General features: G+C 54.9%; 49 protein-coding genes (2 of these 49 cut by a window edge). 35 read left to right on the top strand and 14 right to left on the bottom strand.

Annotated elements, in window-relative coordinates:
- Positions 1-305: the final stretch of a D-alanyl-D-alanine carboxypeptidase/D-alanyl-D-alanine-endopeptidase gene (gene dacB / locus MWU61_RS14555; RefSeq protein ID WP_247129110.1), read on the top strand. It extends 1,198 nt beyond the left edge of the window; the window shows 305 of its 1,503 coding nt (coding positions 1,199-1,503); its start codon lies off the left edge, out of view; its stop codon occupies positions 303-305.
- Positions 306-356: 51 nt separating this feature from the next.
- Here dacB and MWU61_RS19880 read toward each other — a convergent pair whose 3' ends face one another.
- Positions 357-653 carry a PLD nuclease N-terminal domain-containing protein gene (locus MWU61_RS19880; RefSeq protein WP_348645587.1) on the bottom strand — a complete coding sequence of 99 codons (297 nt, stop codon included), beginning with the start codon at positions 651-653 and terminating at the stop codon, positions 357-359.
- 44 nt (positions 654-697) lie between these two features.
- Between MWU61_RS19880 and MWU61_RS14545 the strand changes: the two genes are divergently transcribed.
- Complete coding sequence (locus MWU61_RS14545) at positions 698-988, top strand: hypothetical protein (RefSeq protein WP_247129109.1); 291 nt, start codon at positions 698-700, stop codon at positions 986-988.
- A 59-nt stretch (positions 989-1,047) separates the two neighbouring features.
- Here the strand turns inward: MWU61_RS14545 and MWU61_RS14540 are convergent, their stop codons facing one another.
- A complete protein-coding gene (locus MWU61_RS14540) occupies positions 1,048-1,467 on the bottom strand; it encodes a tellurite resistance TerB family protein (RefSeq protein ID WP_247129108.1) in 420 nt (139 codons plus the stop codon).
- 112 nt (positions 1,468-1,579) lie between these two features.
- Between MWU61_RS14540 and MWU61_RS14535 the strand changes: the two genes are divergently transcribed.
- From MWU61_RS14535 to MWU61_RS14520, 4 genes are all read left to right on the top strand, one after another.
- Positions 1,580-3,145, top strand: coding sequence for a lysine--tRNA ligase (locus tag MWU61_RS14535; protein ID WP_247129107.1), 1,566 nt, complete (start codon positions 1,580-1,582; stop codon positions 3,143-3,145).
- Between the two features lie 136 nt (positions 3,146-3,281).
- Complete coding sequence (locus MWU61_RS14530) at positions 3,282-3,683, top strand: DUF4864 domain-containing protein (RefSeq protein WP_247129106.1); 402 nt, start codon at positions 3,282-3,284, stop codon at positions 3,681-3,683.
- Between the two features lie 127 nt (positions 3,684-3,810).
- Positions 3,811-6,099 carry a glycoside hydrolase family 55 protein gene (locus MWU61_RS14525; RefSeq protein ID WP_247129105.1) on the top strand — a complete coding sequence of 763 codons (2,289 nt, stop codon included), beginning with the start codon at positions 3,811-3,813 and terminating at the stop codon, positions 6,097-6,099.
- A 123-nt stretch (positions 6,100-6,222) separates the two neighbouring features.
- Positions 6,223-6,441, top strand: coding sequence for a DUF1127 domain-containing protein (locus MWU61_RS14520; RefSeq protein WP_247129104.1), 219 nt, complete (start codon positions 6,223-6,225; stop codon positions 6,439-6,441).
- Here the strand turns inward: MWU61_RS14520 and MWU61_RS14515 are convergent.
- Positions 6,438-6,932, bottom strand: coding sequence for a YdcF family protein (locus tag MWU61_RS14515; protein WP_247129103.1), 495 nt, complete (start codon positions 6,930-6,932; stop codon positions 6,438-6,440). The two genes, MWU61_RS14520 and MWU61_RS14515, sit on opposite strands and share 4 nt — an antisense overlap.
- A 155-nt stretch (positions 6,933-7,087) precedes the next feature.
- Between MWU61_RS14515 and acs the strand changes: the two genes are divergently transcribed.
- Positions 7,088-9,034, top strand: coding sequence for an acetate--CoA ligase (gene acs, locus MWU61_RS14510; protein ID WP_247129102.1), 1,947 nt, complete (start codon positions 7,088-7,090; stop codon positions 9,032-9,034).
- A gap of 75 nt (positions 9,035-9,109) precedes the next feature.
- On the opposite strand, the gene MWU61_RS14505 is transcribed toward acs, so the two are convergent.
- Positions 9,110-9,676 carry a hemerythrin domain-containing protein gene (locus MWU61_RS14505; protein WP_247129101.1) on the bottom strand — a complete coding sequence of 189 codons (567 nt, stop codon included), beginning with the start codon at positions 9,674-9,676 and terminating at the stop codon, positions 9,110-9,112.
- A gap of 284 nt (positions 9,677-9,960) precedes the next feature.
- Between MWU61_RS14505 and MWU61_RS14500 the strand changes: the two genes are divergently transcribed.
- The 5 genes from MWU61_RS14500 (at position 9,961) to MWU61_RS14480 (ending at position 15,518) form a co-directional block, all read left to right on the top strand.
- Complete coding sequence (locus MWU61_RS14500; protein ID WP_247129100.1) at positions 9,961-11,595, top strand: peptide ABC transporter substrate-binding protein; 1,635 nt, start codon at positions 9,961-9,963, stop codon at positions 11,593-11,595.
- 86 nt (positions 11,596-11,681) lie between these two features.
- Positions 11,682-12,605, top strand: coding sequence for an oligopeptide ABC transporter permease OppB (gene oppB / locus MWU61_RS14495; protein WP_247129099.1), 924 nt, complete (start codon positions 11,682-11,684; stop codon positions 12,603-12,605).
- Positions 12,606-12,617: 12 nt separating this feature from the next.
- Positions 12,618-13,544 (top strand): ABC transporter permease subunit, encoded by a 927-nt coding sequence (locus tag MWU61_RS14490; RefSeq protein WP_247129098.1) that lies wholly within the window; start codon positions 12,618-12,620, stop codon positions 13,542-13,544.
- 1 nt (position 13,545) lies between these two features.
- Complete coding sequence (locus MWU61_RS14485; protein WP_281502128.1) at positions 13,546-14,514, top strand: oligopeptide/dipeptide ABC transporter ATP-binding protein; 969 nt, start codon at positions 13,546-13,548, stop codon at positions 14,512-14,514.
- The gene (locus MWU61_RS14480) at positions 14,511-15,518 is read left to right on the top strand and encodes an oligopeptide/dipeptide ABC transporter ATP-binding protein (RefSeq protein ID WP_247129096.1); all 1,008 of its coding nucleotides are present in this window, start codon (positions 14,511-14,513) and stop codon (positions 15,516-15,518) included. Before MWU61_RS14485 ends, MWU61_RS14480 begins: the two co-directional genes overlap by 4 nt.
- Before the next feature lie 73 nt (positions 15,519-15,591).
- On the opposite strand, the gene MWU61_RS14475 is transcribed toward MWU61_RS14480, so the two are convergent.
- From MWU61_RS14475 to truA, 3 genes are all read right to left on the bottom strand, one after another.
- Positions 15,592-20,352, bottom strand: a complete 4,761-nt coding sequence (locus MWU61_RS14475; RefSeq protein ID WP_247129095.1) for a translocation/assembly module TamB domain-containing protein — start codon at positions 20,350-20,352, stop codon at positions 15,592-15,594.
- Positions 20,349-22,145: an autotransporter assembly complex family protein gene (locus MWU61_RS14470; RefSeq protein ID WP_247129094.1), complete on the bottom strand. Its 1,797-nt coding sequence runs from the start codon at positions 22,143-22,145 to the stop codon at positions 20,349-20,351. The genes MWU61_RS14475 and MWU61_RS14470 overlap by 4 nt, the downstream gene beginning before the upstream one ends.
- A 136-nt stretch (positions 22,146-22,281) precedes the next feature.
- On the bottom strand, positions 22,282-23,052 hold the full coding sequence (gene truA / locus MWU61_RS14465; RefSeq protein WP_247129093.1) for a tRNA pseudouridine(38-40) synthase TruA: 771 nt from the start codon (positions 23,050-23,052) through the stop codon (positions 22,282-22,284).
- Between the two features lie 98 nt (positions 23,053-23,150).
- Between truA and MWU61_RS14460 the strand changes: the two genes are divergently transcribed.
- The 3 genes from MWU61_RS14460 to MWU61_RS14450 are packed head-to-tail and all read left to right on the top strand — an operon-like array spanning position 23,151 to position 25,992.
- A complete protein-coding gene (locus MWU61_RS14460; RefSeq protein WP_247129092.1) occupies positions 23,151-24,563 on the top strand; it encodes a YcjX family protein in 1,413 nt (470 codons plus the stop codon).
- Positions 24,560-24,988, top strand: coding sequence for a GNAT family N-acetyltransferase (locus MWU61_RS14455; protein ID WP_247129091.1), 429 nt, complete (start codon positions 24,560-24,562; stop codon positions 24,986-24,988). Before MWU61_RS14460 ends, MWU61_RS14455 begins: the two co-directional genes overlap by 4 nt.
- Positions 24,989-24,990: 2 nt before the next feature.
- The gene (locus MWU61_RS14450; RefSeq protein ID WP_247129090.1) at positions 24,991-25,992 is read left to right on the top strand and encodes a TIGR01620 family protein; all 1,002 of its coding nucleotides are present in this window, start codon (positions 24,991-24,993) and stop codon (positions 25,990-25,992) included.
- On the opposite strand, the gene MWU61_RS14445 is transcribed toward MWU61_RS14450, so the two are convergent.
- Positions 25,989-26,981, bottom strand: a complete 993-nt coding sequence (locus tag MWU61_RS14445) for a DUF2125 domain-containing protein (RefSeq protein WP_247129089.1) — start codon at positions 26,979-26,981, stop codon at positions 25,989-25,991. The two genes, MWU61_RS14450 and MWU61_RS14445, sit on opposite strands and share 4 nt — an antisense overlap.
- Before the next feature lie 64 nt (positions 26,982-27,045).
- On the opposite strand from MWU61_RS14445, the gene MWU61_RS14440 reads away from it, so the two are divergent.
- The 3 genes from MWU61_RS14440 to MWU61_RS14430 all read left to right on the top strand — a co-directional run bounded on the left by MWU61_RS14440 (position 27,046) and on the right by MWU61_RS14430 (position 30,781).
- On the top strand, positions 27,046-27,576 hold the full coding sequence (locus MWU61_RS14440) for a gamma-glutamylcyclotransferase (RefSeq protein ID WP_247129088.1): 531 nt from the start codon (positions 27,046-27,048) through the stop codon (positions 27,574-27,576).
- Between the two features lie 80 nt (positions 27,577-27,656).
- Positions 27,657-28,820, top strand: coding sequence for a biopolymer transporter ExbB (locus MWU61_RS14435; RefSeq protein WP_247129172.1), 1,164 nt, complete (start codon positions 27,657-27,659; stop codon positions 28,818-28,820).
- Between the two features lie 2 nt (positions 28,821-28,822).
- The gene (locus MWU61_RS14430) at positions 28,823-30,781 is read left to right on the top strand and encodes a peptidoglycan -binding protein (protein WP_247129087.1); all 1,959 of its coding nucleotides are present in this window, start codon (positions 28,823-28,825) and stop codon (positions 30,779-30,781) included.
- On the opposite strand, the gene MWU61_RS14425 is transcribed toward MWU61_RS14430, so the two are convergent.
- From MWU61_RS14425 to gloB, 3 genes are all read right to left on the bottom strand, one after another.
- Positions 30,778-31,728 (bottom strand): M23 family metallopeptidase, encoded by a 951-nt coding sequence (locus tag MWU61_RS14425; RefSeq protein WP_247129086.1) that lies wholly within the window; start codon positions 31,726-31,728, stop codon positions 30,778-30,780. The two genes, MWU61_RS14430 and MWU61_RS14425, sit on opposite strands and share 4 nt — an antisense overlap.
- A gap of 13 nt (positions 31,729-31,741) precedes the next feature.
- Positions 31,742-34,063, bottom strand: coding sequence for an ATP-dependent Clp protease ATP-binding subunit ClpA (gene clpA / locus MWU61_RS14420; protein ID WP_247129085.1), 2,322 nt, complete (start codon positions 34,061-34,063; stop codon positions 31,742-31,744).
- A 176-nt stretch (positions 34,064-34,239) separates the two neighbouring features.
- Positions 34,240-35,007 carry a hydroxyacylglutathione hydrolase gene (gloB, locus tag MWU61_RS14415; RefSeq protein ID WP_247129084.1) on the bottom strand — a complete coding sequence of 256 codons (768 nt, stop codon included), beginning with the start codon at positions 35,005-35,007 and terminating at the stop codon, positions 34,240-34,242.
- 61 nt (positions 35,008-35,068) lie between these two features.
- Here gloB and MWU61_RS14410 point away from each other — a divergent pair, with 61 nt between their 5' ends.
- Positions 35,069-35,830, top strand: coding sequence for a methyltransferase domain-containing protein (locus tag MWU61_RS14410; RefSeq protein ID WP_247129083.1), 762 nt, complete (start codon positions 35,069-35,071; stop codon positions 35,828-35,830).
- Here MWU61_RS14410 and MWU61_RS14405 read toward each other — a convergent pair.
- A complete protein-coding gene (locus MWU61_RS14405) occupies positions 35,822-36,814 on the bottom strand; it encodes a hypothetical protein (protein ID WP_247129082.1) in 993 nt (330 codons plus the stop codon). The two genes, MWU61_RS14410 and MWU61_RS14405, sit on opposite strands and share 9 nt — an antisense overlap.
- A 585-nt stretch (positions 36,815-37,399) precedes the next feature.
- Here MWU61_RS14405 and MWU61_RS14400 point away from each other — a divergent pair.
- From MWU61_RS14400 to MWU61_RS14375, 6 genes are all read left to right on the top strand, one after another.
- Positions 37,400-37,960 carry a F0F1 ATP synthase subunit delta gene (locus MWU61_RS14400; RefSeq protein ID WP_247129081.1) on the top strand — a complete coding sequence of 187 codons (561 nt, stop codon included), beginning with the start codon at positions 37,400-37,402 and terminating at the stop codon, positions 37,958-37,960.
- A gap of 1 nt (position 37,961) precedes the next feature.
- A complete protein-coding gene (gene atpA, locus MWU61_RS14395) occupies positions 37,962-39,497 on the top strand; it encodes a F0F1 ATP synthase subunit alpha (protein ID WP_247129080.1) in 1,536 nt (511 codons plus the stop codon).
- A gap of 26 nt (positions 39,498-39,523) precedes the next feature.
- Positions 39,524-40,396: a F0F1 ATP synthase subunit gamma gene (locus MWU61_RS14390; RefSeq protein WP_247129079.1), complete on the top strand. Its 873-nt coding sequence runs from the start codon at positions 39,524-39,526 to the stop codon at positions 40,394-40,396.
- A gap of 18 nt (positions 40,397-40,414) precedes the next feature.
- Positions 40,415-41,839 (top strand): F0F1 ATP synthase subunit beta, encoded by a 1,425-nt coding sequence (atpD, locus tag MWU61_RS14385; RefSeq protein ID WP_247129078.1) that lies wholly within the window; start codon positions 40,415-40,417, stop codon positions 41,837-41,839.
- Positions 41,840-41,864: 25 nt separating this feature from the next.
- Entirely contained in the window at positions 41,865-42,290 is a 426-nt protein-coding gene (locus MWU61_RS14380; protein ID WP_247129077.1) for a F0F1 ATP synthase subunit epsilon, read from the top strand.
- 197 nt (positions 42,291-42,487) lie between these two features.
- Positions 42,488-42,904, top strand: coding sequence for a DUF4279 domain-containing protein (locus MWU61_RS14375; protein ID WP_247129076.1), 417 nt, complete (start codon positions 42,488-42,490; stop codon positions 42,902-42,904).
- Positions 42,905-43,012: 108 nt separating this feature from the next.
- Here the strand turns inward: MWU61_RS14375 and trpB are convergent, their stop codons facing one another.
- Both trpB and trpA read right to left on the bottom strand, forming a co-directional pair.
- Positions 43,013-44,242: a tryptophan synthase subunit beta gene (trpB, locus tag MWU61_RS14370; protein ID WP_247129075.1), complete on the bottom strand. Its 1,230-nt coding sequence runs from the start codon at positions 44,240-44,242 to the stop codon at positions 43,013-43,015.
- A 12-nt stretch (positions 44,243-44,254) separates the two neighbouring features.
- Complete coding sequence (gene trpA / locus MWU61_RS14365; RefSeq protein WP_247129074.1) at positions 44,255-45,043, bottom strand: tryptophan synthase subunit alpha; 789 nt, start codon at positions 45,041-45,043, stop codon at positions 44,255-44,257.
- Between the two features lie 188 nt (positions 45,044-45,231).
- Between trpA and MWU61_RS14360 the strand changes: the two genes are divergently transcribed.
- The 10 genes from MWU61_RS14360 to MWU61_RS14315 form a co-directional block, all read left to right on the top strand.
- A complete protein-coding gene (locus tag MWU61_RS14360) occupies positions 45,232-46,269 on the top strand; it encodes an ester cyclase (protein ID WP_247129073.1) in 1,038 nt (345 codons plus the stop codon).
- Positions 46,270-46,353: 84 nt separating this feature from the next.
- Entirely contained in the window at positions 46,354-47,625 is a 1,272-nt protein-coding gene (locus MWU61_RS14355; protein ID WP_247129072.1) for a hydroxymethylglutaryl-CoA reductase, read from the top strand.
- Positions 47,622-48,536 (top strand): UbiA family prenyltransferase, encoded by a 915-nt coding sequence (locus MWU61_RS14350; RefSeq protein ID WP_247129071.1) that lies wholly within the window; start codon positions 47,622-47,624, stop codon positions 48,534-48,536. Before MWU61_RS14355 ends, MWU61_RS14350 begins: the two co-directional genes overlap by 4 nt.
- Positions 48,533-50,959, top strand: a complete 2,427-nt coding sequence (locus MWU61_RS14345; RefSeq protein WP_247129070.1) for a PEP/pyruvate-binding domain-containing protein — start codon at positions 48,533-48,535, stop codon at positions 50,957-50,959. Before MWU61_RS14350 ends, MWU61_RS14345 begins: the two co-directional genes overlap by 4 nt.
- Positions 50,943-52,046, top strand: coding sequence for a DUF3419 family protein (locus MWU61_RS14340; protein WP_247129069.1), 1,104 nt, complete (start codon positions 50,943-50,945; stop codon positions 52,044-52,046). Before MWU61_RS14345 ends, MWU61_RS14340 begins: the two co-directional genes overlap by 17 nt.
- Positions 52,043-53,368, top strand: coding sequence for a hypothetical protein (locus MWU61_RS14335; protein ID WP_247129068.1), 1,326 nt, complete (start codon positions 52,043-52,045; stop codon positions 53,366-53,368). The genes MWU61_RS14340 and MWU61_RS14335 overlap by 4 nt, the downstream gene beginning before the upstream one ends.
- Before the next feature lie 188 nt (positions 53,369-53,556).
- The gene (locus MWU61_RS14330) at positions 53,557-54,213 is read left to right on the top strand and encodes a hypothetical protein (protein ID WP_247129067.1); all 657 of its coding nucleotides are present in this window, start codon (positions 53,557-53,559) and stop codon (positions 54,211-54,213) included.
- Positions 54,206-55,630 (top strand): AMP-binding protein, encoded by a 1,425-nt coding sequence (locus MWU61_RS14325; protein WP_247129066.1) that lies wholly within the window; start codon positions 54,206-54,208, stop codon positions 55,628-55,630. The genes MWU61_RS14330 and MWU61_RS14325 overlap by 8 nt, the downstream gene beginning before the upstream one ends.
- A 92-nt stretch (positions 55,631-55,722) precedes the next feature.
- Entirely contained in the window at positions 55,723-56,376 is a 654-nt protein-coding gene (locus tag MWU61_RS14320) for a protein-L-isoaspartate O-methyltransferase (protein WP_247129065.1), read from the top strand.
- Between the two features lie 55 nt (positions 56,377-56,431).
- Positions 56,432-57,671: the 5' portion of a TolC family outer membrane protein gene (locus MWU61_RS14315; protein WP_247129064.1), read on the top strand. It continues 122 nt past the right edge of the window; 1,240 of the gene's 1,362 nt are visible here — the first part of the coding sequence; the start codon lies at positions 56,432-56,434; the stop codon falls past the right edge of the window.

The following is a 57,671-nucleotide window of genomic DNA, read 5'->3' as shown; positions in this document are numbered from 1 at the left end:
GCCCGATCTTGAAGGATATCCCGATGACGGACGAAGACCGCGATGTCATTGTAGATTTTCCGGCGCGCGTCGTGGCAAAAACCGGAACGCTGAATTTTGTTTCCACGTTGGCGGGATATGTGCGGACGGAGGCAGGAGGCGATCTGGTTTTCACGATCTTCGCTGCCGACCTTGAGGCCCGCGCACGCGGCAAAGCGGCAGGTGATGAACAGCCCGCCGGATCAATCGGGTGGAACCGTCGGGCGAAGCGATTGCAGCAACGGTTGCTGCAACGGTGGTCTTTGGTATTTCAAAGCGAAGCGTAGAGAGACGGCCAAGTTTTTCGGCCGCCTCGGTTTTGGGGGTGTCGTGATGTGTTACGCGGCTGTGGCACGCCCACGCGGTCCGAACCCAACCCACACCAGAAAACCAATGACGGGTAGGACGAGGATAACCACGGTCCACGCAACTTTTGCGGCCGTTCCTGCACTAGATGTCATGACTTGGTAGATTGCATAAAGGTCTGCAATCAAAACTAAAAATCCGAAAATGCCGTAACCCATTTGTCTTTCTCCAAACTGTGTTTGCGTTGGTGGACCAACTGGTCGCGACAAAAAACGTTCCGATAAAAAAATTGGGAACCAAAGATCAGGAATGCCGTTCTCATCTTCCATAAGCGCGTCAACTTTTGTGACTGCGCAGGAATGAGGAGAATTAAATGAAACCTGTACTTGCAATCGTTGGTGGTGTTGCTGCAATCGCTGTGATCGCTTTCGCGGTCTTTATGGTAGACGTAGATCAAACCCAAGAAGCGGCGCTACCCGACGTCGATATCGACGTTGAAGGCGGCCAGCTGCCAGAATTTGACGCAGAGGTTGGCAGCATCAGTGTCGGCGAAACTGATGTTAAGGTCGAAGTTCCAGACGTTGAAATTACAACGAACACAGAAACTGTGACCGTTCCCACGTTGAATATCGAAGCGCCAGAGGACGACACCGCGACGAACTAATGCGGTGTGTTGAATTGAGAGGGCCCAAGTTTGGGCTCTCTCTGTTTAATCGGGCTCATTTAGGCCGTCATGTGCCGCGCGCGCGATCCGCGTTCGATGGCGGCGGCGTGAAGCCGGTCCAATTCCAGCTCATCGCGAATTTCTTCGAGCATGCGTGCCTCGGCCCCGTCGATCAGGCCATCCGCTGCAGCCACATCGCAGGACAGTGCGTATGCGGTTTCAAACAAACGTTCCGGCAGGGCATCGCGGATCAGGCCGAATAGTGCCTCAAGCCCGTCTTCTTGTTCGAGCAGATCGAACACCATTTTCGATGTGCGCGGCGTACGTTCGGTGTCGTAGCCCGCGAAAACCGGCAAGTGATTGATTGAAGTCGTCATTTTCACCAGTTCTGACGTCCGAATATCTTCGTCAGATGCTGAGACCGCTATCATTAAGGCGACAAGTGCGTCTTGGGCCGTCAGTGGGGCGTCTTCGATCATAGGTTAATCCTTTTGCTTCACCCTTACGATTTATTGACGCCACCCGTCCCGCGCAATAGGGAGTGCGCCATTGCTGTCAATTCTGGCAGGGATTCTGAGATGAGAGACCGATATGACCAATTTGCGTGATGCTGCGATGACTTCCAAGGCTTGGCCCTTTGAAGAGGCCCGTAAGCTGCTCAAACGGTATGAAAAGAAGGATCCCGAGAAGGGCTATGTTCTTTTCGAAACCGGCTATGGCCCATCTGGTTTGCCGCATATCGGCACCTTCGGCGAAGTGTCGCGCACAACAACTGTGCGGCGCGCCTTCGAGGTGCTGTCGGATATCCCAACCAAACTGCTGTGTTTCTCAGACGATATGGACGGGATGCGTAAGGTGCCTGGCAATGTGCCGGACCCTGACGCGCTGGTGCCATACATGCAGATGCCGCTGACGAAAGTGCCTGATCCGTTTGGCACGCATGCCAGTTTTGGCGATCATATGAACGCGAAGCTGAATTCGTTCTTGGATACCTTCGGGTTTGAATATGAATTCGCGTCATCGACCGAATACTACGGGTCGGGCAAGATGGACGAGATTTTGCTGCGCTCTGCTGATCGCTACGACGATATTATGAAGATCATGCTCAAGTCATTGCGCGAAGAACGTCGCGAGACCTATTCGATTTTCCTGCCGATTTCCCCGACTTCTGGCCGGGTTTTGTACGTGCCGATGAAGGAAGTGACCAAAGACGGCATGATCACGTTTGAGGATGAGGACGGCACGGACGTGACGATCCCTGTGACGGGCGGAAACTGCAAATTGCAGTGGAAGCCTGATTTTGGCGCGCGCTGGGCTGCGTTGGACGTTGATTTTGAGATGTACGGCAAGGACCACGCGACAAACACGCCGATCTATGACGGCATCTGCCGCACATTGGGCGGTCGTGCGCCCGAGCATTTCACATACGAGCTGTTCTTGGATGCAGACGGTCACAAGATTTCCAAGACGTCCGGCAACGGCCTGACTATCGACGAATGGCTGACATATGCGGCGACCGAAAGCCTTTCGTACTTCATGTACCAAAAGCCGAAGACCGCAAAACGGATGCATTTTGATGTGATCCCGAAGGCTGTGGATGAATACCACCAGCAATTGCGCGCCTATCCGGATCAGGACGAGAAGGGGAAGATGAACAACCCTGTGTTCCACATCCACGGCCACAACGTGCCGTCGTCCGATATGGTTGTGCCTTTTGCGATGCTGCTGAATCTGGCTTCGGTGTCCGGTGCGGAAGACAAGGAAACGCTTTGGGGCTTTATCCAGCGCTATGCGCCAGACGCGTCGCCGGAAAATAATCCGCAACTGGATCAGGCCGCCGGTTTTGCGGTGCGTTACTACAATGACTTCGTCAAACCGACGAAAGTGTATCGCGCACCAACGGATCAGGAACGTGCGGCTTTGACGGACCTCGTCGCGCGTCTGAAGGCATGGGACGGCGGTCTGGATGCCGAGGAACTGCAGTCGATGGTGTTTGCGGTTGGTAAAGAACACGCTTTTGACCCGCTGCGCGGCTGGTTCACAGCGCTTTATGAAGTGCTGCTAGGCGCGTCTCAGGGTCCACGTTTTGGTGGGTTCATCGCGCTTTACGGCGTGGATGAAACAGTTGCTCTGATCGAAGACGCGCTGTCGAAATAAGCGGTATCGCGACAGCGTTTCAGGTTATGAAAGGCGTCACGTTTGTGGCGCCTTTTTTCGTTTGGCGCCACTAAAATGAAACCTAACAGTCACTTCATCCGTATCTGCTATGATGCAGCAGAGGGATGGAACGATCATGAAGCGAATTTTTATGGGCGTTGCGGCGCTGGTTTTGTGGGCGGGCACCGCGCTTGGGCAGGCCAATGAGGCGATTGAAGATGTGATTGGAAGCCAATTACAAGCCTTTAACGATCGCGATGTGACAGAAGCGTTTTCCTACGCCAGCCCGATGATCCAAGGCATTTTCCGCGAACCGCAGAATTTCGGAATGATGGTCGAACGCGGCTATCCGATGGTGTGGGACAATTCAGATGTGCGGTTTTTGGACTTACGCGAAGAGCAGGGCATGATCTTGCAACGTGTGATGATCAAAGACGCTGAGGGCGTTATTCATACACTGGAATACGCGATGATTGAAACGCCGAACGGCTGGCAGATCAATGGTGTCGCTTTGGTCGCACCCGACTTGGCCGCCTAAGCGTTGCGCATGGCGCCGTTACGGTGCTGTCAGGCGGCCTTTACCTGATCAGATTATCCCTATTCCCGACTGAAATGGCGGATGGTTGTTCCTTTGCGGATCACACCGCACTCATGAGGGATATTCCATGAACAAGGCGATTACTGACGGTGTGGTGTTGATGCCGCTTCCCTTTGTGGCGGGGCTGGGTGTTTGGTCATCTGAAGATGGTACTCCTGGGTCAGATACCTACGCCACGGATGGGTCAGGTGTTTTTGTATCCGCTGATCAAGACTTTGGCGGTTGTCTCGAGATGGTGAAAAACGCTGGCACCCAACGTTTGCGGTATATGGGCGAAACGCCCATCTTGCCGGGGTGTTATTTACGCGTGACGGCGCGTGTCAAAGCCGTCGCTGGTCCATTTCCGACGGTGCGTATTTCAGGCTATCCCGGCGCGTCTGGCGGTGGCAAAGTTGGCGGCCTGCCCGAGACGGGGCCTGCCACGACGCTGACCACCATTGGCGAAATCGTCGAGATATCCGCGATCATCGGGCTGGGCGAACGTACGGGCGTTGATATGGTCTGGCCGGGTGCAGCCTACGGTCATTTCGGGATCGATCTGACTGGGGATAACGGCGGGCTGATCCGGGTTGATGATCTGATCATCGAGGATATCACCAGTGCGTTTTTGCGCGATATCATGTCTGTCGTAGATGTGCGTGATTTCGGGGCAAAAGGCGATGGTTTGACGGATGATAGTGCCGCGTTTGAGGCCGCCGACGGTTTTGCGAATGGCCGCACGGTGCTTGTGTCGACTGGTCAATATTATTTGGGCGATAGCGTGACGATTCAGAGCCGCATCAAGTTCGAAGGGACAGTGCGGCAAGACCCTGCAGATCGGTTTATTCTGCAACACGACTTCAATTACCAACTGTATCTGGATGCGTTTGGCGGCGAGGAATTGGCGTTCAAAAAAGCGTTTCAGGCGCTTTTGAACTTTTCGGATCATGAATCACTTGATTTGGGCGGGCGGCGCATTGCGTTGCGCGAACCGGTCGACATGCAGGCGGCTGATCCAACGCGGACGGTTTTTGCCACGCGGCGTGTGATCCGAAATGGCCAGTTTCAGCCCGTGGCCGGGGCCAATTGGGATACGACGGTTGTCACGTCGCAAGGGACATATGCGACGAGCAATGCCAGACGTCTGTCGAATGTGACCAATGTTGCGAATATTCCTATCGGGTCTTTGATTGAAGGGGCCGGTGTCGGGCGCGAGGTTTATGTGACCTCAGTCAATGTTGGCGCAAAGACCTTGAACCTAAGCCAACCGCTGTTTGATGCCGCTGGCACGCAGAATTTCACCTTCAAGCGTTTCAAGTACATGTTGGATTTTTCGGGTTTCGCCGATCTGGATCAGATGATCTTGGATGATATTGATTTCCAATGTGACGGCATCGCAAGCGGAATTATGTTGGCACCGCAGGGGCTTATTTTTCAGGTACGCGACAGTTTCATGACCAAGCCCAAAGATCGCGGGATCACGTCGATTGGCACCGGTTGTCAGGGGATGATGATTGATCGGTGTAATTTCACGTCAAACGAACAACCTTTGTCGGTGTCTTCCCGCAAAACCATCGCGTTCAATGCCAATGCAAATGATGTGAAGATCAGGGACAATCGCGTCGCTTTGTTCAAACATTTTTGCGTCTTGGCGGGATCCGGCAACCTTGTGTCTGGCAACCATTGGTTCCACGGAGATCAAACGACAGACGGGGTGCGGTTGGGCGGGATGATTTTCACCCTGCCAAACAGCAAATCGATCATCACGGGCAATTACATCGATAACAACTTTATCGAACTGACGAACGAACATGAGGCAGAGCCTGAATTTGCGTCCCAGTTTTCCTTTGGCGGTTTGACGATCACTGGCAATATCTTCACGGCGAATGACGTCGCGCGTTGGTTCAATTTCATTGTGATCAAGCCATATGGCCCGAACCATTTCATTCACGGGTTATCTGTCGTTTCCAACGTGTTTCGCACGCTCAATGGTGCGATTGATCGTGTGGAATCTGTTGATACGTCATTTGATGATCTTGATTTTGGGCGTGCGCGCGGTGTCAGTTTTACTGACAACACGTTTCACGGCGTGGATGAACCTTGCTACAATCCTGCGCCGATGGATGCCACCCAAGCCACGCCGTCGACGACTTGGCAGTTTGATGCGGCGCCTCTGTTGCCCTTCGGTGGCCAAGCCCGCTTTGTTGATTCGATTGCGGCGGACGGTCCTTTGCAAAACGCGAGCAATGATGCGGTTTTTGAGATGCCCTATGTGACCGATAACCTTGGATCGAACAAAAGCGAGACTAGGTTCACCTTTGGGACGGCTGTCAAAGGGCGGATCAGGTATCAAGTGCGTATGGATAACCCACTTTGACAACGAAGCGCATGCTGCGATGCAGAAAGTGCATAACAGCCTTGCAGGAATGAGAGTTGTGGGTCCATGCAAATGGGCCCATTTTTGTGGTGGGAGGAAGGTAACGAATTAAGGATGCTTTCCATGTCTACTTATAACATGAACACAATGATGACGACCCGCGAGATGATCGGTTCGTTCTTGGCTTTGCCATTTCAAGCAGTCGTAAAGCTCTTCACGACGATCCAATCTTCGCGGATGGAACAGCTGGACGCGTTGAACGCGATGAGCGACGAAGATTTGGCTGCACGCGGTTTGACACGCGCACAGGCAGCTCAAGCGATTTTGCGCTGCGGCTTCTAAAGGTTTCGATCGCGAAACCGCCACCACAGCAGTCGCGCTGCGTAGGCCGGAATGGCCGGAAGTTCGCGGGCGACCATGCGGTAGTGGCTCGGCATATGTGCGCCGGTGATGTCCGGCGCGCTGACCTGCGGTTTCAGGCCAACCGCGCGGGCCACCAGTTTTGACCGCGGCCCATGGTAACCGTTCGTCACTATAGTGATGTTTCGGATTCCGAAGGGTTTTAGGATTTGCGCGGCATTGCGCAGGTTTTCATAGGTCGATGTGGACTGATAATCGCAGTGAATCACGTCGGTTGGGACTTTGGCGTTGATCAATAGGTCGCGCATCACGGTGGCTTCCGTCGGGGCGTTTTTCCCCAAGCCGCCGCAGGCCACAATGATCTGCGCGGGATTTTGTTGCCACAGCGAGGCTGCATGCAGCGTTCTGCGGCGCAACGTAGGTGACGGGCCGTCGGGCCAAACTGCGGCCCCCAATATTACGATAGCGGACAAGATAGCCTCGCAGGTTGTAAAATAATTGACAGCATCAGTTCGCGCTCCGCTGAAAATTTACACAAACTGACCATATACGACCTAGGCGAACTTGGCTTTTTGCGATTTCTGCTCATGATGCCCCCCAACTATCAAATTTGGGGGGAGGAACCAATATGTCAGATCGTTATCCACCATCCGCCGAAGCCGCTGCGCGTGCGCATGCGGATCAGGCCACTTACGAGGCGATGTATGAACAATCCATCTCCGATCCTGCGGCGTTCTGGGGGGAGCACGGCAAGCGGATCGATTGGATGAAGCCATATACGAAGGTCAAAAATGCGCGTTTTGATTTTGGTGATGTTGATATCAAATGGTTCGAAGACGGCACGCTGAACGTTGCTGCGAACTGTATTGATCGGCATCTTGCGGAACGCGGTGATCAGACTGCGATCATCTGGGAGCCTGATGATCCCAAAGATGGCGCATTGCATATCACCTACAAAGACCTGCACGGTCATGTCTGCAAATTCGCAAATGTTCTCAAAGAGATGGGCGTGGGCAAAGGCGACCGCGTGGTCATTTATATGCCGATGATCCCTGAAGCTGCTTATGCGATGCTGGCTTGCGCGCGCATTGGTGCGATCCACTCGATTGTGTTTGCCGGTTTCTCTGCCGATGCGCTGGGCGCACGGGTTAATGCCTGTGATGCAAAGGTTGTGATTACATCTGACGGTGCGCCGCGTGGCGGCCGTGTCACGAACCTTAAGGACAACGTGAACCAGGCGTTGTTGAATGATTTTGATCCGGTCAAATGCCTCGTTGTGAAACGCACTGGCCAGCAAATCGCATGGCGTGAAGAAGGCGACTACTGGTTGCACGAGATGCAGGAAAAGGTCAGCGCAGACTGCCCGCCTGAAGAAATGAACGCCGAAGATCCGCTGTTCATTCTCTACACGTCAGGGTCCACTGGGATGCCGAAAGGTGTTGTTCATTCGTCCGGCGGCTACATTGTGTATGCGTCGATGACCCATCAATACACGTTTGATTACCATGACGGTGACGTGTTCTGGTGTACGGCGGATGTGGGTTGGGTCACCGGCCACAGCTACATCGTGTATGGCCCGCTGGCGAACGGCGCGACTACGCTGATGTTCGAAGGTGTGCCAACCTATCCTGACGCAGGCCGTTTCTGGGCTGTATGCGAAGAGCACAAGGTCAACCAGTTCTACACTGCACCAACCGCGATCCGTGCCTTGATGGCGCAGGGTAACGAATGGGTTGAAAAGTACGACCTGTCTGATCTCAAAGTGCTGGGCACCGTCGGTGAACCGATCAACCCTGAGGCATGGAATTGGTACCATAACATCGTCGGCAAGGGGAGCGTTCCAATCGTCGATACGTGGTGGCAGACTGAAACGGGTGGTCATCTGTTGACGCCATTGCCGGGGGCGACAGCCACAAAACCCGGATCGGCCACATTGCCATTCTTTGGGGTGCAACCCGTCATTCTTGAACCGACCGGCGGCGAAGAAATCACCGACACTGCCGCCGAAGGTGTACTGTGCATCAAGGACAGTTGGCCGGGGCAGATGCGTTCCGTTTGGGGTGATCATGAACGGTTCATGAAAACCTATTTCGCGGATTACAAAGGCTATTACTTCACCGGTGACGGTTGTCGTCGGGACGAAGACGGCTACTACTGGATCACAGGCCGTGTTGATGATGTGATCAACGTATCTGGTCACCGCATGGGGACAGCCGAAGTCGAAAGCGCCTTGGTTGCCCACGCAAAAGTAGCTGAAGCCGCAGTTGTTGGTTTCCCGCACGATATCAAAGGGCAGGGCATCTACGCCTACGTCAGCTTGATGGGCGGCGAAGAACCATCCGAAGAGTTGCGCAAAGAGCTTGAGGTTTGGGTCCGGTCGGAAATCGGTCCAATCGCCAAGCCTGATCTGATCCAATGGGCGCCGGGTTTGCCGAAAACACGGTCCGGCAAAATCATGCGCCGTATCCTTCGTAAGATTGCCGAGGATGATTTTGGGGCGCTTGGCGATACATCGACGCTCGCTGATCCAAGCGTTGTTGATGATCTGATCGAGAACCGGATGAACAAGAGCTGATCTCAACCAGCTTGATTTACCAATGAATGACCCGCGGTGCAGGCTTTGCAGCGCGGGTCTTTCTTATTGGGTGTGTTAAATGTCCGGCGCGCCGTATTTCAGAACAACGGGCACAACCAGTTCTTCCTCATCTATCAAGTGACGATCCAAGAGTTTTTCGAGACTGATCAGTTGTTTGCGAAAGCGATCAGTCGCGGGGATCATCTTCAAGCTTTGGTCGCGTTGGTTCAGAACATCATTCGCGGCTTCCACAAAATCGTTGAGGTGCCCATCAATCGCGTGGTGGTCCTTGTCCAAAATGTCAAAACCGCCTGATACGCGACTATCCAAGCCGATCAGTTTGGGGAAATATTGCGTGTCTTCAATGGTGTGGTGCCCATGAAGCTGTTGCACAAACATGCCGCCATAGCGTGCTAAGTGGGCCGCATAAGCACGTGGGTCCATGGTGTCGTCGAGCATCTGTTCAGCTTCATCGGTCATCTGTTTTAGAATTCTGCGGAACATGAGGTGCCGATCCAGCCAAAACCGCATTAGTCCGTCAAAGCCAGGATCGTGTTCCCAGCTGGACCTTGGGTATGTTTCAAGAAGGACGCGCAGGGCGTCGGGTAGCTTGGTGCGAATTGAAAGGTCAGTTTGATCCATATGCTGCACTTAGGTCAATTTCGGACAATGTAAAACGTGGCCCCGATTCGCGCATAAGATGATCGGCTTCGGATCATAAAGTATCGTAAAAGCGTTGTTGGTTGAAATATTGATGCGTTTTTTTGCCTATTTTTGTAGCTGACCCAACGTCCTTCGCTGATCAAAAAATGTCGCTTGCACTTTTACACGGCGTCCCAAAAGATACCCCATCAACGCCGCATTTTTATCAGCGGCGACCAAAACGCACGACCAGCAAATGGTCGGACACCTAGGGAGACTTCCAAATGACACTGACAACGTTCCTTAAAGCCACCACAGCGGCATCGCTTGTGCTGGCAGCAAACACCGCATTCGCAGACGGCCACGCGACGCACCCTGAAACGGGCGAAGCACTGGCGACTGAACAGACATTCACATACCGCGTTGGCGACGAAAGCCCGTCTTATGACCCGGGCCTCACAGAAGACGTTGATGGTTCTGCCGTTGTCCGTGACCTGTTCGAAGGCCTGATGAACCAAGACGCCGAAGGTAACCTGATTCCGGGTGTCGCGACTGGTTATGAAGTGTCCAACGAAGGCAAAACATACACATTTACACTGCGCGACAACGCAAAGTGGTCGAACGGCGACACAGTGGTTGCAGGCGATTTTGTTTACGCATGGCAGCGCGCGGCGTCCCCAGAACTGGCGTCACCATACGCGTGGTACATGGAACTGATGTCCATCGAAAACGGTGCTGAAGTCATCGCAGGCGACAAGCCAGTTACCGATCTTGGTGTGTCTGCACCAGACGACACAACGCTTGTTGTGAACCTGTCCCAGCCGCTGCCATATTTCGCGCAAATGGTTGTTCACGCAACAACTTTCCCAGTGCACCAGGCGACAGTAGAAGAGTTCGGTTCTGACTGGACGTCCCCAGAAAACATCGTGTCCAACGGCGCATACAAGCTGTCCGAATTCGTTCCACAGGAAAAACTCGTGCGCGTGCGCAACGAAAACTACTGGGACAACGAAAACACTATCATCGACACCGTTACCAAGCTGGTTATCACCGATGAAAACATCGCGCTGACACGGTACCTTGCTGGTGAACTTGATCAGACAGACGTCCCAGCAGGCCAGTTCCCACGTTTGTCCGCAGAACGTCCTGACGAAGCCGTTTCTGTCCCGTCTGCGTGTTCTTACTACTACACGATCAACATGACAGACACGACGAACCCTGCGTTGAAAAACGTCAACGTACGTCAAGCGCTGTCCATGGCAATCGACCGCGACGTGATTGTTGAAGCTGTTCTGGCTGGCGGCCAGAAACCTGCCTACACGTTCACGCACTGGGCGACTGCTGGCTTTGAAACACCAGACACCCCAATCGCAGGCATGACGCAGGAAGAGCGTAACGCCAAAGCGGTTGAGCTGATGACAGCTGCTGGTTACGGCGCGGACAATCCGCTTGATCTGAACCTGATCTACAACACCAACGAAAGCCACAAATCTGTAGCGATTGCTGTGTCCCAGATGTGGAAGCAGACATTGGGTGTGGAAACAGAACTGGCAAACCAAGAATGGCAGACATTCTTGGAAACACGCGGCAACCAAGACTATGAGATTGCACGTGCAGGTTGGTGTGCGGACTACAACGAAGCGTCCACATTCCTTGACCTGATGCAGTCCGATTCAGGCTACAACGATGCGAAATACGCAAACCCACGCGTAGACGAATTGATGGCAGAGGCGAAGACGTCTGATAACCCACAGGCGGCTTACACCGAAGTAGAGCAGATCATCGCAGAAGACCTGCCGATCATCCCGATCTACCACTACGCTGAAGTGAACATGCAAAACGCCGCTGTTGGTGGCTGGCCGTTCACAAACTTCCAGCAGAACTGGTACTCAAAAGATCTGTATAAGATCGCTGAATAAGCAACTTTGATTGCTGGCACGCCTCCGGTTTCAGACCGGGGGCGTGTTCCCTATTTTACGCACTTTGCAATGCGGACACCCATGACATGTTAAGCTTTATCGCCCGACGCCTTGCCGTCGCCATACCGACGTTGTTGATCCTAGTGGTCCTGTCGTTTGTGCTGATGTACGCAGCCCCCGGCGGCCCTTTCAATTCCGAACGCCCTTTGCCGCCTGCTGTTTTGGCGAACATCGAAGCCAAATACGGACTTGATCAGCCGTTCTGGAAGCAGATCGTGAATTACGTGGTCGGTGTCGTGACCCAATTCGATTTCGGCCCGTCGTTCCAGTACAAAGACCGCAGTGTGAACGACATCATTTCACAAGGCTTTCCTGTGACGTTGACCTACGGTGCTTGGTCGTTCCTTGTGGCGGCTATTGTTGGTGTCTCGGTCGGCGCTGCTGCTGCGATCAAACAGAATTCGTGGCTGGATTATCTGGCCGTTGGGTTTACCATCGGTGCGCAGGTGCTGCCTAACTTCGTTATGGCCCCGATCCTTGTGTTGGTCTTCACCCTGTGGCTTGGCTGGTTGCCAGGTGGTGGCTGGAACGGAGGGCAGTGGGAAAACCTGATCATGCCCGTGATCGCGCTATCCACGTCGTACATGGCTTCCATTGCGCGGATCACGCGGTCGTCGATGTTGGAAGTTCTGAACACGAACTTTATTCGCACGGCACAGGCAAAGGGTCTGTCACCCGCACGCGTCATTTTCCGTCATGCGTTGAAGCCTGCGATCTTGCCAGTGTTGTCCTACCTCGGGCCAACGTTTGTGGGGATGATTACGGGGTCGGTTGTGATTGATATCTTTTTCTCGACAGGTGGCATTGGTCGCTTCTTTGTCGATTCCGCGTTTAACCGCGACTATTCCGTGATCATGGGGATCACCATTTTGGTGGGGTCTTTGACTATCCTGTTCAACCTTCTGGTCGATGTGCTTTACGCATGGATCGACCCGAAAATCCGGTACTAAGGGGGCAGGGCGATGTTACCACAAGCAAAAGATGTCGAAGCTGTTGGCGACTCCATGCAACTGGCCGAAATCCAAGGTCGGTCGCTTTGGGCCGATGCCCGCACGCGGTTCTTCCGTAATAAAGCGGCCGTGTTTGGCCTGGTCCTGTTGGTCTTCGTTATGGCCTTTGCCCTATTCGGCGGGCTGTTGACCGAATACGAGCGCGACGTTGTCGACTTTTCCCTGATGGGGGCCAACGCCTACAAAGGTGTGCCGTCGCTGGAGACCGGCCATTTCTTCGGCACAGATGCGTCGGGCCGTGATCTGTATGCGCGTGTTGTGCAGGGGACTGCGATTTCGATTATGGTTGGCATCGTAGGTGCGGCTGTGGCGGTGATTGTTGGTACTTTGTACGGCGCGACCGCTGGCTATTTTGGCGGTCGTGTTGACGGGATCATGATGCGGACGGTGGACGTACTGATGTCGATCCCGTTCATGTTTGTTCTGATCTTGATGTTGGTGATTTTCGGTCGATCAATGTTCATGTTGTTCCTCGGGATCGGCCTAATTTCATGGCTCGACATGGCGCGAATTGCACGGGGCCAAACGCTGACGATCAAGAACAAAGAATTCGTAGAGGTCGCACATGCAATCGGTGTGCATCCGGCGAAGATCATCTTGCGTCATATCGTGCCCAACCTTTTAGGGATCGTCGCGGTCTATGCCACGCTGTTGGTGCCGCAGCTGATCATTTTTGAGAGCTTCATCAGCTTCCTTGGCCTCGGCGTTCAAGAACCGAATACATCGCTCGGTGCGCTGCTGTCTGAAGGCGCGTCCAACATGTTTAACGGCACAATCTGGCAATTGCAGTTTCCACTGATCGCCTTTGTGCTGACCATCTTTGCGTTCTTCTTTGTAGGCGATGGCCTGCGTGACGCACTCGACCCTAAGGACCGCTGATATGGCACTTCTGGATATCGAAGACCTGAAGGTCACGTTCAAAACCGCAGATGGCGAAGTCAACGCTGTGAACGGTGTCAGCTTTGGGATCGACGCAGGTGAAACCCTTGCGATTGTGGGGGAAAGCGGATCGGGTAAATCACAGACCGCCTTTGCCACGATGGGTATTCTGGCGCAAAACGGGCGGGCGACTGGCCGCGCGATGTTTGACGGAAAAGACCTGCTCACGATGAAACGGCGGGAACTGAACAAGATCCGCAGTCAAGACATCGCAATGATTTTCCAAGACCCGATGACATCACTGAACCCGTATTTGCGGATTTCGGATCAGATGGCCGAAGTCCTGCAAATCCACAAAGGCATGTCAAAACGCGCGGCGGTCGCCGAGGCGGCCAAGATGCTTGATGCCGTGAAAATTCCCGATGCAAAGAACCGGATCACTATGTATCCGCACGAATTTTCCGGTGGCATGCGGCAACGTATCATGATCGCGATGTCGCTGCTCTGTCAGCCGAAACTGCTGATCGCGGATGAACCGACTACCGCACTTGATGTGACGGTGCAGGCGCAAATCATGCAATTGTTTGATGATATTCGCGATGATTTTGGCACGGCAATTATTCTGATTACGCATGACCTTGGCGTTGTTGCTGGTTTCTGCGACCGGACGCTTGTGATGTACGGCGGTCAGGTGATGGAAGAGGCAGAAACTGGCGTGTTGTTCAAATCTCCGACCCATCCTTACACCAAAGGTTTGTTGCAGGCCGTGCCACGGCTCGACCGCGCTGATGCGGCATTGCAAACAATTGCTGGTGAACCGCCCGACATGTCGCGCCTGCCTGTGGGCTGTCCTTTTTCGCCGCGCTGTTCGGTGGTTATGGACCATTGCCCATCGAGACGCCCGCCGTTGGAAGTCTTCGGTGATTGCCGCCGCGCCTGCCACCTTCCTGCTGAAGAGGTGATGTCATGACTGGCCCAATCTTATCGGTTAAAGACCTATCTGTAACATTTGACGTGCGCAGACCCGGATCGTGGCCTTGGACTCCGCCGCTGAAATTGCATGCGGTGTCAGAGATGTCGTTTGATCTGCAACCTGGCCAATGCCTTGGCGTTGTGGGCGAAAGCGGGTCAGGTAAGTCGACGCTTGCGCGCGCGATCGTCGGAACCGTGCCCAGCACTGGTGGCCAAATCAATTTCGAAGGCGCTGATCTGGCAAATATGGACACACGGCAACGCCGCGTTCACCGCCGCGACGTGCAGATGATTTTTCAAGACCCATTGGCCGCGTTGAATCCGCGCATGACCGTCGGTGAAATCATCGCAGAGCCGCTGATCACCCACGAACCGTCTACGCCGCGTGCAGAGGTCAAAGCCCGCGTGCGCGAATTGATGGAACGGGTCGGGCTACTGCCGAACCTGATCAATCGTTACCCGCACGAATTTTCTGGCGGGCAATGCCAGCGGATCGGGATTGCGCGTGCATTGATCCTGAAACCCAAGTTGGTGATTTGCGACGAACCTGTGTCCGCGTTGGATGTGTCCGTGCAGGCGCAGGTGGTCAACCTGTTGATGGAACTGCAAAAAGACCTGAACCTGTCGATGATTTTCATCGCGCACGATCTGTCTGTGGTGAAACATATCTCGGACGATATCATCGTGATGTATCTTGGACGGCAGATGGAAAAGGCGGATGCAGTTACGCTGACGACAGCGCCGGAACATCCGTATAGCCAAGCCTTGATTTCATCCGTGCCGATCCCTGATCCCGTGCTGGAAAAGGCGCGTGTGCGTCCGATCCTTGATGGTGAATTGCCATCGCCACTTGCACCGCCATCGGGCTGTGTGTTCCGCACGCGCTGCCCAAAGGTACAGGCGTCCTGCGCAGGTGATCGCCCTGTGATGCAGCAATTGGGACAGGGCCACGAAGTCGCGTGCCCGTTCCACGAACCGCTACAGGTGTTGTCGGCAGGCTGATGCCTCCATTCTTTTGGCCCTCAATATCCCCGCCGGAGGCACCTATTGCCTGCGGCGGGCGATACGTTTGTATTTAGTAGTCACGCTCAAAGAAAATCCCGATACTTGTCTCACCGTCCGCATCGACCGTACCTTTGGCGGTGATTTCGTCGGTGATATCGAGGTTCAGGTTAATCTCGGTCTCGCCTTCGGAATTGATCGTCACGTCTGTATAGACGTTCTCGGACAGATATGCGCCCGCGCGCACCGCGGCGTTGCCGTCTTCATCGGTCGTTACATCAAAGTCATCCAGACCCAGTTCCTGCCGGAACCCGTCGATCAAACCGCCGCCGCCGCGTCCTGCCAATGTACCGACCGCAGCCGCCAATTGAACGGCCTGTAAGGGGCTGATTTCGGACAGGTTGCGGCCAAAGATTAGCTGCGAAAGGACTTCGTCCTGCGGCAATTGCGGGGTCGATTCAAAGCTGACTTCGGGGGCGTCAGCCGGACCTTCAACGATGATCCTGATTTGCGTGCCAGTCTGCGCCTCTGTTTCTGCGACAAGACGGATATAGGGCGAAAAGTCACCTTGCAATGACGCGACACCTTCTGCCAGTTCGAACCGCTGCTGCAGAATGTCCAACCGACCGCGTATCAATGAAAATTGGCCCACAGGCACGATGTTCGCGGTCGTTCCGCCAAGCGTGAGGCTGCCGCCCAATTCCGCATCAAGACCACGACCACGGATAAAGATACGCGATGGCGCGTTTACTGTAATATCCAGCGGGAAGGCGGTGCCGGAGGTTTCGGACTGCGTGGTTTCTTCTGGCAGTGTCACGCCCGCTTTGTCCAACGTGCGTTGCACGCGACCGTTTTGCCCGATGTGAACCACATCCGGCAGGTCGCCAAGTGATCCAACGCCCGACGATGGTACCTGCACATCTGTCTGACCAAGCGTCAGTGTACCGGCGATGTTCGCACCACCGCTGAGCGGGCCGCGGATCGCAACTTGGCCATCTATGCTGGTTTCATAAAGTTCGGGATCGCTGACGACCACGTCGTTCAAATTTGCGGTGACATCTGCTTGCATGCTGCCCGTCAGTCCGATTGGTCCGGACACTGCGATGTTGCCGCCTGTTGGCACGTTGCCAGTGATAGAAAGCTGGGCTGTCCCGTTGGATAGGCCGATGTTGCCGGAAATATCTTCAAGGGCTTGTGCGAATGTCGGCGCGGACAGCCTTGCGTCGTTGATTGAAACGCGACCTGACACGGCTTCAAGCGATGCAGGCCCGTTGATGGATAGGTCAAGCGTCGCAGTCCCATTGACGCTACGCGGAGCGATAGCCTCGTTTGCCAAAGCCAACGGCACAACCCCGTCTACGTCGATGTTCAGATCACCACCGGAGGCCACAGTGCCATCTGCACGTGCGGTGATCCCACCCGGACCTGTGCCATCAATGTTCAAACCAATGGTCCCGTTTGATGCCACCGAAGCGGTGCCGGTGGCTGTCACAGGACCGCTGAGTTGATCCGTAAAGATGCCAATGTCACGCAGCTGCGCGTCAAACTGCCCAGTGCTGTTCCCATTATCGTTCGCGTCCAGATTTCCGTTCACAGTGACGTTGTTGGTACTGGCGGCCAGGTTGCTGATCCGGATGCCGTTGCTGGTCCGCGCGGCCGTAAGATCAAGCGACCCCGCGCCGCGCAGCAATAGGTCAGCGGTCGGATTGCCGATGGCAAGATCGCGGGTTGCGACGTCGATGTCGGCGGAAAATGCGCTGAGATCCGGCAGAACCGAACCGACAACAGTCGCATTTACTCCACCCGACACAGGCTGACCAATCAGCGGACGATAGGCCGACAAATCATTGATGGCGGCCTGTAGCGCGCCACTGATTTCGTTGGTTTCTGCTGCGATGGTGACGTCCGCGTTGATATCGGCACCTGGGGCTGTGACGTCCGCGTCGACGGTCCAGTCGCCGTTCGCGGACTGGTCGGCTTGCCCCTTCGCTGTGGCTGGTCCGTTGATGCCGTCTGCGACAAGACCGATGTCCTGCAGGTTAAGATCAAAAGTGCCCGTTCCGCCTTGTTCGAGCTGTGACAATGTTGCGCTCAGATCGAAATGCGGGGTGCTGGCTTGCAGGGCAGGGATGGTGATTCCCACCGTATCGCGCCGTGCAATGCCTTGAACACGACCTTCGCCCGTCAGCAATGGGTCAACTTGGGTGACGCCGGTCTGCAAGTCGCGCGTTGCCACGTCGAGCGTTACATCAAGTTCGGAAAGATCGGGCAATAGCCGCCCTGAAATGTCCGCCGTTACCCCGCCGCTGACCGGCTGACCGATCAACGAACGGTAATCGCTGAGGTCATTCACCCGCGCTTGGATATTGCCGGAGATTGCGTTCGTTTCGGGCGCAATCGCAACATCGGCCGTCAAATTTACGCCAGGTGCCGTGGCGGACGCATCAACAATTGCCACCCCGTCGGTGTCGCGTGAAGCTGTCCCGATCGCCGTCAGTGGCCCTGATATTTCAGGTACAACAAGCCCCACGTCGGCAATCCGCAGGTTGAAATCCGCGTCGAGCGGGCCTTGGGTATCCACGGTCGCATCCGCATCCAGCGTGATCTGCGGCATGCGCAAAACAAGATCGCGGGCGCGGTATTGCGTTTCTGTGTTGCGTTCCAATCCGACCGAAACGGTGCCGCGACCAGCAAGCAGGGGATCAAATTGGTCGATACCAATGACCAGATCGTTTGTTGTTGCCGACAATTCGCCATTGAACCGCAGCCCTTCGGTCAACAGAACACCGGACAGCTGGGCGTCTATCGCCCCGTCCAACGGGCGGCCTGCCAGCGCAGCATAGGTGTCCAAGTCAGCGATATCTGCCGCGACATTTGCGAGTACGTTGTATCCCGTTTCGAGAGGTTGTGCGTTGCCTTTCGCCTGCAAGGTGACATCTGGACCGTCGCCGGTGATATCAAAGGTCACAACCTTTTCAGCGTCTTGGGACACCGTACCGCCAAGCGTGACCGGCCCTGAAAGGCTTGGTTCGACCAAGCTGATGTCTGCTATTTGGGCTTGGAAACGCGCGTCGCTCCCGTCAGAGGTCAGATCAGCATCCGCCGTAATCTGCGCCGCGGCGGTTGTGATTTCGAAGGTTTCCAATCGCGTACCGTCTGGGTCCCGTACAAAGGCGACGGAAATATCGCCGTCACCAGCCAGCAGCGGATCGGCCTGTGGCACGTCAACGGCGAGGTCGGTCGTGGTGCCTGCAGCAGTGATGTCGTAAAGGTCGTTCAGCAAATCGACGTCCGCGTTGATATCGACGTTAGCAGCACCGCCGAGATCGCGTCCCGCAAGTGTCGAAAATCGCCCCAAAGCGGACACGCGCAACGCTGATGTGGCGGTGATACGAATGGCTTCGCTTGATGTGCCGATCTGCGCGTTTGCGTCGGCTTCCAACCCAGGACCGCGAAGGGTGAGTTCTTCGATAATGAACGGTTCGTCCTCGACCTTGTTTGCCAAGATCGTGCCCGTGACCGCGTCGCCAAAGGCCTGCGCCGTGCCGGGATCATCCAATTCTAAGCCGCTGGCCGCATATGTGAAATCGGCCGTGACGCGACCCGTTTGGTCAGCCCCTTCACCAGCCTGCAAAATGCCGCCGCCGGATAGGTCAATTTCCGAAATATACAATCCAGGGCGATCGTAGCCATTGATGACGAAGGACGCCGTCCAATCGTCGGAAACCGCTTGATCGTATTGCACATTCAGCGACACGTCGTCGACAAATGTCTTCGGACCAGCAAGCGGCAACAGAACAACATCGCCTGTCGGGTCGTTGATCTGCCCCCTTAGGTTTAAACGTTCAGGCCAGCCTTCGGCACCGATCAATGCACCACCAGTCAACTGCAATCGTTGGGCTGTGAGATCAAGATCGCTGAGATCAAACCGCCCGTCGGGTAACTGGCGACCTGCAGCGACAAGATCGACATCGTCGCCGAAGAAGTCATGGTAATCGCCTTCCAGCAACGGTGTCAGATCGCCGCCGATGTTCAGTTGAAACGCTTGATTGTCGTCGATTGTCTCGAGCGCGAATTGGCCCGCAATCCGGTCCACGCCATCGGTCGCTAGTGCGATATCTGCAGCAAAACTGTCAAGGGGACCGTCGCCCGCGACGGTCAGCGCAAGTGCCGGTTGATCCGGAATATCAAGTTGTTTGGCCGCAATGCCACCTGCGGCTTCGCTTACGTCGAGGGTAAGATCGAGAATCGTTGTTTCGTTGCTGTAGCTTCCGTCGATGACAAAGCGCCCATCAGTTTCATCAAGGCGGATGGCGGTGACGTTGGCCGTGCCTTCACCACCTTCAAGCGTCGCACTTCCTGTGAGGCTGATGTTAACCGGTTCGCCAAGAAAACTTTCGCCCAGCTCGATCCGGTCGATCTGTAGGGTGCCAAGTTCGATACTGACGGGAAGTTCGGGCAAGGCGAAGGGTTGCGATTCCGCTGACGGAGTTGTCGTCTCGGATATCGGGGCGCGTGCCACGATAATTTTGACCGCGCTTAGTTGTTCGACCTCGATACGGCCACGCAGCAACGCGGACCGGTTCCAATCCAGAACAACGTCCTCAAGGGTGAGCCAGACGCCGTCTTCGTCCGAAATCGTTAATCGATCAATCGTAGCTTCTGAACTGAGCGCACCGCGAAAACCTGAGATATTTACGCTACGGCTGACCCCGGACAAGTTGTCTTCAATCAACGTGGTCAGGTAACTTTTATCTTCGTCTTCCTGCGTGGTCTGGGCGATGATCGGGGCAGGGGTTGTGACAAGCGCACATGTGATCAGAAGGTATCTCAAAATGATTGTCCAATGCCGATATAAACTTCTACGCGTTCGCCTGCGTTACCGCCGGTTGTGGGGGTGGCAATATCCAACCGGATCGGGCCGATGCCGGTGTCGTATCTGATGCCAAGACCCGCACCCGCGTGCCAACCCCCGTCACCGAATGGATCAGAGGTTTCGCCAACAAATCCCACGTCATAAAAGCCAACAACGCCAATGGTACCCGTGACACCGTAGCGGGCTTCCAATTGTGCGCCAGCAAAGGACAATCCACCGCGACCGACAGTTTCACCATCAATCACAGTGTCGATCCCAAGTACGTTGTACGGTTGTCCGCGCACGGTGCCGCCGCCGCCAGAAAAGAACAGGAAGTCTGCAGGCGCATCTTCCGCATCGGCGCCTAGTACGGAGCCAATTTGGCTGCGGGCGGCCAATGTGAACCGATCTTCTTCGCCAAAGCTGCGATATCCACGTGTGTCAGCAAAAAGCCGTGCGCCATTGTCCGCGCCATCGATGCTAAGAAACGGGGTCGCATCAATGTCGATGTAGTAACCGTTGTTGGCGTTTGTTGCATCGTCACGGCGATCAAGCGTCGCGCCTAACGGCGCTGTCAGCAACGTAAATTCGCGCACACCCGCTTCTGTTTCTTCGCGGGCTGTGATCAGCCCGAAACCGCCCGATATCTCAAGATCTTCGCGGGTCAATCGGGTCAGCGTGGCTTCCACAGCGGCTTGATCCAGAATGTAATCGGGTTCGTCTTCGCGGCTGATTTCAGCAGAAATCAGAAAGTCTGTATCGGGGCCGTAAACCGCTGGACGTTTCAAACTTGCATTCAGCCTGTAATCGACGCCCCCCGTTTCGCCGCCAATGCCGGATACATCAGCGCCCACGCGAAACTGTTCCGCGCCGCCGAAATAGTTCCGGTGAAGCCAATAGGCCGACGTTCCCAGCCCTTCGATTGACGACAGTTCAACGCCAAAGCCAAAACGCCGTGGCTTGGCCTCTGCGACTTGGGCGGTGATCGGCAACACATCACCGGCTGCGATGTTTTCAGCTTCGACCAAGGCAACACTATCGAAGGCACCGGTGTCGCGCAGTCGCCGTTCCGCCTTTGTCAGGTCGTCGGGTGAATACACCGATCCCGTCGGCAGGCCGGCGATTGCGACAATACGATCTGTTCGCACAGCGGTATTCCCGCTGACAATTAGATCGCCAAAGGTCAATTGCGGTCCAGTTGCGATGGTCACATTCACATCCAACGTTTCGTCGCGGTGGCGTGCTGTGATCCGCTGACCATCAGCGCCTGCTTTGGCATAACCTGCGTCTTGCCAAGCTGTTACAACAGCGCTGACGGCGCTTCGGATCACGTCGGTGCTGGCACCTGATCCGGTGGCAAATCCCGCGGGCAGAACAGCGGTGGACGGTGCTGGGCCTACAACGGCTTCCCCGAATTGAAACTTCGGACCTGGGGTGACGGAAATTGCGATGGAATTGATCGTTTGTGGGGCATCAAGTGCGGGAATGCCAGCCGCTTCGCGTCCGTTAACCAGAATGCCGATTTCGCCGCCATAATATCCCGCAGAATAAAGCGCCGTCAGGATGCGTCGGTAGTCGGCGCGCGCGGCGGCAACGAGGTCTTGCGCTTGCGTGGTTTCTTCGCCTTTTAAAGCCAGAACCAACGACGCGGACCGCAATTCGCCTCTGAGTGTGTCGCTTGCATCACCTGCGTCGAATGTGATGTCCTGCGCCACCGCAGGAAGCGCGAAGAGGCCCAGAAGACCTGTTGCCGTTGCGAAGGAAAATCTCATAGCCGCCCCAATAGTTCGTCGAACAGCCCTTTGGGCGTCGATTAGTTCCTTGAACATTAGACTGTAGCGTCGCGCGGGAAAATGCGTGTTTTGATATTCTGGCGATAACTTGCGCTGTTTTCGATCACTTTTGCGGTTAATTCGCGAACGGGTCATCCGGATAAACCACATGGGCCAAATAAAGGCCCTGTGGTGGGCAGACGGGGCCGCAAGCCGACCGGTCTTTTGCAGCAAGCGCTTTGGCCACATCTTCCGGAACCCAAGCGCCCGTTCCAACACGTTCAAGGGTCCCGACAAAACTGCGCACTTGGTTATGCAGAAATGATCGGGCGCGGACGTCAAAGCGGTACTCGATGCCTTCGGGTTGCACGATGCGCGCGACGTCAAGACGGTCTAGAGTCTTAACCGGACTTGCCGCCTGGCACATCGTTGACCGGAAAGTCGTGAAATCATGTTCACCAAGCAAAGCTGCGGCACCTGCCTGCATCGCATCAAGGTCAAGGTCATGATTAACCCGCCAGAATTGCCCATGGCCAAATGTCAGCGGCGCCCTGCGGGCCATGATGCGAAAGATGTAATGGCGGGCCACGGCAGAAAAACGAGCGTGAAACGCATCGTCAACGCGGGCACATGCAACGATCGCAACGGGATCCGGCTTGAGATGGTAATTAAGCGCTTCTGACAGGCGGAACGGATCCCAGTCTTTTTGCAGATCGCAATGGGCAACTTGCCCCCAACCGTGCACGCCCGCGTCTGTGCGACCCGCGGCTGCGATCGTATGCGCACCCGGTTCCAGTTTGGCCAATGCGGTTTCAATCGCGCTTTGCACGGACGGTTGATCCGCTTGCCGCTGCCATCCTGCGAATGGCGCACCATCATATTCGATTTTTAAAGCAAAACGACCCATAGCGACCGATTAGGGGGAGCAACGGATGAAATCAATCCCTACCCAAGACAACGCGCTGCCCTTATCTATGGGGTAAGACACGCCAAAAGGGGACGAAATTGGTACTTGCCGCAATTGCAGACCAGATCACGCGCAGCGTCGATTTGGTAACGGACACCTTAACCGCCCCTTTTTCTGAACCGGTCATCCGCCTTGGCGTAACCGGACTAAGTCGCGCTGGCAAAACCGTGTTTATTACGTCGCTGGTGGCAAACCTGATGGATCGGGGGCGAATGCCGCAAATGCGTGCGGCGGCGGACGGGGCGATCCGCACGGCTTATTTGCAACCGCAACCGGACGATACGTTACCGCGTTTCGAATTCGAAGATCACCTGCGACGCTTGACGTCTCCGACCCCGAGTTGGCCTGATGGAACACGACATATTTCCGAACTGCGCCTATCTTTGCGCGTCCAGCCAACGGGATTGTTGTCGGGTCTGTCGGGGCCGCGAACCGTTCATCTTGATATCGTTGATTATCCGGGTGAATGGCTGCTTGATCTGGGATTGCTGGATATCAGTTTTGCGGAATGGTCGAAGGGGGCAATCGCACGTGCGGCTGGACGACCGGGCGGCGATGAATTTTTGGAAACGCTAGGCGCGATTGATGCCACGGCAAAGCTGGACGAGACGCAGGCACAGGCGTTGGCCACATCATATACGGCGCATCTGAATGCATCGCGCGAGGCGGGTTTTTCTGACTGTACACCCGGTCGTTTTCTGCTGCCCGGTGACCTTGCTGGGTCGCCCGTGCTGACTTTTGCGCCATTACCGACTGGGAGTTGGTCGCGAGGGTCACTGGGGCGTGAATTGGAACGCAGATTCGAAAGTTACAAACGCAATATCGTTAAACCGTTCTTTCGGGACCATTTTTCAAAGATTGACCGACAGGTCGTCTTGATTGATGTTTTAGGTGCAATCCACGCTGGTCCACCTGCCGTTGCTGACCTAAAACAGGCGATGGCGGACATTTTAGGGGCGTTCCGTCCTGGACGAAATGCCTTCCTCACGCGTATCTTTCAGGGACGTCAGGTTGAAAAAATACTATTCGCGGCGACCAAAGCAGATCATCTGCATCACACTCAGCATCCTCAATTGACCGCGATCACAGAGGCATTGCTGCGCGAAGCGCGAGACAAAGCAAGATTTGCGGGTGCGCAAACAGCTGCCATGTCAATTGCGTCCTTGCGTACGACGGTTGAACAAACGGTAGAACATCGCGATGGCCCTTTGAACGTGGTTCAGGGGCAATTGTTGGGATCTGGAAAACAGGCGGCGTTTTACCCCGGTGATTTGCCATCAGACCCGTCACATCTGTTGGCCCCTGCGGAAGAGGGGGCGCAGGCTTGGCTTGATGCGGACTATCAAGTGATGAATTTTGCACCGGCCCCGCTGACATTGCGTCCAGGGGATGGGCCGCCGCATATTCGTCTTGATCGGGCCGCAGAATTCTTGTTCGGGGATCGTCTATGATCAGGCCCGCCGATATTTCGGATGCGGCGGTGATGGCTGAGGTGTTGAGCGGCTGGATCGATGCGACTCCTTGGATGCCGCGGATCCATACGCGTGCTGAAGATTTTGCTTTCTGCCAAAAACTAATCAACACGCGCGAAGTTTGGGTTGCAGACAGTCAAGATGGTTTCGGATTTCTGGCGCGACAGGCAGATAGCATCGACGCGTTGTATTTGGCACCCGAATTGCGGCGAAAAGGGTGGGGGACAGCGTTGTTGGATGCCGTGAAACAGGATCGCGAACAACTTACGCTTTGGACTTTTCAAGCCAGCAAGAACGCGATTGCGTTTTACGAGGCGAACAAATTTCACATTTCCGACCTGACGGACGGACAGGGCAATGAAGAAAAATTGCCAGACGCCTTCATGACGTGGACAAAGGATTGACCATGAGCAGCATAAAGAATCGCGGTCCAGTCTTGATTGATCTCGATAGCAAGAACGCAACTAACCCAGCGGATGCTGTGCTTGTCATTGATCTGCCGAATGCCGCCGATGGGGCCGCGATGCAGCAAGTCGCGGCACTTGCTACGCGCCGCCCGTCGCCCTTTGCAAAATGGTTTTGGTCATTTCTTTTGGCATTGCTGGGGTTTGTCGTTTCACTTGCTGCATGGGACTACGTCACTGGTTTGATTGCGCGTTCGCCGATCTTAGGTGGCATTGCAACGGCGCTGATCGCGGGATTTGTGCTGGTCCTTTTAGGAATGGCGATCAGAGAACTCGCCGCGTTCAGCCGTTTGCAACGTCTTGATGGTATTCACAAATCTGCGGCTCGCGCGATGACCACCAACGATCTGGCCGAGGCGCGCAATGCCGTGACCCAATTAAATCGCCTTTATGCGAGGCGCGATGATACCGCATGGGGGCGCGAACAATTGGCCGAACAACAACACGATATGTTGGATGCAGACGGGCTGCTTGGATTGGCAGAGAAGACAGTTCTTGATCCGCTGGATGCCCGCGCAACCCGCGAAATCGAAGCTGCAGCCCGTCAGGTCGCGACAGTGACTGCCCTTGTTCCACTGGCCTTGGCTGACGTTTTCACAGCATTGACGGCAAATCTACGCATGATCCGTCGCATCGCAGAGATCTATGGCGGCAGGTCCGGTACGATCGGTAGCTGGCGGTTGACGCGCACTGTTTTCACGCATCTGGTCGCAACAGGTGCCGTCGCAATTGGCGACGACATGATTGGATCTATCGCGGGCGGCGGTGTTCTGTCCAAGGTTTCGCGACGGTTCGGTGAGGGTGTGATCAATGGCGCGCTGACAGCGCGTGTTGGCGTCGCTGCGATGGAGGTTTGCCGCCCGTTGCCGTTTCATGCGACGTCGAAACCATCTGTCACAGCGTTGGGAAGGCGGGCGTTAAGCGGGCTGTTCGGAAGCGACTAGAACTTTGGCGATGGTCCCAATGGCAGCGGCCCCACGGACAGGTTTCCGTTCTGCACGGTGATCGGCAGAACCATCGTTTTCTCGCCTTGCGACAGGGTCTGTCCCATGGATTGCGCCATAAATTGATACTTCGCGGGCAACATGCCAGTTGATTGCACCACGTCCAGCAAACCCTGCCAATCGTTCAAAGTTAATGTAATCGTCCCGTCAGGCGTGCCCGTTTCGTCTACCGTAAAGCTGCCGTTGCCTGAAATTTCGAACGGCCCCCAGTTTATAGAAAACGCGCGCAGGTTCATGCCGCGCAATTGGCCAGGATCGCTTTGCCAAACCGGCAACGTGTGGCGGTCCAAAGCACGATCAAGCGCGATGCTTGCATCAAATGTGACGTTTGAAATGGTCTGAGGCAAACCACCTTCAATAGGCAGCTGTCCCAATATCAAGGACGGCCAGACGACGTCAGTTGCTGTGAAGTACGCATCATAAGTATATGGCGCAGCGCTACTTTCTCGGGCTGCGACAAGAAGGTCCGAAAGGGCTGAAAGCTGACCTTGGCCTAGTGAGAATGATAGCGATTGAGCCTCGGCTGAGACTTGGTCAAGCGACAATGACGTGTTCGCATTGGCACTTACGCTTGCCCGTAATCCGGCGCTTTCGATGAGGATTGGGAGGCCATCCACGGTGAGCGATTGTTCCGGTGGAAATGCAATGATCGCGTTATTCGGGCGATAAGACAGGGCGAGGACTTGCAACATTGATGCGGCATAGCTGGTCGATTGGTCCGGCGTCGTCACGTTCAGGTCGGTCACAGTTGTATCAAAACGGGACGGAAACCCTTTTGTGTTCAGCGTGTCATATGCGACGACCCAACCTTCATCGGTCATCTGCGTCAGTTGCGATTGCATCCCATTTTTCAAAGCGAAGGCCCCGGCAGCCCAATACCCACTGTAGATAAGTGCAATGATTGCCACAAAGTAAGTCAAACGCTTCATCAACGGCCCTTTCAATACTCGCCCAAGCAGTGTTTACAGGCGCGCAAGTAGAAGGACCAGCAACATGGCGTTTTGGGTATTTGGGTACGGGTCACTGTTGTGGAACCCGGGATTTGAACCGGCGGAAAAAGTACGTGCCACGTTGAAGGGCTACCATCGTTCTTTTTGTATGTTGTCGATACATCATCGCGGGACCGACGATGATCCAGGGCTGGTTTTGGCGTTGGACGAAGCGGACGCCACATGTACGGGATTGGCGCTGCGCGTTGATGATGAACATGCGGACGACGTGCTGGCATATCTGCGCGAAAGGGAACTTGTATCCTCGGCTTATCTGGAAAAACATGTGACATTACATGCAGATGATGGGCGCGAAATCGAAGCATTGGCCTACGTCATTAACCCCGGCCATGTCCAGTATTGTCAGTTCGATCTTGAGAAGCAGGCGCAGATTATCGCGAAAGCGGTTGGTGGTCGTGGTCCGAACACCGAATACCTTTACAACACTGCCGATCTGCTCGCCGAACTGAAAATTCCGGATAGCGATATGGATTGGCTTGTCACACGGGTCAGACAGATCGCGGAAACTGCATAAAATCGTTTGGTTTCCGTATGTATCCGACTATGCTGCCCCACAAAATATAGAGCAGTAGAGGCCACACGCCCGTGTCAGATATGACTGAACGCAAACCCACACCGCAGTTTTCGCAACCGGTTGGGCAGATCACAATTATGCTTATCGTGCTTGGCCTCGTCGGGGCTGGATTTTACGTCGGCCGCGGACCATTGCTTGCCATCTATTGGTCGAACCCCGTTCTGAATGGCGCAATCTTTGCGGTTTTCGTGATTGGTGTGGTGCTGTGTTTCCGGCAAGTCATCCAGTTGATGTATTCGGTGCAATGGATTGAAGGATTTGCTGCGGAACGCGCGGGCCATCATCTGACCACCGCCCCTTCATTGCTTGCACCACTGGCGACACTTTTGCGGTCACGCGGTGCGCGCACGCAATTGTCGTCATCTTCTGGGCGATCCATTTTGGAGTCGGTCGGGCAACGGATTGATGAAGTTCGCGAAATTACTCGATATATTGGTAATACCCTGATTTTTCTTGGTCTTTTGGGGACGTTTTACGGGCTTGCGACAACTGTTCCTGCATTGGTCGAAACGATCCGGTCCCTGTCGCCAGAAGAGGGCCAAAGTGGTGCGGACATTTTTGGGCGATTGCAGGCCGGACTGGAAAGCCAGCTCGGCGGTATGGGAACCGCGTTTTCGTCGTCTTTGTTGGGACTGGCTGGATCGTTGATCGTGGGCCTGTTGGAACTTTTCGCGACCCAAGGTCAGAATCGTTTTTATCAGGAACTGGAAGAATGGCTGTCGACGATCACGCGTCTGAGCGTGTCGGCAAATGATGATGGCGACACGTCTGGCAGCGGCGCACTTGCCGGCTTCATGGAACATCTTGCCGAGCAGGTCGAGACAATGGCGGTCGTGTTTTCGCAGTCCGATGCCAATCGGGCGATCATGGACGAAAGGCTGGATAAACTTTCGACGGCCGTCGAAACACTGGCCTACGGGCGCGAGGGCGGTAATGACCAGTCGGCACTGTTGCAGCGTATTGCAGAAGGACAGGAGCGTCTGATCGAACGGCTTGAAGACGGTGGTGTCGATGGATTGGACGCGGAAAGCCGGATGCGTCTGCGGTCCATTGATGTACAATTGCTGCGGGTTCTTGAAGAAATGTCCGCTGGTCGCCAAGAAACGATGGCTGACATTCGGGCGGATATCGCGGGACTTTCTCGCACAATTAAGGGCGCGCGTGGGCGTCCACCGGCGGAATAATCATGGCGTTGTCGCGGCGATCTACTGGACGCTTCCAGAACGCGATCTGGCCCGGTTTCGTGGATGCGATGACCGGCCTGTTGCTGGTTCTGATGTTCGTTCTGACGATCTTTATGGTGATCCAATTCGTTTTGCGTGAAACGATCACCGGACAAGAAAACCAATTGAACGACCTGACCAATGAAGTGGAAGCGCTTTCTTCTGCCCTTGGGTTAGAAGAAACAAGAAGCGCTGGTTTATCGTCCGATCTGGGCGTGGCGAATGCCGCGATTGAAGACCAAGCCAGTCAGATCATTTCACTGTTGTCAGAACGTGATGCGCAGGCAGAAGCGTTGACGGCTGCCGAAGGACAAATCACGTCGTTCGAGGCGCAGGTTGCAGGCCTATTGGCCGATCGGGACACGGCAAATGCGACAATCGCAGACTTGACCGATGAACGCGATGAGGCGATCGCAGAAATCGAAGGACTGCAGGCAGAACAAGACAGACTAGCGACGCAGGCTGATGCGTTAAACCTTGCGTTAGCACAGGCCCGATCGGAGATTGATGCGCAGGTGGAACAGGCGCGGCTTGCTGCGGCGCAGGCCGATGCGTTGCAATCGCTTGTGGATGATCTGGAAACAACTGCGGAAATTGATGCGGGTCGGATCGCGTCATTGGAGGCCGACAATGCGGAACAAACACAGCAATTGACCGCGTTGGAAGCGCAACAATTGGCGGAGGCCGCCGCCGCCGAAGCGTTACGTGAAAGATTGGCGAATGCGGATACCGAACTCACCGCTATGACACTGGCACTGGAAGAAAAGCGGCGTGAGGCGGAAGATACGCTGACGTTGCTCGCTGCCGCAGACGCAGCACGTGCTGACCTCGATACGGAATTGGCGGCGCTATTATTGGCTAAACAAGCCGTGGAAGCGCAGCTTGCGGATACCGCCGAAGCAGAAGTGACCGGAAACTTGGCGGTGGAAACGCTGCAGGATCAGTTGGCTCAGGCTATTACCGAGAACCAAACGTTGCAGGCGCAGATTGATGCGCTGACGCGATCACAGTCCCAATCTGAAGCGACCGAATCCGACCTTGCCGCGCAATTGGCGACGGCCTTGGCCGCTGCTCAGGCAGCGCGTGAAGAGGCGGAAAGCCAGACGACTGCCGCACTGTCGCAATCGGAAGAAAGCGCGCGGCAAGCGGCGTTGTTGGCCGCAGCGAACGATGCTTTGTCCAACGAACAGGCCTTGTCGGCAGAAAGCCAACGTCAAGTTGCATTGCTGAATGCGCAGATTACGCAGTTGCGCCAGCAGGTTGGTACGCTGCAAAGCCTGCTGAACCTCGCTGAAGAAGAAGACGTTGCCGCAAATGTCCAGATCGAAGCGCTTGGCACACAGTTGAACACCGCGCTTGCGCGTGTGGCGGCAGAAGAACGGCGCGCACGGGCCTTGGAAGAAGCGGAAGCAGATCGCCTTGCCTTGGAAGCGGCGCGCTTGTCTGTCGAGGCGCAAGACCTTGAACGGTTTAGGTCGGATTTCTTTGGCCAACTTCGCGAAGTGCTTGAGGGCCAAGATCGTGTTCGCATTGAAGGCGACCGTTTCGTCTTTTCATCCGAGGTGCTTTTCCAGCCCGGACGCGCGGAATTGTCGGATTTGGGGCGTGCTGAAATCGCCAATATCGCCAGCATTTTGCGCGATATCGCTGACGATATTCCAGATGGTATCGACTGGGTGATCCGCGTCGACGGGCACACGGACAATATTCCGCTTGGCGGAAATGGGCGGTATCGCGACAATTGGGAACTCAGTCAGGGCAGGGCGTTATCAGTTGTCCGCTATATGACTGATTTTCTGGGTATTCCGCCGAACCGTCTGGCTGCAAACGGTTTCGGCCAATTCCAACCCATTAATACGGATAACACGCCAGAGGCGCGGGCGCAAAATCGTCGCATTGAGCTGAAGCTGACCGAACGTTAACGGATGTCTACGGTCGTCGTAGCGGTGTCGATGATTGTTCCATCGCGCACCATTTGGATGTCACCAAGATAGTCGCCGAAGGGCCACCCAGACTGAGGTGCACGGCGCCCTGTCGCGCGGAAAAGCTGTGCTTGATTTCGTTCGAGAACAACAGTTTGGTTGATAATTTGATCGTTGGGACCGTCGATCTTTAGGATGATTTCGTCCCCGACCCGACCGCCAAAAACGTAGCCCCACACGACCAAATCGTCAGAAGACGACAATGTCGTCTCATGTGCTGTGCCGGCCTTAACGGCGCTATATTCGGGGACCCCGGCTGCAAAACCTGCAGTGATCAATCCGCCTGCTGGCGCATCAATTGCGTCTGACCACAATTTTGTTTCAGACGGTTCGCCGCAGGTGATCGCGCCATCGGGGTCGAATGGATCAATGACGTTGCCATTGTGACGAACGGACAAGTGGAGATGTGGGAACTGCGTTTGGCCGGAAAGACCGACCTGACCCAAGATGGTTCCGATCGCGACCCTGTCGCCAGTCCCCACCGCGACCGACCCATTGGCGAGGTGGCAGTATTGTGTTTCCCAGCCATCACCGTGGCTGACCACGACACCGTTTCCGCATTCTTTACCGGTTACGTCGGGCGCGTTTTCGGCCGTCTGCAATATATCCGCCATGCCATCACGCACACCGCGCACGGTCCCGGGAGCCGTTGCTACGACATTCACGCCCTCAGTTTGGGCCGCGAGTGAAGGCAGGGCGAAATCCGTGCCCTTGTGCCCGTCATAGGTCAGTAGTCCGCAGGCGAAATCGGATGCACCAGCCGTTGGATCATGGTCAACCGTTTGTTGAATATGACAGGTTTCGCCAAGCGTGCAATCAATCGGAAGCGCCAAAGGAATATCCCCCGCCGCAGATGTTGCGACGAGGGATACAAACGGTATTGCCATAATTGGCCGCACTTTAGTCGGCGGTCAGCAATGGTGGTTTGTCACCTGATCCCGCAATCTTGCCCTGTTCGGGTTCGATATACTTGAGATCAAGTTTGCCAGCTTTGACGCCAACTTTGACCAGACCACCTTTTGTCAGCTTGCCAAAGAGCAGTTCTTCGGCAAGCGGTTTCTTGATGTGCTCTTGGATGACGCGCGAAAGCGGGCGAGCCCCCATTTTTGCATCATATCCTTTGTCAGCAAGCCAGTCGGCCGCTGCATTGGTCAGCTCAATGTGCACGTTCCGGTCGATCAACTGTGCCTCGAGTTGCAGCACGAACTTTTCAACAACGCGTAGGATCACAGGTTTCGGCAATGCGCCGAAGCTGATGATCGCATCCAGGCGGTTGCGGAATTCAGGCGTGAAGTGCTTTTCGATCGCGATGGTGTCTTCACCTTCGCGGCTTTCACGACCAAAGCCCATCGCGTTCTTGCTAAGCTCAGCGGCACCCGCGTTTGACGTCATGATCAGGATCACGTTGCGGAAATCGGTTGTCCGGCCGTTGTGGTCGGTCAATTTCCCGTGGTCCATGACCTGCAACAGAATGTTGTAGACGTCAGGGTGCGCTTTTTCCATTTCATCGAGCAGCAGCACGCAATGTGGGTTCTGATCGACACCGTCTGTCAGCATCCCACCTTGGTCAAAACCAACATAGCCCGGAGGCGCACCAATCAGACGCGAAACAGCGTGTTTTTCCATGTATTCGGACATATCAAAACGCAGCAATTCAACACCAAGTGTATCTGCGAGCTGTTTTGCGACCTCGGTTTTACCCACACCGGTTGGCCCTGCGAAGAGGTAGTTACCAATTGGTTTTTCCGGTTCGCGCAGACCAGCACGCGCCAGTTTGATCGCCGATGACAGGGCTTCGATTGCTTTGTCCTGCCCGAAGACAACACGTTTGAGCGACTTTTCGAGGTCTTTCAGAACCTCGGCATCGTCCTTTGTGACGTTTTTTGGCGGGATGCGGGCGATCTTGGCGACAACGGCTTCGATCTCCTTCACGCCAATTGTCTTACGACGTTTGGATTCAGCGACGAGATGTTGTGCAGCACCTGCTTCATCAATCACGTCAATTGCCTTGTCCGGCAATTTACGGTCATTGATATAACGCGCAGCCAATTCCACAGCGGTCCGGATCGCATCAGCTGTGTATTTGATCGAATGGTGCTCTTCGAAATGTGGCTTCAACCCGCGCAGGATTTTCACAGCATCTTCGACCGATGGCTCATTCACGTCGATCTTTTGGAAACGACGCGCCAAAGCACGATCCTTTTCAAAATGCTGGCGGAATTCTTTGTAAGTCGTAGAACCCATGCACCGCAGTTTACCGCCCTGCAACGCAGGTTTCAGCAGGTTGGACGCGTCCATAGCACCGCCAGATGTTGCACCAGCGCCGATGACTGTGTGGATTTCGTCAATGAAAAGCACCGCATCAGGGTGGTCTTCCATTTCCGTCATCACAGCTTTCAGGCGTTCTTCGAAATCACCGCGATACCGTGTCCCTGCGAGAAGCGCGCCCATATCAAGCGAATAGATTGTCGCGTTTGACAGGACTTCTGGTGTGTCTTTGTTCACGATTTTGAACGCAAGACCTTCGGCAATTGCTGTTTTACCAACGCCCGGATCACCCACCAAGAGCGGGTTGTTCTTGCGGCGGCGGCAAAGAACCTGGATGCAGCGTTCGACTTCATGTGACCGACCAATCAATGGGTCGACATCACCCTTGGCAGCTTTTGCATTCAGGTCAACGCAGTATTTGGCCAGTGCAGATTTTTCTTCTTCGGCTTCACCGCCATCAACGGTTTCGGCGTCTGGCGACCCTGTGACAGGGCGGCTTTCGCCGAATGCAGGATCCTTGGCCACGCCATGCGCAATAAAGTTCACCGCATCGTAACGCGTCATGTCCTGTTCTTGCAGGAAATACGCCGCATTGCTTTCGCGTTCGGCAAAGATCGCGACGAGAACATTGGCGCCGGTAACTTCGGTACGACCGGACGATTGCACGTGGATCGCAGCACGTTGGATTACGCGCTGGAAAGCCGCCGTTGGCACAGCTTCGGAACCGTCCACATCTGTGATCAGATTGGACAGATCATCGTCGATGAAATCTTCTAGGTCTTTCTTCAGCTCGTCCAGATTGACCGCACAGGCCTGCATCACACGGGCCGCGTCAGGTTCATCAATCAAGGCCAGCAAAAGATGTTCAAGCGTCGCCAGTTCATGTTTGCGCGCGTTGGCAAGCGCCAAGGCACCGTGAATGGACTGCTCTAGTGTGTTCGAAAAAGATGGCACGTTGGGTGCTCCTTTTGATCGGGGGCTGATCCGACAGATGGGTCAACCGTGGCCTCTTATCCTTAAGGTCTGGTGTCGAAGCCGAACCTTCAAGGCATTTTTTTCAAAACACGCTCACTTTTTGGTTTAAAGTTGCGTGATCGTTAAGAATTCGGGGGCAATTGCCCAGTTTCCAGTCAGAACGAGTCTTTACGCGAGCGAATCTCGGCGAAGACGGCGCTGTCGGATGCGGATTGCATCCCTAAGGTTGCTTTGAGCGCTGGGTCATCAGCACGCAGGAAGGGGTTGGTTCGTTTTTCAAGCCCCAGTTCGGACGGAACCGTAGGCTGGTTGGCGGCGCGGGCAGCTTCGATTGCCCGTATACGAGAGATAAGGTGCGCGTTGTCAGGATCAATAGTTGCGGCGAATTTTGCATTGGCCGCCGTATATTCGTGACCCGAACAGATGATTGTTTCGTCGGGCAGATCGCGCAGCTTCAGCATGCTTTGCCACATCTGGTCTGCTGATCCTTCGAAAAGACGACCGCACCCAAGCGCCATGAGGCTGTCGGCAGTAAAGGCATGGCCGATTGACGGTGTATAGGCTGCGATATGGCCGATGGTATGGCCCGATACATCGATGATCAGTGTCTCTAGTCCACACAACAACACGACATCACCTTCGCTAACGGCTCTGGTGAGCGGGGGAAGGCGGTGTTGATCTGCCGCGGCCCCGATGACCTGTGCGTCATCGTCAATCTTGAGGTCCGGTAACCCCATGACGTGGTCATCGTGGTGGTGAGTGAGAAACACTGTTCTGACCGTCCATCCTTTTTGGGCAATCACCGCGTTGATCGGTCCGGCCTCTGGCACATCGACGACCGCGGCCTCTCCAGTGTCGGGGTTGCCAATGATGAAGGCATAATTATCAGACAGGCAGGGGACGGTGATGACTTCAACGGGCATGGTCAATTGTGCTTTCGTGGCTATTGTATATTCAGACTGACCCAAACCACTGGCCCCTGCAATGCATCTCGACGTTCTTGATCTGCGAAATTTCTACTACCGCAGCGCGCTTGGTCGGGGCGCACAAAAGGTGATCCGTGATGAATTGGTCAGTTGGTGGCCGAATGTAAAAGGTCAAACCGTGGCCGGATTTGGTTTTGCGGTCCCGTTACTGCGGCCATTTCTGGCAGATGCACGACGGGTGATTGGCTTGATGCCCGGACCGCAAGGTGTGATGCCGTGGCCTGCAGGGCAACCGAATGTGTCTGTCCTTTGTCACGACACGCTTTGGCCGATTGAAACAGGTGTCGTCGACAAGCTGGTGTTGATGCACGGGCTAGAGACATCAGAGAATCCCACTGCATTGCTAGACGAATGCTGGCGCGTGCTTGGCCCCGGCGGGAAAGCCGTCTTTGTGGTGCCTAACAGGGCAGGAATTTGGTCGCGATCTGATAATACGCCGTTTGGCTACGGGCGTCCCTATTCAATGGGGCAGCTGGAATCGCAATTGCGTAAGCATCGTTTCGTCACGGAACGATCACAGTCCGCATTGTATCAACCGCCGTCCGGAAAACGGGTCTGGCGCAAATTTGCAGGTCCGTTGGAAAAGGTTGGTCACCACATGCCCATCGCAACAGGCGGCGTTCTGATCGTAGAGGTTTCAAAGCAAATGGCGGCCCCGACACGCCCGGGGTTAACAGAAGCGGTGCGTAGGCCGCTCAAGGCGCTGGAAGGTATCGCAAAGCCAGCACCCGAAGCGGTAAGCGGTCGGGATTTACCGTAGTTTACGCGCGAGCTGAAGAATTTCAGCGGCCGTCATGGATTGTTTGCCAACAGCGTAATTCTTGCCCGCTGGCCCAATACCGACAGTGACGGTACAAAGCGTTTTGTTCAGCTTTTCTTCCTTCACCATGGCATGCTGTTCCATTCCCGATTGGACCGCTGGAATAACGTGATCTTCCATAACGCCTTTGATTTCATTGATGATGTCCAATGTTTTGTCACCAAGGCTTTCCGGTGCAACAGCGCCTGCGATGGCAGTCACTTTGCTACCCACCAGATCGACGATTTCACCGGGCGCGTTGAGAACAACGTGTCCTTCGGATTCTGTCTTTGTGTATTGTGCGCCTTCGGCCATCGTGACGTACAGCGGCATCGCACTTATTTTTTCGAACCAGTCAGGGGATTCACCTTTGGGCGGGCCATACTTGCGGTCAAATTCGACATTCACATCACCGTCGTACATGTCGTCAAATTTGGCGCGAAAAGTTCCGCTACTGGTGGACAGCATTTTGGCGATGTCAGCCCACGGCCCCATGATCACAAGATCGCCGGCTTCTGATGTGTCCCACACTGATGTGACACGCAGCGGTTTGGATAGCGATTTGCCTTTAGGGTGCATTTTGCCGATTTGGCCCATCCCAAAATCCCGCAGGCCGGCACGACTATTATTAAGGCGCATTTGCATCCGGTAGATTTGCGGCCATGATTCTGGATCGAGGTGCGGCACACGTAGACCAGCCAAGGATTGTCGCGCTTTCTTTTTCAGCTTTGTCAAAAGCGGCGAACTAAAACTTGTGCCGCGTCCTGATGGTAAAATCTGGATAAGCTCTGTTAGCCTTTCAGCGCCAAGAGATTGGAGATCACGGTTCGATTTCCGAGGGTCGATGCCTGAAATGGCATAGCGCATGGCCGGACCGACCTCTTCGTTAGACTTCTTCCTGATAAAGCTCGCAAGTGAATCAAATTCTCTTTTCGAAATACGCATACAAATAAGCCCTCTGGGAGTAACGCCGCTACTATCACCTACTTTACGTTGTAAAATCAACGAATGTTGGCAAGAAATGCGCCGTTATCGGAACGATGATATGGCGTAAATTGGTCTAATGGTTTGATTTGCCTGAGCAGAGTACATCTGCGGATATTTTGCGGGTGGTTTAGGCCGTGTGCCGGATCATTGGGCGGTTAAGGGCGTGTGGGACGAATCGGCCAGCTTTGCGTTCGTTTGATGCACCGAGGCGATTCCATAGACTTGCATGCGGGGCGTGACTGGACGGGCCGAGTCGCTTAAAAGCATGAATGTGCCGTTTGCGAAGGGTTTTCGAGGGCAAGCAGCCTTTCGCTGCGTCAATTTGCCCAAGTTGCGTAGAATATGGGTAAACTGTGCCCAAAGAATATAGGAGCGACGCGAGATTACGATTTTGTCGCGACGCGTGCTTGCGACAACATATGACCTCTGCTACATCGCACGAGATTTTGAAGCCGCCGGTTATTGGGGGCCCAACAAGATGCCTATCTGGCGGCCGTGAAGAAGCGGTTAATAGTGTAGGCGACAGACATCGGAAGGGTGGACGTGTCCGAAACAGCTGGTATCTCCACAGGCATCGCCGCGCGTTATGCGACGGCTGTGTTTGACCTCGCAAAAGAGGGTAAGGCGCTCAAGGCGCTGGAAACCGACGTGGCAGCACTGGACGGCGCATTAGCCGACAGCGCAGATTTCCGTACATTGCTGACATCCCCGCTTTACAGCCGGGAAGAGCAAGAAACGGCAATCGCAGCGATTGCTACGAAAATGAAATTGTCCAAGACAACAAGCAACGTGCTTTCACTTCTGGCGTCCAAGCGGCGTCTTTTTGTGTTGCCACAGTTGACGACTGTCTTGCGCGACCGTTTGGCCGAAGAGCGTGGCGAGGTGACTGCTGAAGTCACAACAGCCAAAGCTTTGACAAAGGCCCAGATGGACAAGCTTTCGAAGACTTTGAAAGCACAAGTCGGCAAAGCCGTCACCATTCAAGAGACCGTGGATGAATCAATCATCGGCGGTCTTATTGTTAAAGTGGGCTCGAAAATGATCGACACGTCGATCAAATCGAAGCTCAGCGCACTCCAGAACACTATGAAAGAGGTCGGATAATATGGCGATCCAAGCGTCTGAAATTTCTGCGATCCTTAAGGACCAGATCAAAAACTTCGGTCAGGAAGCCGAAGTGGCCGAAGTGGGCCGCGTACTGTCAGTTGGTGACGGTATTGCGCGTATCTACGGCCTCGACAATGTGCAGGCTGGTGAAATGGTCGAATTCCCCGGTGGTATCCGCGGAATGGCCTTGAACCTAGAAGCTGACAACGTTGGTGTTGTTATCTTCGGTTCTGACCGCGACATTAAAGAAGGCGACACAGTTAAGCGTACAAACGCGATTGTGGATGTTCCTGTTGGTGACGAACTGCTTGGTCGCGTTGTTGACGGCCTTGGCAACCCGCTGGACGGCAAAGGTCCAATCGCGACAACAAAGCGTGCGATTGCTGATTCTAAGGCGCCGGGCATTATTCCACGTAAATCTGTTCACGAACCAATGGCGACTGGCCTGAAGTCCGTTGACTCCATGATCCCAGTTGGCCGTGGTCAGCGCGAATTGATCATTGGTGACCGTCAGACAGGTAAAACAGCGATCGCGCTCGACACGATCCTGAACCAAAAATCATACAACGACGCAGCTGCCGACGATTCTGGCAAGCTGTACTGTATCTACGTAGCTATCGGCCAGAAACGCTCCACAGTTGCGCAGTTGGTTAAGAAGCTCGAAGAGTCCGGCGCGATTGAGTATTCAATCGTTGTTGCGGCGACAGCGTCTGACCCAGCACCGATGCAGTTCCTTGCACCATACGCTGCGACAGCCATGGCAGAGCATTTCCGCGATGCTGGCCGTCACGCGCTGATCATCTATGATGACCTTTCCAAGCAAGCTGTGTCTTACCGTCAGATGTCCTTGCTTCTGCGTCGCCCACCAGGCCGTGAAGCTTACCCAGGTGACGTTTTCTACCTTCACTCCCGTCTGCTTGAGCGTTCATGTAAACTGAACGAAGACAACGGATCTGGTTCTTTGACGGCGCTGCCGATCATTGAAACCCAAGGTGGCGACGTTTCTGCGTTTATTCCGACTAACGTGATTTCCATCACCGACGGTCAGATCTTCTTGGAAACAGAATTGTTCTACCAAGGTATCCGTCCAGCTGTGAACACAGGTCTGTCCGTTTCCCGTGTTGGGTCTTCTGCCCAAACAAAGGCGATGGCGTCTGTTGCTGGTCCGGTTAAGCTTTCTTTGGCTCAGTATCGTGAAATGGCTGCGTTTGCGCAGTTCGGTTCCGATCTGGATGCGGCCACTCAGCAGTTGCTGGCACGTGGTGCGCGTTTGACTGAGATCATGAAGCAGCCACAGTATTCCCCACTGACAAACGCAGAAATCGTCTGCGTCATCTTTGCAGGTACAAACGGCTACCTTGATAAAGTCGACGTGAAAGACGTTGGTCGTTTCGAGGCAGAAATGCTCAAGCACCTGCGCGCAAACAACGCTGACTTGCTGGCTGACATCACCGACAACGACCGTAAGGTTAAAGGTGAACTGGCTGACAAGGTCAAAGCAGCGCTGGACGCATTCGCAAAAGACTTCGCTTAATCGTCTTAGGATAAGGAGACATAGGTTTGCCTAGTCTTAAGGACCTAAAAAATCGGATCGAAAGCGTGAAATCCACGCGGAAGATCACCAAAGCGATGCAATTGGTCGCGGCTGCAAAATTGCGCCGCGCTCAAGATGCAGCTGAGGCATCACGCCCCTACACAGAGCGCTTTAACGCTGTGATGGCAGGGCTGGCGTCCGGTGCGGCGGGTTCGCCCTCTGCACCAAAGCTGTTGTCTGGCACCGGTTCGGACCAAGTTCACCTGCTTGTCGTCATGACAGCAGAACGTGGTCTGTGCGGCGGCTTTAACGGCAACATCGCAAAACTGGCCCGCACGCATGCATCCAAATTGCTTGCTGAAGGCAAGACAGTCAAAATCTTGACCGTTGGTAAAAAAGGCCGCGACGCGATCAAACGCGATCTGGGCGATCACTTTGTAGGTCACGTTGACCTGACCGAAGTGAAGCGCGTGGGTTACGCTGATGCGCAGAACATCGCCAAAGATATTCTGTCCCGTTTCGACGGTGGCGAATTCGATGTGGCAACGATTTTCTTCGCACGCTTCGAAAACGTCGTGACGCAGCACCCAACTGCATTGCAGGTCATTCCAGCACAGTTCGAGGCATCCGAGGACGCAGAAGCGACCTTGTATGACTATGAACCGTCCGAGGATGCCATCTTGGCTGACTTGCTTCCACGTGGTGTGGCGACACAAATCTTCGCGGCGCTGTTGGAAAATGGTGCGTCCGAGCAGGGTGCTCGGATGTCGGCAATGGACAACGCGACCCGCAACGCTGGTGAAATGATCGACGCGCTGACAATCGAGTTTAACCGCTCGCGTCAGGCTGTGATCACCAACGAGCTGATTGAAATCATTTCGGGCGCGGAAGCGCTTTAAGAGAACCGGAGAAACATTATGGCAAACGCAAAAGGCAAAATCACGCAGGTGATTGGCGCCGTTGTAGACGTTAAGTTCGACGATCACCTGCCGGAGATCTTGAACGCGGTCAAAACCGACAATAACGGCAAAGAGCTGGTCCTCGAAGTGGCCCAGCACCTTGGCGAAAACACAGTTCGTACCATCGCGATGGACTCGACCGAAGGTCTGGTGCGCGGTCAGGAAGTGACTGACACAGACGGTCCGATCACAGTACCAGTTGGCGAAGCCACACTGGGCCGCATCATGAACGTGATTGGGGAACCAATCGACGAACGTGGTCCAATCGGCGAGAAAGAGCGTCGCTCTATCCACGCTGATGCGCCTGAATTCGAAGCACAGTCCACAGCATCCGAAGTGCTGGTGACAGGCATCAAGGTTATCGACCTTCTCGCGCCTTACGCGAAGGGTGGTAAGATTGGTCTGTTCGGTGGTGCGGGTGTTGGCAAGACAGTTCTTATTCAGGAATTGATCAACAACATCGCCAAAGTGCACTCTGGCTACTCCGTATTCGCGGGTGTGGGTGAGCGTACACGTGAGGGTAACGACCTTTACTACGAATTCATCGAATCCGAAGTTATCAACATGGAAGACCTCACCAAGTCCAAAGTGGCACTGGTGTACGGTCAGATGAACGAGCCTCCAGGTGCGCGTATGCGTGTTGCCCTGTCAGGTCTGACAATGGCGGAAGCGTTCCGCGACCAGTCCGGTACAGACGTTCTGTTCTTCGTGGACAACATCTTCCGGTTTACACAGGCTGGTTCCGAGGTGTCCGCGCTTTTGGGTCGTATTCCTTCTGCGGTGGGCTACCAGCCAACACTCGCCACCGACATGGGTGCGATGCAGGAACGGATTACATCCACAAAGAACGGGTCGATTACGTCTGTTCAGGCGATCTACGTGCCTGCGGATGACTTGACCGACCCTGCGCCTGCGACATCATTTGCCCACTTGGACGCGACAACGGTTCTGAACCGTGCGATTTCCGAAAAAGGCATCTACCCTGCGGTTGACCCGCTCGATTCAACATCCCGTCTGCTTGACCCGCAGATCGTTGGTGAAGAGCACTACGCAGTGGCAGCTGACGTTCAGCAGATGCTGCAGCGTTACAAATCCTTGCAGGATATCATCGCGATTTTGGGCATGGACGAATTGTCAGAAGACGACAAATTGACCGTATCCCGTGCGCGTAAGATCGAACGCTTCCTGTCCCAGCCATTCGACGTTGCGAAAGTCTTTACAGGCTCTGACGGTGTTCAGGTGCCTTTGGAAGACACAATCGCGTCGTTCAAAGCGGTTGTTGCCGGTGAATACGATCACCTGCCAGAAGGCGCGTTCTACATGGTTGGTGGCATCGACGAAGTGAAAGCCAAAGCCGAGAAAATGGCCGCAGACGCGGCTTAAGTCGAAGCAAAAGGAGGCCTAGATAATGGCAAACCTACAATTCGATCTCGTCTCGCCTGAACGTCGTCTGGCGTCCGTTGAAGCATCCGCGGTGCAAATCCCGGGTGCTGACGGCGACATGACGGCAATGGCTGACCACGCACCGACAATCACGACACTGCGCCCCGGCGTGCTGTCCGTGACGCACAGCGGCGGCGTTGATGACTATATCGTCGTCGGCGGCTTCGCAGAGATCACGCCAACAGGCGTATCTGTGCTGGCAGAGCGTGCTTTGCCAAAGGCGGAAGTCACACAAGAGATGTTCGACGGCATGGTCGCAGAGGCCAAAGCGGCCTACGCGACTGCGCAAGAGACCTTCAAAAACGAGCCAGGCCCCGTCGATGACGCGGCCAAGCTGATCTCAGACATGGTTGCCATCGGGGGCCACATCGGCCTGACGGCTAGCAACTAAGCTGCGGTTATTTGAATTGAGAAAGGCCTCGCTGGGATGCGGGGCCTTTTTTGTTGGAGGACCGAAGGTCAATGACACTGACAAAGCACCAGTTAGTCTTATTTGATTGCGCTCATCAACTAGAATACTAAAGAGCTAGCCTTCGGCGACTTAGTTGTTTCACACGACCAAAATAGCCACCAAATTGAGGATACATTGTGCCACGACCTGCTTCCACTAAGGCTGCACTTAGAATTTGGGGCGATGACCTTGTACCCGATGAGATTTCCAAACTCCTTGGAACAACACCTACGAGTAGCGAACGTAAAGGCGAAGATCTTCGAGGCAAAAAATCAAGATATCAAGGGTTCGCGCGAACAGGCGGATGGCGATTCGTCGTTGCCGAGAGCGGTGGAGACAACCTCGACGCTCAAATTACTTATCTGTTCGCCCAACTGACTTCCGACTTGGACGTTTGGAGTGACTTGGCGGCCAAATATAAGATCGATGTCTTTTGTGGGGTATTTATGCAAACAGGTAACGACGGACTGGATTTCAACGCAACCACGTTACGCTTATTGGGTGATCGCGGGGCACGTCTTGACCTTGATATATATGGGTCGCTTGACCGTTAGCTTCCGTCCGATGGCGTAGGTTCCGGATCGAAGCGTACATTGATGATAAAATGTAATGGGCCTCGCTACCTGCAAGACCCATAAATTCATCACATTGAATAGCGTGTCTTAAGCAAACTCACCCATCTCAAACCCAAGCGCCTTGGCCACCGTAAAGATGTCCTTATCGCCACGCCCACACATGTTCATGATGATCAAGTGGTCCTTCGGCAACGTCGGCGCGATCTTGATCACGTGCGCCAACGCGTGGGACGGCTCGAGCGCGGGAATGATGCCTTCCATGTCACAGCATAGTTGGAACGCCTCAAGCGCCTCAACATCCGTGATCGACACGTATTGCGCGCGACCGATTTCGTGCAGCCATGCGTGTTCCGGCCCGATGCCCGGATAATCCAGACCGGCAGAGATCGAGAACCCTTCAAGGATCTGCCCGTCGTCGTCCTGCAACAAATACGTCCGGTTGCCATGCAGCACGCCGGGGCGGCCACCTGTGAGGGACGCGCAATGTTCCATTTTTGTGTTCACGCCTTTCCCGCCGGCCTCTACGCCGATGATGTTAACCTCTTTGTCGTCGAGGAACGGAAAGAACAGGCCCATCGCGTTTGATCCGCCACCAATCGCGGCGATGATCGTGTCGGGCAGGCGGCCTTCTGCGGCTTGCATCTGTTCTTTGGCTTCCTTGCCGATGATCGCTTGGAAATCGCGGACCATGGCGGGGTAGGGGTGCGGACCCGCCACTGTGCCGATGCAGTAGAACGTGTCGTCGACGTTGGTCACCCAGTCGCGCAACGCATCGTTCATTGCGTCCTTGAGTGTGCCACGACCAGAGGTAACAGGCACGATTTCAGCGCCCAGCAGCTTCATGCGGAATACGTTTGGTGCTTGGCGTTCAACATCATGCGCGCCCATGTAAACGACGCATTTCAAACCAAATTTCGCGCAGACAGTCGCGGTTGCGACACCGTGTTGGCCCGCACCGGTTTCAGCGATGATCCGCGTTTTGCCCATGCGTCGGGCCAGAATGATCTGGCCTAGCACGTTGTTAATCTTGTGCGCGCCCGTGTGGTTCAACTCGTCGCGCTTGAGGTAAATCTTAGCACCGCCGAGATGCTCGGATAGCCGTTCCGCATGATACAGAGGCGACGGACGACCAACGTAATGCGTCCACAGGTCATTCATCTCGGCCCAGAAAGTTTCATCGGTCTTGGCGTGTTCGTACTGTTCCTCAAGCTCAAGGATTAGAGGCATCAGGGTTTCAGACACAAAACGCCCGCCAAAATCGCCGAAACGGCCATTTTCGTCAGGGCCGGTCATGAAGCTGTTGAAAAGATCATTCATCGGTCAGTTCCTTTAGCTATGGGCCGCATCGGCAAGCGTTTTAACGAAGGCGAGAACATCAGCAGGGGCATCGCCGCGCCCGATCCGTTCCACAATGGCGGAGCCAACAACAACGCCGTCGCCCAAGCCCGCGAAGGTTTTGGACGCCTCTGGTGTTTTAACGCCAAAGCCGATGACGACGGGCAGATCAGTTGCTTCTTTGATGCTTGCGACTTCTGGCTGCACGCTGTCGGCCTGCGCCGCAGCGGACCCTGTAATCCCGTTCATTGAGACGTAGTAGATAAAGCCGGATGTGTTTTCGATCACCTTTGGCAGGCGTTTCGCATCTGTTGTCGGTGTCGCAAGGCGGATGAAGTTGATGCCTGCGTCCTTCGCGGGCAGACACAATTCGCTGTCTTCTTCAGGCGGCAGGTCGACAACGATCAAACCGTCGACGCCCGCGTCCTTGGCTGCAACCAAAAACTTGTCCACGCCCATGGAATAGATCGGGTTGTAATAGCCCATGATCACGATTGGGGTCGTGTTGTCGTCTTCGCGAAACGCCTTTGCCATCGCCAGCGTTTTCTTCAGCGTTTGGCCCGCATCTAGGGCGCGTTGCCCAGCCAACTGGATCGTCGCGCCGTCGGCCACAGGATCGGTAAACGGTAGACCCAGTTCGATCACATCGACGCCGACACCGGGCAGGCCGCGCATGACTTCAAGCGAAGTGTCATAGTCGGTGTCGCCCGCCATAATATAGGTCACAAAGGCCTTCTTACCGGTAGCCTTCAGGTCGGCGAATTTGTCATCAATACGGGTCATCTTGCCCTCCCCAGTCAGTGCGATTGTTGGGCAGTGGTTACAAGCGGCGGGGCCCTTGGCGTGACTGCTGTCGCGGATATCAATAACCACTTGAAGCGGGGGCCACGCATTGTCAAGAATGCGGGTAGAATGAACCCGATATCGCGTGAAATTGCCGCGCTTCTTGTCTGATCAAAAGGTCCAACAAAATGACATCTGCTGAACTGAAAGCGCTCATCAAAGAGTACCGCGTGGCAACGGCCACGTTCACGGAAAAGTCTGTCCGCGCGGCAATGGAGATTTTGTTTGCGCCGGACGCCGAGGTGAAGATGTGTTTCCCGTTTGGGACCGTCACCGGACCTGATGCCTTTTTCGATACATGTTATGCGCCCTTGCTGGCGGCTGTGCCGGATCTAGAACGGCGCGATATGATCGTGATGGCCGGAACGACGCCAGAAGGGCAGGACTGGATCGGGTGCATGGGAAATTACATGGGCACCTTTACGGCACCGTTTCTTGATATTCCGCCGACCGGCCACCTCGTTCACATGCGGTACCACGAATTTTTTCATGTCTCTGACGGAAAAATCGTCGAGATGCAGGCGATTTGGGATATCCCCGAAATCATGATGCAGGCGCAGGCTTGGCCGATGGCGCCGCAATTGGGCGGCTTCTTGTGTACTCCAGCGCCGATGTCAGGCGATGGATTAACAGTTGCGGGTGATGGACAGAAAGCGGTCAACCATGTGGTCGCGATGTTGACCGACCTATGTAAATATCCTGCTGATCCCGATCCGTCCGTAATGAACCTTGATCAATATTGGCACCCGCGATTCAACTGGTACGGGCCAACAGGGATCGGAACGTCGCGCGGTATTTCAGGTTTCAGGAATTGGCATCAGATTCCGTTCCTGAATGGTATGCCCGACCGCAAGCTTGATGCGATGGGTGATCTTATGTCTCATTGGGTCGGCGAAGGCGATTACGTGTGCGAGACTGGTTGGCCGAATATGCGGCTGACGATCACTGCCGACGGTTGGATGGGCATTGCGCCGTCGAACAAGGAAGTGCTTTTACGCAGCCTTGATTTTTGGCGGCTGGAAAGCGGTCTGATACGCGAAAACTGGGTGCTGGTTGATCTATTGGACCTCTACAATCAGGTTGGTGTCGACGTTTTAGGACGCATGCGGGAATTCAATAAGGCGCGGAATGTAGGCGCTGTCGCCGTGCCAAGTGGTATGTCCTAATCGGCAGACGATCTTAGGACCGAAACTATGCTTAGACATCACCGCCTTAAACATTAAGGTGTCTCAAAATGACGGAGACAGCTGGTGACAATTCCAAATCACGTCCGCAAAATGGTGCAATCCGTGCGGGACAAATTCGAACTGAAACCGCTTCAGGATCGGATGCTGCCTAGCGACGACGACTTTACGACGCTGCGCCCGGTTCGCAAAACCACGCAGGCGTCCATCGCGAAATATTGGGCAAGGCTGATGTCAGACAGTCCTGCGACCGACGCGGACAAAGCAGCCATGCTCTCCGGTTTTGATGCGGATACGCCGGATGTCTTCAATGGTAATATTGAGAACTTTATCGGGACGGTAAACGTTCCCGTTGGCATCATTGGCCCCCTTCGCATCAATGGTTTGAACGCGCATGGTGACTATCATGTCCCGATGGCCACAACCGAAGCAGCGCTTGTCGCGTCTTATGCGCGGGGGGCTTATGCGGCCACAAAGGCAGGTGGGATCAGCACCGCCATGCTGTACGAAGGGGTGATCCGTTCGCCTGCCTTCGTCTTGGGGTCATTGCTGGATTCCGGTCGCTTTGTTGAATGGATTGTAAACAACGTCGACGACCTTAAGGTCGAATCGGAAAGCACCACCCGATACGGAAAATTATCTTCTATTGAACCTATGGTCGATAATAATGTGGTATTTTTAGTTTGCCGTTACACAACTGGCGATGCTGCAGGCCAGAACATGGTGACGATCGCGACGGATGCGCTGTGCCGCATGATCGTAGATCGTTGCGACGTTCCAATTGCACACTGGTACATCGAAGGAAACTTTTCGGGCGATAAAAAGGCGTCATTTTTGGGTCTGGTGACAGGGCGCGGACGCAAGGTCAGCGCCTCTGTCACGCTGTCGGACGAGGTTGTCGAAAAAGCGCTCGGCACAACGGTCAAGGACATGCTCGCTTACGGGCAGGTCGCTAATCTTGGCTCGCATCTGTCGGGCCAGATGGGGGCGCAGGCGCATTTTGCAAATGGGCTTGCCGCGCTCTACATCGCGACCGGTCAAGACGCGGCTTGTGTCGCTGAAAGCGCGATGGGCATCACGCGGATGGAACCGCGCGGCGATGACCTGTTCTGCAGTGTCACGATGCCCAATATCTTGGTGGGGTCTGTTGGCGGTGGGACAGGTTTGCCGAGCCAGTCCGCAGGGCTGAACGTGCTGGGACTAAAGGGCGAAGGAAAAGCCGCAGCGCTGGCAGAAGTCGCCGCGGCAACCTGTCTGTGCGGCGAGATTTCGATTGTTGCCGCCATCGCCGCAGGGGATTTTACCCGTGCACATGAATCATTGGCACGACACCGATGACACAGTCTCGCCTGACGCGGATGTGGATCTATCAATCTGAACGCTTTCCATTGAAGAAAACCGCGCCTCTCTTGGGTGTCTTTTCGGCAGCCAGCATTTGCGCGTCGGCCACGTTAAGCGGGCGGGAGATTCCTGACTTTGGCGTCTTCGTCGTAGGTTTCATTGTAGCAATGGCATTGTTTTTCCAGATGCGGGTCTGCGACGAGATTAAGGATTTGGATGACGACCGACGGTTTCGTCCCGATCGCCCAATCCCGCGCGGGCTGGTGTCGCTGCGCGGCGTAATACAGGTCGGGCTTGCGACGATCCCGATTGCTATTCTCGCGGTTGGGGCTTGGCATCCACCCGTACTGTGGCTGCTTCTTCTTGTCTGGTTATGGTTAACAGCAATGACCTTTGAATTCGGTGTGCCGGCCTTTTTGAAAGCGCGTCCGGTTCTTTATCTGCTTAGCCACATGGCGATTATGCCGCTGATTGATGTGCTGATTACCGGACTCGAATGGGTGCCGGGTGGTGGAGGGTCACCGTTCCTGTGGTTATTTATTGCATTGTCGTTTGTGAATGGCTGTATTCTGGAGATCGGGCGCAAGCTGTGGGCGCCTGAAAGCGAAATCGACGGCGTCGACACCTATTCCGGCCTTTGGGGCGTGCGGCGCGCAAGCACCATTTGGCTCGTGTGTGTAGGCGTCGCATTTGGCCTGCTTTGGGGGATCGGGGGCGTGACGCAATCAGGGTGGTTGGTCGCACCTATGGGGGCGGTTATGGTTGGGCTTTGCGTCGTACGCGCGCTTGCCTATCGCGATGAACCAACAGTAAAGGCAGCAGAAGGCATGGATACAATTGCCGGCCTGTGGGTGTTTGCATGTTACGCCATCGCGGGCTTTGTACCGCTAGCGCTGAGGGCCTTATGAGTTTTATTGTCGAAGAAGATCAGTCGGTTGACGCTAATGTCGTGGGGGGGAAAGCCGCCGCGCTGTCTGCGTTGACCCGTCTGGGTTTCAATCCGCCGCCATTTTTTGTGATCAAGCCAGGCGCATTCGAAGGCGGTCTGATGGATGACAAACTGGTCTCTGAACTTGATACTGCATTAAATACCTTAGGCTTCGGTCCATTCGCGGTACGCAGTTCTGGTCGCGCGGAGGATGGCGTCGCGCATAGTCACGCTGGGCAGTTCGAAACAGTGTTAAATGTCGATCAAGCCGACGTAGCAAACGCGGCTTTGACTGTCTGGCAATCGGGTTTTTCGGATACGGTCAAAACCTATCTTAACGCGACATCAGGGGGGACGTCCGAAGCCCCCGCAATCATCGTTCAACGTATGATTAATGCGGATTTCGCGGGCGTTGCGTTTTCGGCTGACCCCGTTTCGGGGCAGCGTGATCGCGTCGTGATCTCAGCTGTGGCGGGGTTAGGCGACGCGCTGGTCGCGGGTGAAGTTGATGGTGAAAGTTGGTTAATCGACGCAGAAGGAAATATCCTAACGACACCGGCTGATGCCGTCTTGTCACAAAAGCAAGCGCTAGAAATCGCAGCGCTCGCACGGCGCGCTGAAACAGCCTTCGGCTGCCCGCAAGATATCGAATGGGCGATTGATCGCGAAGGCCTGCACATTCTGCAAGCCCGCCCGATCACCACGCCGCTGTTGCCGAAACCCGCGCTGGATCGGGCGCTGACAATTTTCGATAACTCCAACATCGTGGAAAGCTATCCAGGGATAGTTAGCCCGCTGACCTATTCGTTTGCCGTTCATGTTTATGATCGCGTTTATCGGGCGTTCGTCGACCTATTAGGTGTGCCCGATACGACGATCCAAACGAACGGCGCCGTATTTGCGAATATGCTGGGTCGGCTTGATGGGCGCGTCTACTACAATCTTGTGAATTGGTATCGCGCTTTGGCGCTGTTGCCCGGATTTTCGCTCAACCGCGCGTACATGGAAACGATGATGGGGGTGTCCGAACCCTTGCCTGACGAAGTGACCGACGCGATTGGGCCGCCGCCAGCGACGGGATTTGCGCGTTATGTCGAATACCTGAAATTGCTGCGGGTTGGGGCGGGACTTGTGTGGCAGGCAATGATCTTGCCCCGCACGCGACGTCGTTTTTATGCGCGGTTGAATGCCGCGTTGCATGATGGTTTCGATATCGGAACGGCAAACCCTACCGCATTGGCTGCACAATACCGCAAGATCGAAAGCACGCTTTTGGATCGCTGGGATGCGCCTTTGGTTAATGATTTTCTATGCATGATCGCTTTTGGTGCGTCGCGAAATTTGATGCAGAAATGGCTGAGTGACCGTGGTTTGTCGCTGCATAACGATGTGATGATCGGGCAGGGTGACATCGTGTCGGCTGAGCCTGCCCAGCGGATCGCAAAGATGGCTACGATGGCGCGCGAGGCGGGGGTGACGGACCCCTCAGGCTTGCAAGAGATACTGCAAATCGCTGCCGAAATTGAAAGCTACCTTGCGAAATTCGGCGATCGATGCACCGAAGAACTGAAGTTGGAAAGCATTCCGTTGACGGATGACCCGCAACCGCTATTGAACGCGATTGCGGCACAAGCATCTCTGACTAAGCGAACGAAGCAGGCCGACCAAGCGCCTGATTGGGAGACGCTTTTTCAGGGTCATCCGATCAGAAAGAGGGTTGCGAAAGCCGTGATCAGCTGGACGAAATCCCGCGTGCGTGATCGCGAAAATCTACGCTTTGAACGGACGCGGTTATTTGGCTACGCGCGGCGCGTGTTTCTGGGGCTTGGTCGCGAATTTGCGGCGCGCGGGATCATTGCCACGCCCCGCGATATCTTTTTCCTGACCAAAGACGAAGTGCTAAGTGCCGTCGAAGGCGCGGGTATATCCCATGATCTGAAAGCAATTGTCACGATGCGGCAAGCAGAAGATCGCGCTGCACAGGATCGTCCTGATCCGCCCGAACGCGTGTCACTGCGCGGACCAGCGATTGCGCCGGTCTGGCAAGCGGATACGGCGACCTCTGTGACCTCGGATATGGTGCAAACTGCGACCGGATGTGCCGCAGGGCAAGTGACGGCGACAGCGCGCGTGATCCGTGATCCGCGCACACAAACGCTGGCCCCCGGAGAGATTTTGGTCGCGCGCCACACTGACCCCGGTTGGATCGCGGTCTTTGCGCAAGCGTCGGCCATCGTGGTCGAAAGGGGATCGTTGTTGTCGCATTCAGCGATTGTCGCGAGAGAGTTGGGTATCCCCTGCGTCGTCGGTCTGAAAGGTGCAACGCAGTGGATCGCGGATGGGCAAGAAATCTCGGTAGATGGTGCAACGGGGAGGGTAGAAAAGCATGACCCAAAGCTCTGAAATCGCAGAAAAAGCGGCGTTTGATTACATCCGCTACGCCCAGCTTTGGGAAGACGCTGATGTTTTGACGGCAGCGTTGGGTGATGTGACGGGCGGAACGTTGGTTTCCATTTGTTCGGCTGGGGATAACGCATTGGCGATGCTGACCTTGGACCCTGCAAAGGTAGTCGTCGTCGACCTATCGCCCGCGCAAATCGCCTGCCTGCATTTACGCGTTGGCGCGTTCCGAAACCTGTCGCATCCAGAATTTCTTGAACTCATGGGGGCCGTGAAGAGCGATAGGCGCGCTGCACTGTTGGAGCGCGCGATCGCGGATTTGGACGCTGATACGAAAGCATTCTGGGCTTCGCTTTCGGATGACGTAGCGCAGCACGGCGCAGGCGGTGTTGGTAAGTTCGAACGCTATTTCCGCATTTTCCGGACCCGCCTTTTACCACTGGTCCACAGTCGTCGCACCATTGACGACACTTTTGTTTCCCGCCCGAAAGCTGAGCGGCAAGACTTCCTCGATACGCGTTTCATTACATGGCGCTGGCGGCTGCTGTTGAACGTGTTTTTCTCGCGCTTTGTGATGGGGCGCATGGGGCGCGACAAAGCATTTTTTGATCATGTGGACGGCAGCCCTGCACAGCATGTTGCGCGGCGTATCCGGCATGCGGCTGTTGATTGCGATCCGGCTGAAAATCCCTACCTGCATTGGATATTGAAGGGCACACACGGTGCTGCCCTTCCGATGACGTGGCGGGCTGAGCATTATGACGTGATCCGGTCGCGATTGGATCGGCTGGATATTCGGTCCGGATCGTTAGAGGCTTTTGTGTCTACAGGCGAAAAGGCCGATGGTTTTAACCTGTCTGACATTTTCGAATATATGTCGCACGATGTTTTTGCGCAGGTTTATGAAGGTATCCTGTCGGCCGCGTCACCGAATGCGCGGCTGGTTTATTGGAATATGATGGCGCCACGCCGTGTGCCGACCGATCTGCAGCACCGCGTGAATACCTTGACCGATGTAGAAGACACACAGAAACAGCGTGACAAAGCCTTTTTCTATTCAGACTTCGTGGTCGAGGAAGTCCGCCCGTGACCGTTGTTACGCAGATGGTCCTCGCATTCGGGTCGGTCTGCGTGCTGCTTGGTCTCATGGCCGTCGTGAAACGCATGGCCGACGCGTATGGCCTGTCGGCAGAAATACAGCGCAAGTTGGTTCACATCGGAACTGGCATGTATGCGTTAACTTTACCTTGGCTGTTTCCTGACCGTTGGCCCGTTTATGTGTTGGTCGGTGTGACCCTGATTGTAATGCTGGCGCTGCGATTGCCGCGCATCGCGTCGGGCGGGTTGGGATCGACGCTGCATGGCGTGGACAGGCAATCCTACGGTGACATTCTGCTCGCAATCGCTGTTGGGCTGTGCTTGTTCCTATCCGAAGATCAATTGGTTTTGTACGTTCTACCTATTGCGTTGCTGACGCTCGCTGATGCGGCCGCTGCGCTGGCAGGGACGACCTATGGCCGCCGCTTTTTCAGGGTCGAGGACGGCCAGAAAAGTTTGGAGGGCTGCGTTGTTTTCTTCGCAGTTGCGTTGTTGTTGTCGATGGGATGCTTGATGGCGATGACACCTTTTCCGCCCAGCAACATTATCTTGCTTTCGCTGATGATCGCAGGCTTTGGAACCTTGGTCGAAGCGGTCAGTTGGCGTGGTTTTGATAACCTGTTTCTGCCGCTTGGCATTCTGGTTTTCCTCGCCAGTCACGGTGATCGCGATATTGGCGCGTTGATTTTTCTGGCAGTTCTATTCGCAGCAACGCTCATCGGGTTCCGCGCGGTGGCGCCGCTTGTTGGTCTGACCAACCATGCTGGTCGGGTGTACGTGACAACCGTCTTTTTGCTGCTGGCGGTCACGTCTGTCCATAACGCATTGCTGCCGATATCTGTTTTTCTGGCTCACGCATGGAGCAGATCAACGAACCCTGACAAAAGCGCCTATCCCGATCTGGATGTTGTCGCAGGGATCGTCATTCTTAGCCTTTTCTGGCTCACGCTAGGTAATGCCACGGCGTGGAATGCCGTGTCTTTTTACGGGATCAGTGCGATGGGGATGTCCCTAGGTTTTTGCGTCATCGCGTTGGTACCTGCGCCCGCAAGAGTGTGTTTGTTCGGGGCGTTTTGCGTCGTCGCTGCGCTTGTTGTGCTACGAATTTTGAGTGTGACGCTGAACGATCCGGTTCAAAACTGGAACGGTCCGATGTGGGGTGTCGTTATGGTAAATTTGATCTTTATTTCCACTATGACATCCCAATTTACTTACCTATTCAGTCGTTTCAGGGTGACTTTACTGGCCGTTGCGTCGACTATGATCCCAGTAATAGTGTATTGTGTTGAGACTGACTTGGGAGGGTTATTGTGACAACCCCGACGCTTTTTAGAACGACGGATGCAAAGATATCTGTCTACCTTGATGGCCCGCTATGGTCAGGTGAAAGAACGGCCGCTGTGGGCCAGTTTTCGTGCAAAACGAAAGAAGCCGGTTCCGAAGTCTTAGCAAGCGCATTAGATTTTATTCGCTCGAAGAATATTCGCCGCGTGATTGGCCCAATGGATGGGGACACGTGGCACAGCTACCGGTTTGTAACTGAAACCGACGACAGCCCGACGTTCATGTTGGAACCTTCCAATTCGCAAACAAATGTTGATGTGTTTGTTGATGCGGGTTTCCAATCGGTCAGCGAGTACTTTTCAGCACGTGTTGCGTTGAAAGACACTGCGACGACCGCACCACCACCCTCTGAGGATCTGTATGTCGAACAGTGGGATGGCGAAGATCCCGAAGAGCTGTTTCAGCAGGTCTACGGGTTATCGATCGCCGCGTTTGAAAAGAACGCGTTTTACAAACCTGTATCGCTCGATGTTTTTCTGCAAATGTATATGCCGGTGCTGCCAGTTCTGAAGAAAGAACTTATCTTTTTCGCACGGACTTCTGCAGGGCGGCTGGCTGGCTTTCTGTTTGCGATTCCTAATTACAACGAAGGTCCTGCTCCGAAGACTGTTATTCTCAAAACCTATGCGAGTTTGCACAAGGGTGCCGGTCAAATGTTGGCGTATGCGTTCCACGAAACGGCCCGCGAACTTGGTTATGAAACAGCTGTTCATGCGTTAATTCACAACGACAACCTGTCGGCGGTGCGAAGTGCCGCCGAGGGGGCAGAGATTTTCCGAAGATATACGTTGTTTGGCCTCAGATTAGATGGCTGACCTGATCAGTTATTTTACGCGGACGGTCGCCGCATATCCGGATCGCACGGCAATCGTGAACGCTGACGGATCGTCTGTGTCTTTTGCTGCCCTTCTTGCGCGCGCGGCAAAGCTTGCCAATACATGGTCCAAAGCCGGCATCTGTCAGGGCGACCGCGTTCTTGTGGCCATGGGGATCAGCAGCGATCTATACGCGACCCTTGCTGCACTTTGGTCGCTTGGTGCGACTGTTGTCTTGCCAGAACCTGCGTTGGGATTGGCCGGTGTGCGGCACGCGGTGAAGACCGCAAATGTAACGGCCTTTTGCGCGACGGGATGGTATGTCGGGCTCCGGGTCGTCGTGCCCGAATTGTGGTTCATCCAGCGCTTAGCGCTGCGCGAAGGCGATCATGGTTTGTTACGTAACGCCATTAACTCAACCGATATCGCATTGATTTCATTCACATCAGGCACAACGGGAGCGCCGAAGGCGATTCCGCGCAGTCATGCGTTTTTGATGGCGCAGCACGACGCAGTCGCCCCACTATTAGAAAGCGATATGCCAGAACGGGACTTGGTCGCCTTTCCGGTTTTTGCGCTGATCAATTTAGCGGCTGGCCGCACATCTGTTCTACCAAATTGGAAAATGTCGCGTCTTGCTGATCTGGGCTCTGATCAGTTGGCAGATTGGATCAAAGACCAAAACGTCAGCCGTGCGTTGCTGCCGCCCGCGCTGTGTACGACGTTGTCACAAACGCAAAGCCTGCCGTCCTTAAAGCAGGTTTTCACTGGTGGTGGTCCGGTGTTTCCTGGCATGGTTGCGGCCCTGCGTCAGGCGCATCCCCATGTGCACGTTACATGTGTGTATGGGTCTACTGAAGCGGAACCGATTGCGCATCTCGACCATGAGGATGTCAGTGTTGACGATCACGCGGCCATGCAAGCGGGGCAGGGGCTTTTGGTTGGGAAACCAACTGCGACGACTGCGGTCCGGATTGTTGACGACGAAATTTTGGTCGCGGGCGACCACGTCAACCAAGGATATCTTGATCCTCGACATGACGTCGAAAACAAGCTGCACGAGAACGACGAGATTTGGCACCGCACCGGTGACGCTGGTCGGTATGATGATCATGGCAGACTGTGGTTGTTGGGACGCATGGGAACCGACGTTTGCCTGAATGGGCAGCTCACTTTTCCGTTTTCGGTGGAGGTTGCAGTGCGGCAATGGCGCGGCGTCGAATCTTGCGCGTTGATTAGCGTAAATGGAACGCCGACGCTTGTTATCTGCGGGGATAAAGCAGATTTTCAGACGTGGATTACATCTGCACACGCTTTAGGAATCTCCGAGATCAGACACGTGACCGCGATCCCCATGGATCAGCGCCACGCATCAAAGGTGGATCGAAAAGCACTTTTGCTTCAATTGAAGACATAAAACGGACGGTTCATCGGCTGATCAGACATTGCCGCCAGTGGCGGGGTGTGGCATCACCAACCTTGACATATTTCAAGAGAAGAGTGTTCCCCGTGGTAGACTACAGCAACCGCCGCACGATGATGGTCGACACACAAGTCCGCCCATCAGACGTCACAAAGTTCCCAATCATCGACGCGATGTTGTCCGTTCCGCGCGAGGTTTACGTGCCAGATCAGCTGCGAGAAGCGGCCTACATGGGCGAACATGTTGTGCTCAGCGCCGATCGGGTTGTGTTGGAACCACGGACATTCGCAAAGATGCTGGAAGTAGTTGATGTCCAGCCAGACCACACAGTGTTGGACCTAGGCTGCGGCCTTGGGTATTCCACAGCGGTTCTGGCGCGTTTGGCAGATTTTGTTGCTGGCGTTGAAGACGATGAAGATCTGGCGAACGAAGCCCAGTCCATTTTGTCGGAAAACGGTGTCGACAACGCAGCGGTGATGGCCGGTGACCTGACAGAAGGTGCAGCTAAATCTGGCCCCTACGATATCATCATCGCGCAAGGTGCTGTCGAAGAAATTCCTGCAACGATCCTTGACCAATTGCGCGACGGTGGGCGAATTGCGGCCATCTTTGCTGAAGGGTCGCTTGGCGTTGTGCGGGTCGGTTACAAGTCAAACGGTATTGTAAGTTGGCGCTTCTCCTTTAATGCGACGGCGCCGACACTATCTGGTTTTAAGAAGGCCGCCGCGTTCAGCTTGTGAACCGCGTTCGGTCCGATCTTCGGCGAGCGCAGAAAGCGCAAAGGGAGCGATCTTAATGAAGAATTTTGCGGTACAATTGAAAACCATTGCTGCTGTTTGCTTTGTTGCATTTGCCCCTGCGGCTTCTGCCGAAACGCTTGCTGATGCATTGACGCATGCCTACGATCATTCTGGACTGCTTGAACAGAACAGGGCGCTTTTGCGTGCGGCGGACGAAGACGTCGCACAGGCTGTCGCCTCTCTTATGCCGGTGATCAACTGGTCCGCGACGGCATCGTCATCCGCACCACGGGCACCGGGTGCCGATCTGATTTCCGCAAACGCAAGTATTTCTGCGAGCTTGACGATCTACGATTCCGGCGCGACGCAATTTGCGATTGATGCGCAAAAGGAACTCGTACTGGGGACACGTCAGTCGTTGGTTGGCGTGGAACAGCAGGTGCTTTTGCGCGCAGTCGAAGCCTACATGAACGTGCGTCGCGACAGCGAATTCTTGGCGTTGCGCCAAAACAACGTGCGCGTCATCACGCAAGAATTCCGTGCAGCCCAAGACCGTTTCGAAGTCGGCGAAGTGACTCGCACAGATGTATCACTCGCCGAAGCACGATTGGCAGCGGCACGTAGCTTGCTGGCATCCGCACAGGGCAGTCTTGCCCAGTCGCAAGAAGAATTCCGCGCAGCCGTCGGGCGCGCACCGGGCCAACTTCAACCGGTATCGCCTGCACCTGCGTCGCGCAGCGTTGCAGAAGCAAAAGCCTACGCCGTCCGCAACCATCCGACGATGCGTGAAGCCCAGCATGGCGTATCCGCCGCTGAATTGAATATCCGGCGCGCCGAAGCCGCGAACAACCCGACTGTCAGCCTAAGTGCGCAGGTTGGCGTCGATGACGAAATCAATTTTGGCCGCCAAGTCGGCGTAACCGTCTCTGGTCCGATTTACCAAGGTGGTCGCCTGTCTAGTCAGGTCCGTCAGTTCATGGCGCGCCGTGACGCTGCCCGTGCTGGACTACATGTGACCCGTCATGGGCTAGAGCAACAGGTTGGTAACGCTTATTCTTTCCTCGAAGTCGCGCGTGCGTCGCGTCAGGCATCCGAAGAACAGATTCGTGCATCGACCGTTGCATTCCGCGGTGTCCGTGAAGAAGCGACATTGGGCGCGCGGACGACTTTGGATGTTCTGAACGCTGAACAAGAATTGCTGAACGCACGTGCCAACCAAATTTCTGCGCAAGCCGATGAAGTGATTGCATCTTACACGTTGTTGTCTGCGACGGGCCTTTTGACTGCCGAACACC

Origin of the sequence: Loktanella sp. F6476L (genome assembly GCF_023015725.1) — a bacterium.
Classification (GTDB): Bacteria; Pseudomonadota; Alphaproteobacteria; order Rhodobacterales; family Rhodobacteraceae; genus Yoonia.
The sequence above is the reverse complement of the archived record's forward strand: the minus strand, read 5'-3'. Positions and strand labels throughout refer to the sequence as shown.

Bases quoted from the DNA above. Each gene is read 5' to 3' on its own strand.
- MWU61_RS19880 (WP_348645587.1), bottom strand. From the start codon at position 653: ATGGAAGATGAGAACGGCATTCCTGATCTTTGGTTCCCAATTTTTTTA.
- MWU61_RS14545 (WP_247129109.1), top strand. From the start codon at position 698: ATGAAACCTGTACTTGCAATCGTTGGTGGTGTTGCTGCAATCGCTGTG.
- MWU61_RS14540 (WP_247129108.1), bottom strand. From the start codon at position 1,467: ATGATCGAAGACGCCCCACTGACGGCCCAAGACGCACTTGTCGCCTTA.
- MWU61_RS14535 (WP_247129107.1), top strand. From the start codon at position 1,580: ATGACCAATTTGCGTGATGCTGCGATGACTTCCAAGGCTTGGCCCTTT.
- MWU61_RS14530 (WP_247129106.1), top strand. From the start codon at position 3,282: ATGAAGCGAATTTTTATGGGCGTTGCGGCGCTGGTTTTGTGGGCGGGC.
- MWU61_RS14525 (WP_247129105.1), top strand. From the start codon at position 3,811: ATGAACAAGGCGATTACTGACGGTGTGGTGTTGATGCCGCTTCCCTTT.
- MWU61_RS14520 (WP_247129104.1), top strand. From the start codon at position 6,223: ATGTCTACTTATAACATGAACACAATGATGACGACCCGCGAGATGATC.
- acs (WP_247129102.1), top strand. From the start codon at position 7,088: ATGTCAGATCGTTATCCACCATCCGCCGAAGCCGCTGCGCGTGCGCAT.
- MWU61_RS14505 (WP_247129101.1), bottom strand. From the start codon at position 9,676: ATGGATCAAACTGACCTTTCAATTCGCACCAAGCTACCCGACGCCCTG.
- MWU61_RS14500 (WP_247129100.1), top strand. From the start codon at position 9,961: ATGACACTGACAACGTTCCTTAAAGCCACCACAGCGGCATCGCTTGTG.
- oppB (WP_247129099.1), top strand. From the start codon at position 11,682: ATGTTAAGCTTTATCGCCCGACGCCTTGCCGTCGCCATACCGACGTTG.
- MWU61_RS14490 (WP_247129098.1), top strand. From the start codon at position 12,618: ATGTTACCACAAGCAAAAGATGTCGAAGCTGTTGGCGACTCCATGCAA.
- MWU61_RS14485 (WP_281502128.1), top strand. From the start codon at position 13,546: ATGGCACTTCTGGATATCGAAGACCTGAAGGTCACGTTCAAAACCGCA.
- MWU61_RS14480 (WP_247129096.1), top strand. From the start codon at position 14,511: ATGACTGGCCCAATCTTATCGGTTAAAGACCTATCTGTAACATTTGAC.
- MWU61_RS14470 (WP_247129094.1), bottom strand. From the start codon at position 22,145: ATGAGATTTTCCTTCGCAACGGCAACAGGTCTTCTGGGCCTCTTCGCG.
- truA (WP_247129093.1), bottom strand. From the start codon at position 23,052: ATGGGTCGTTTTGCTTTAAAAATCGAATATGATGGTGCGCCATTCGCA.
- MWU61_RS14455 (WP_247129091.1), top strand. From the start codon at position 24,560: ATGATCAGGCCCGCCGATATTTCGGATGCGGCGGTGATGGCTGAGGTG.
- MWU61_RS14450 (WP_247129090.1), top strand. From the start codon at position 24,991: ATGAGCAGCATAAAGAATCGCGGTCCAGTCTTGATTGATCTCGATAGC.
- MWU61_RS14445 (WP_247129089.1), bottom strand. From the start codon at position 26,981: ATGAAGCGTTTGACTTACTTTGTGGCAATCATTGCACTTATCTACAGT.
- MWU61_RS14440 (WP_247129088.1), top strand. From the start codon at position 27,046: ATGGCGTTTTGGGTATTTGGGTACGGGTCACTGTTGTGGAACCCGGGA.
- MWU61_RS14435 (WP_247129172.1), top strand. From the start codon at position 27,657: ATGACTGAACGCAAACCCACACCGCAGTTTTCGCAACCGGTTGGGCAG.
- MWU61_RS14430 (WP_247129087.1), top strand. From the start codon at position 28,823: ATGGCGTTGTCGCGGCGATCTACTGGACGCTTCCAGAACGCGATCTGG.
- MWU61_RS14425 (WP_247129086.1), bottom strand. From the start codon at position 31,728: ATGGCAATACCGTTTGTATCCCTCGTCGCAACATCTGCGGCGGGGGAT.
- gloB (WP_247129084.1), bottom strand. From the start codon at position 35,007: ATGCCCGTTGAAGTCATCACCGTCCCCTGCCTGTCTGATAATTATGCC.
- MWU61_RS14410 (WP_247129083.1), top strand. From the start codon at position 35,069: ATGCATCTCGACGTTCTTGATCTGCGAAATTTCTACTACCGCAGCGCG.
- MWU61_RS14405 (WP_247129082.1), bottom strand. From the start codon at position 36,814: ATGCGTATTTCGAAAAGAGAATTTGATTCACTTGCGAGCTTTATCAGG.
- atpA (WP_247129080.1), top strand. From the start codon at position 37,962: ATGGCGATCCAAGCGTCTGAAATTTCTGCGATCCTTAAGGACCAGATC.
- atpD (WP_247129078.1), top strand. From the start codon at position 40,415: ATGGCAAACGCAAAAGGCAAAATCACGCAGGTGATTGGCGCCGTTGTA.
- MWU61_RS14380 (WP_247129077.1), top strand. From the start codon at position 41,865: ATGGCAAACCTACAATTCGATCTCGTCTCGCCTGAACGTCGTCTGGCG.
- trpB (WP_247129075.1), bottom strand. From the start codon at position 44,242: ATGAATGATCTTTTCAACAGCTTCATGACCGGCCCTGACGAAAATGGC.
- trpA (WP_247129074.1), bottom strand. From the start codon at position 45,043: ATGACCCGTATTGATGACAAATTCGCCGACCTGAAGGCTACCGGTAAG.
- MWU61_RS14360 (WP_247129073.1), top strand. From the start codon at position 45,232: ATGACATCTGCTGAACTGAAAGCGCTCATCAAAGAGTACCGCGTGGCA.
- MWU61_RS14350 (WP_247129071.1), top strand. From the start codon at position 47,622: ATGACACAGTCTCGCCTGACGCGGATGTGGATCTATCAATCTGAACGC.
- MWU61_RS14345 (WP_247129070.1), top strand. From the start codon at position 48,533: ATGAGTTTTATTGTCGAAGAAGATCAGTCGGTTGACGCTAATGTCGTG.
- MWU61_RS14340 (WP_247129069.1), top strand. From the start codon at position 50,943: ATGACCCAAAGCTCTGAAATCGCAGAAAAAGCGGCGTTTGATTACATC.
- MWU61_RS14330 (WP_247129067.1), top strand. From the start codon at position 53,557: ATGGATGGGGACACGTGGCACAGCTACCGGTTTGTAACTGAAACCGAC.
- MWU61_RS14325 (WP_247129066.1), top strand. From the start codon at position 54,206: ATGGCTGACCTGATCAGTTATTTTACGCGGACGGTCGCCGCATATCCG.